The organism is Aeromonas sp. sif2433 (genome assembly GCF_019218705.1).
GTDB lineage: Bacteria > Pseudomonadota > Gammaproteobacteria > Enterobacterales > Aeromonadaceae > Aeromonas > Aeromonas encheleia.
In genome coordinates this window covers 56,486-112,485 of record NZ_JAHUXD010000008.1, presented here as the reverse complement: position 1 = coordinate 112,485, position 56,000 = coordinate 56,486, and the positions used below count along the sequence as shown (strand labels likewise).

The following is a 56,000-nucleotide window of genomic DNA, read 5'->3' as shown; positions in this document are numbered from 1 at the left end:
GTTCGCCTTCAGGCCTCGACTTCATCGTCAAGATAGGGGTCGGGGAAGCCGAGTTCCTGCATGATGTCGCGCTCCAGCGCCTCCATCTCCTCGGCTTCCTCATCCTCGATATGGTCATAACCTAGCAGATGCAGACTGCCGTGCACAACCATGTGAGCCCAGTGCGCGTCCAGGGTTTTGCCCTGTTCAGCGGCCTCGGCCTCGACCACCTGGCGACAGATCACCAGATCGCCGAGCAGGGGCAGCTCCATGCCGGGAGGGGCTTCGAACGGGAAGGAGAGCACGTTGGTGGGCTTGTCCTTGCCGCGGTAGGTGAGGTTGAGCTCGCGGCTCTCCGCCTCGTCCACCAGCCGTACCGTCACCTCGGCCTCGTCCTGAAAGCCGAGGAGGGTGCCGTCGAGCCAGCCTTGCAGCTGGGCTTCGGTCGGCAGTCCTTGCTCGTCAGCACAGGCCAGTTGCAGATCCAGGGTCACGCTCATTGGGCACTCTCTTCTCTTGAGTTGGTTTTATTGGACTTGGCCGGGAGGGACTCGGCCTGCGCGGCGTCGAACGCCTCGTAGGCTTGCACTATGCGGGCCACCACCGGGTGGCGCACCACGTCTTTGGATTCGAAGAAGTTGAACGACAGGCCATCGACTCCCTGCAGCACCTCCAGCGCGTGGCGCAGGCCGGACTTGGTGCTGCGCGGCAGATCCACCTGGGTGATGTCGCCGGTCACCACCGCCTTGGAGTTGAAGCCGATGCGGGTCAGGAACATCTTCATCTGCTCGGTGGTGGTGTTCTGGGCCTCGTCGAGGATGATGAAGGCATCATTCAAGGTTCTTCCGCGCATATAGGCGAGCGGTGCCACTTCTATGATGTTGCGCTCGATCAGCTTCTCCACCCGCTCGAAGCCCAGCATCTCGAACAGGGCGTCGTAGAGCGGACGCAGGTAGGGATCCACCTTCTGGGAGAGATCCCCCGGCAAGAAGCCGAGCTTCTCCCCCGCCTCCACCGCCGGGCGGGTCAGCAGGATGCGGCGGATCTCCTGGCGCTCCAGGGCGTCCACCGCCGCGGCCACGGCGAGATAGGTCTTGCCGGTACCGGCCGGGCCAATACCGAAGCTGATGTCGTGGCGCACTATGTTGGCGATGTACTGCGCCTGATTGGGGCTGCGGGGCTTGATGAGGCCGCGCTTGGTCTTGACCGTCACCTCCTTGCCATGGGGCTGGCTCGGCGCTTCCTCATCGTCCTGCTCCAACACACGGGACTCCTGCACCGACAGGTGCACCATCTCGGGGGTGATGTCGGTCACCTTGCCGCCCTTGAGGGGCTGGGTTTCCACATAGAGGTGCTTGAGGATGACGGCGACGGCGTCCACCTGGGCCTGTTTGCCGAGCAGCTGGAAGTGGTTATCACGGTAGCTGATCTCGACGCCGAGACGGCGCTCCAGCTGCTTGAGATTGTCGTCGAAGGGACCGCACAGGCTGGCGAGGCGCAGGTTGTCGGCGGGCTCCAGGTGCAGGTTCAGGGTCGAGATGTGTCGGCTCAAAATGTCCTCGTCTCAGCTGTTTCCCCCTCCGGCTGGCGGAGGGGGAGAGGGTAATTAGTGGGGTCTGAAGGCCGCAACGCCCAGATCATCGGGCACGTTGTCGGGCCGGCGCGCCAGGATCTCGCTCGGCGCGGTGGCGATGCGCAGATTCATCTCGTCCTCGCCACGGATGAAGAGACCGCGCAGTGAGTAGGGCCGCACGTCGGTGATCTCCACGTCGGCGAAGCCACCGATCAAGGTATGGGGGCCCTCGAAGTTGACCACCCGGTTGTTCTCGGTGCGGCCACTGAGCTGCATGGGATCCATCTTGGAGGGGCCCTCCACCAGGATGCGCTGCACCGAGCCCAGCATGGCGCGACCGATGAGCATCGACTGGTGATTGATCTGGTTCTGCAGCCGGGCCAGGCGGGCCTTCTTCACCTCCATGTCGACGTCGTCCGGCAGATCTGCGGCCGGGGTGCCGGGGCGCGGGCTGTAGATGAAGCTGAAGCTCATGTCGTAGTTGATCTCCTCGATCAGCTTCATGGTGGCCTCGAAGTCTTCGTCTGTCTCGTTCGGGAAGCCGACGATGAAGTCGGAGCTCATGGTGATGTCGGGACGGACGCTGCGCAGGCGGCGGATCTTGGACTTGTACTCCAGCACGGTGTGCGGACGCTTCATCATGGTCAAGATACGGTCGGAGCCACTTTGCACCGGCAGGTGCAGGAAGCTGACCACTTCCGGCGTGTCCTTGTAGACCTCGATGATGTCGTCGGTGAATTCGATGGGGTGGCTGGTGGTGTAGCGGATCCTGTCGATGCCGTCGATGGCGGCCACCAGTCGCAGCAGCTCGGCGAAGGTGCAGTGCTGGTCATCGAAGGTCGGGCCGCGGTAGGCGTTGACGTTCTGGCCGAGCAGGTTCACCTCGCGCACGCCCTGCTGGGCGAGCTGGGCGATTTCGTAGAGCACGTCGTCCAGTGGGCGGCTCACCTCCTCGCCACGGGTGTAGGGCACCACGCAGAAGGAGCAGTACTTGGAGCAGCCTTCCATGATGGAGACGAAGGCGGTGGGGCCCTCGGCGCGCGGCTCTGGCAGGTTGTCGAACTTCTCGATCTCGGGGAAGGCGATGTCTATCTGGGCGCCCCGGCCCTCCTGGACCTGCTTGATCATGGCGGGCAGACGATGCAGGGTCTGCGGGCCGAAGACGATGTCCACATAGGGGGCGCGCTGGCGCAGGCTCGCCCCTTCCTGAGAGGCGACGCAGCCACCCACACCTATCACCAGGCCTGGCTTTTTCAACTTGAGCTTCTTCCAGCGCCCGAGCTGGTGGAACACCTTCTCCTGCGCCTTCTCACGAATGGAACAGGTGTTGAGCAGCAAGACGTCGGCCTCTGCGGGCTCATCGGTCAGCTGATAACCATGGCTGGCGTCCAACAGGTCCGCCATCTTGGACGAGTCATACTCGTTCATCTGGCAGCCCCAGGTTTTAATGTGAAGTTTCTTGCTCATCGCTACTCTTGACTGTTTTTTGTAATCGACAGGGTCAAAGGACCGGGCATTTTACTCCGCAATCCGGGCACTGACTAGCGAATATCCAGCCCGCCACTGGGGCCCTCCCTCCCGCCAGCACGGGCTTTGGCCCTGATTTGGCACGGCAATTCGCCGCCTGTCTCACTGTTTATCGCGCCCCCTTGCGGTATCATGCCCCCATTCGGTTTGGCCCCTCTATCCTTGTCCGGGGCGACCCCTTTCTCAGGAAACTCGCTATGCAACACTGTGATATCGCCATCGTCGGCGCCGGCATGGTCGGTGCCGCCACCGCCTGTCTGCTGGCGAGCCAGGGCCTCAACGTCCGGGTCATCGAGACCCAGCTGCCGGCACCGTTTTCCCCCGAGCAGCCGCTGGATCTGCGGGTCTCCGCCATCAGCCAGGCCTCGGTGGCCCTGCTGACCCAGGCCGGTGCCTGGCAAGGGCTGCAACAGATGCGGCTGTGCCCCTATCGCCGGCTGGAGACCTGGGAGCTGGACGGCTTCGCCACCCGCTTCGATGCCGCCGACCTCGGCCTGCCCCAGCTCGGCTACATCATCGAGAACCGGCTGGTGCAGCTCGCCCTGCTGAAGCGAATGGAAGATTTCCCCAACATCCAGACCCATACCCCGGCGGCGGTGACGCGGCTGCAGCAGAGCGCCGACCACGCCACCCTGCTGCTCGACGATGGTACCGAGCTGCAGGCGCGCTGGGTGCTGGCCTGCGACGGCGCCGAGTCGCTCACCCGCCGTCTCGCCGGGATCGGGGTGTCGCGCTTCGAGTATCGCCAGCACTGCATGCTGATCAACATAGATACCGACTTCGAGCAGGAAGACATCACCTGGCAGCAGTTCACCCCGAGCGGCCCGCGCGCCTTTCTGCCGCTGCCGGGCCGGCACGGCTCCCTGGTGTGGTACGACAGCCCGGCCCGCATCCGGGCCCTGTCCGCCATGAGCAATGAGGCCCTGACCGCCGAGGTGCGCCAGCACTTCCCGGCCCGGCTCGGCGGTTTCCTGGTGACCGGCAAGGGCAGCTTCCCGCTGGTGCGCCGCCATGCCAACGACTATCACGCCGGGCGGGTGCTGCTGCTCGGCGACGCCGCCCACACCATCAACCCGCTGGCGGGGCAGGGGGTCAACCTCGGCTTCAAGGACGTGGCCTGCTGGGTCGAGTTATTGCACAAGGCCGGCGGCGACTGGCACCAGCTCGCCCTGGCCGGGCGCTACGAGCGCCGGCGCCGTCCGGACAACCTGCTGATGCAGTCGGGGATGGATCTCTTCTACGGGGTGTTCAGCAACGAGATAGGGCCGCTCAGGCTCGCCCGCAATCTGGCGCTCACCCTGGCGGACAGGGCGGGCCCGCTCAAGGAGATGGCGCTACGCTACGCACTGGGGCTGGTATAAACAACGAGGGAGCTTGCACCATGAACAAGGCACTGCTGGTGATCGACTTTATCAACGATCTGGCCCACCCGGACGGGCGCATCGCCGCCTCGGCGGCCCATGTGCTGGAGCAGGATGCCATCACCCATGCCAATCAGGCGCTGGCCCATGCCCGCGCCCAGGGCTGGCTGGTGATCCTGATGAAGGTGGGCTTTGACGGAGGGTATCGGCTGCAACCCAAGGGCTCCCCGATGTTTGGCCGGGCGCACCAGTTCGGCGCGCTCTCCCTGGCCGATAGCGGCACCGATTTTCATCCCGAGCTGGATGTGCAGCCCGGCGATCTGGTACTGACCAAGCCCAGGGTCAGCCCCTTCTACGGCACCGCGCTGGAGCCCGCCCTGCGGGCCAACCGGATCGATCATCTCTACCTGTGCGGGGTGAGCACCAGCTGGGCCATTCAGGCCGCCGCCCGGGATGGTCACGATCGGGACTACACCATCAGCATCCTGGAGGATGCCTGCGCCGCGGCAGATGCCATCGAGCACCACGGCTCGCTGCGGATGCTCGGCCGCATCGCCGAAATCATCAAGGTCGGCCAGCTGAGCTGAGCTCCCGCCGCCGGCATTGCCCACGTCGCTCACATTTTATCCGCCAGCCCCTGTCGAGACGGGTCCGTTTCGAGGCATGATGGGGCTTAGTCGGTGGCCACAAGGATGAGGGCATGGGTTATCAGGGCAGGATCGCGAGCTGGAACCCCCAGCGCGGCTTCGGATTCATCAAACCGCAGCAGGGAGGGGCCGAGATCTTCGTGCATGTCTCCGCCCTGCACTTCGATGGCAGGGCCCCGGAGGTCGGGGAGCGGGTCTCCTACCAGCTGGGGGTGGGCAAGGACGACAAGCCCCGTGCCCTGCAGGTGTATTTCCCCGATCGGCCCCTGTCGCTGGCGCAGGGAGCCGGCCCCGCCAGCGAGCGGCCCTCGCCTGCGCGCAATGAATCTGTCGGCATGGCAAGCCGCTCTGATCGACCGGCGGCACCAAGGCCCCGCCTCCAGCCCTCCTATAGGCGCAGGGGTGACTGGCGTGGCAAGCTGATCCCCCTGCTGGTGCTGGCGGGGCTGTTTTCCATCTACTCCCGCTTCTCGGCCGAGTCGGTCTCACCCTCCTCAGTTTCCTCTTTCAGTCAGGATGAGGTGAGCACTGCCCATAGCACGCCACAGGCAGCCACTTTTATCCGTCAATGCGATGGCCGGCAGCATTGCTCCCAGATGAGCTCCTGCGAGGAGGCGACCTGGTTCCTGCAACATTGCCCAAACACCAAGATGGACGGGGAGGGCGATGGCATTCCCTGTGAAGATCAGTGGTGCGGTCATTGAGCCGTCAAGGTGGCAAGGGGCGCTCGGCTGAGACGAGCGGCCCTTCTTTTGTTCGCCCCGTCGCCATCAGGGGGCGGTAATGGCCTCCGGGTGGGTCTCCCTGACCAGTTGCAGGAAGCGATCGCGGATGGGATCGGCGAAGGAGGGGTTCCACACCAGGCTGATTTCCCACTCCGAGTAAGGGCCAGACAGGGGGTAGAGGGTCACGTCCGGGCCGGCGATGAAGCTGACGCTGCGCGGCAGTATGGCGTTGCCTATCCCGGCGGCGACCAGGGCCACCAGGGTCTGGATGTCTTCCGCCTCCTGGATCATGCCGGTCAGCCGGTTGGCGCCGAGGAAGCTGGCGATCTGCTGGCTGAGGCCGGGGCAGCGATGGCCCACCATCTGCAGCAGCGGCTGATGGGTCAGCGCCCACTCCACATCGAAGCGGGCAGGATCCGGCCTGGTCATCTGGGTCGGCACGGCCAGTACCAGCCGATCGGTCAACAGCCGGTACTCCTGCAGCTGGGGTGCCTGTGGCCGGCGCATGAAACCGAGTTGCAACTGCCCCGACAGCAGCCGCTCGTGCTGGATGGCCGAGGTCATGTCCTGCAGGTGCACCATCACATCGGGGGCCTGTTGCTTGAAGCGGGCCACCAGCGAGGGGGCCAGCGCGAAGCTCGACAGCCCGAAACCCATCTTGAGCCGCCCGGCGACGCCGCTCGCCAGCGCCAGGGCATGGCGCTCGAAGCCCTTGCCGTGCTCGACCAGGGCGCTGGCCTGGGTGAGCAACTGGGCACCGATGGCGGTCAGCTCGGCGCCGTGACGGCCCCGGTTGAACAGGGTGGTGCCGAGAGTCAGCTCCAGCCCCTGGATCTGCTTGGTCAGCGCCGGCTGGGTGATGAACAGCCGGTGGGCGGCCTCCCGATAGTTGGCCGTCTCGGCCAGCATCACGAATGCCTGCAGTTGCCTCAGGTCGAATTTCATTCCATTTGGTTATCCAATGTGGCGATTTAGTGATTATAAATTATCTATCTGCCTTGTTCTAATGGTGTCGTAACGGGCCAACTGCTGGCTTGACCGGGAACGAGGAATCGCATCATGCACACCGAACGCTATCTGTTTTTGCTCAAGGGGAGGCTGATCATGGCCCAGCCGTTGGCCGCCCCGGAGACGGGCGAGCTGCTGATCAGCCTGTTGCAACAGGGCTTCGTGCTCGCCCCCTTGCAGGTGTGGGCGAGCGACACCGAGCAGGCGCTCGCCTGCTGGCGGGGGCCCAGCGCCAGGCACTGGCCGCCTCCCTGTCCGGCGCCGAGTCCCTGCTGGCGGGGGCGACCCCATGAGCGCACAGATCTTGCGGGCCAGGGCGCTGCTGCTGGACATGGATGGCACCCTGATCCACTCCACCGGCGAGGTGGAAACCGTGTGGCGACTCTGGTGTCGTCGCCATCAGCTGGCGCCTGAACCCCTGTTGGCCATGTGCCATGGGGTGCGGGCGCGGGAGGTGCTCGGAACCCTGGCGCCGCATCTGGACCTGGCGGTGGAGCTAGCCCTGCTCGACGAGCTGGAGATCCGCCACACGGGGGCGGCTGAGCCGATCGCCGGTGCCCGCACCCTGCTGGCGAGCCTGCCGGCCGCGCGCTGGGCGCTGGTCACCTCGGCCAGTCAGCGGGTGGCACGGCACCGGCTGGCCAGCGCCGGCTTGCCGTTGCCGAGGCTGTTGATTGGGGCCGAGGATGTGGTGCGGGGCAAGCCGGATCCCGAGCCCTATCTGCTTGGCGCGAGCCGGCTCGGCCTCGCCCCCGCCGATTGCCTGGTGTTTGAGGATGCGGCGGCGGGCATACAGAGCGCCCTGCAGGCCGGCTGCCAGGTGGTGCAGATCGGGGGCGATAAACTGCTCGACAGCCGGGTGAGGGCGCGGCTGCGGGACTGGCGGCAGATCCGGCTGAGCGAGGATGAGACCGGCCTGCAGCTCCATTTTCCGAACCGCCTGCTCGACTGAGGCTGGGCACCTCGATACGAGCGGGCGTCAGGGGGCGTGCGGCTCCGCGCCGGGAGAGGCCGCAGCCTCCCCCGGCTGGCCGTCCGGCGCCTCGTCCCTGTGCTGCTCGACCCGGTTGCGGCCGTTGTGCTTGGCCAGATAGAGCGCCCTGAGCGGTGGGTCCTGGGTGAAGAGGGCGGCGAGCAGATAGCCGATCAGGCCCCCCAGCCAGGAGGCGAGGCCAGGGGCGGGTAACGCAGCATGATGCCGAGCAGGACGGCATTGGCGGGCCAGAAGGCCGCCAGCAGGTTGGGGGGGCGGGTGAAGATACCGACGAGCGAAAACAGGAGGATGATGGTGGCGACGGACAGCAGGACAAACAAGGGGTTGAGAGTGGACAAGATGCGCTGGTGTGTGGCCTCTCCCATGCGGCTCTCCTGATGGCGGGTGGTTATGGGGGCAGCTGGGAAACTGTGCGCGGACGGGGTGAGAAAACGCCCCCTGGTTGAGGGGGCGTGGATACCTAGCCGAAGACCCGGAAGCGGACGTCGTCGTCGATGAAGGTCTTGTCACCGGCCGGTTGCTTGATGCTGCCGAAGGGCATCTGGGCGCGCAGCAGCCAGCTGGCGGGCAGATTCCACTCCTTGTGGACGGCCTCGTCGATCAGCGGGTTGTAGTGCTGCAGGGAGGCGCCGATCCCCTCCTGTGCCAGGGCGGTCCAGACCGCAAACTGGGCGATGCCGGTGGCATGCTCGGACCAGATGGGGAAGTTGTCGGCATAGAGGGCAAACTTTTGCTGCAGATCCTCAATGACGGCCCTGTCTTCGAAGAACAGCACTGTGCCGAAACCGGCACGGAAGCTGCCATCCACCTTGGCTTCGCTCTGGGGATAGGCTTCGGGCGGGACTATCTTCTTCAGTTCCGCCTTGACGATGTCCCACAGCTTGTGGTGCTCGGCCCCGAACAGGATGACGGCACGGGAGCTCTGGGAGTTGAAGGAGGAGGGGCTGTGCTTGACGGCATCCTGGATCAGGGCGGTCAGCTTTGCCGGTGAATGAGGAACCTGGTCACCCAGGGCATAGATGGTACGACGTACTTTGATCTGTTCGATAAACGGACTGCTCATAACATCTCCTTGATGTGATAAATCATCATCGCCAGGGGGGGGCTTAAATTCCATCTGGCTCCGATTTCTCGAGTCATGGACTATATCACCCTCTGCCCAAGAAACCGTCAACACAGGGTGATGACTGTTTCTACTTTTTATTGATATGCATATGCAGAGAGTGGCATCGCCCATCTGCCATGGTTGATATGGTTTTAATCAATAACCTTGGTAGTTAATGATTTCAATCATTTTTTTTAAAACACTTTCCACCATAGAATCGCTCTCGTATGACATTTTATAGAGGGCGGCATGGCAGGAGAGATCATCAAACAGCGTTACTACTTCCTGACCCCGCTCTCGTTTCTCCTCGGCATACTGGTGCTGGTCGCCACCCTGCTGCTGGCCGTGGCCAGCTACCTGCGCAGCATCGACAAGACGGTGGCCGGCTACGGCCACATGATCAGCTCCATCGAGGCGGCCCTGCTCCACGAGCTGGTGCTGGCCAATCGGCGCCAGCTGGCTGTGCTGGAGGCCTCCCTGGACAAGGCCGCCATCGCCCGTGGCGAGCCGGCCGACAACCCTCTCTGGGCCATCGCCCATCAGATCAAGCGTGACAGCCACTACATCCACTTCTACAGCGTGCGATCCGACCGGATCAGCAGTTACCCCCGCCTGGATCTGCCGGCGGCATACCGGGCCGATCAGCGGCCCTGGTATAAGGTGCTCTCGATGCCGGGGGACGAGCTGGTCTGGTTCGGCCCCTACGCGGAATTTGGCACCCAGCAGCGGATCCTGACGCTGATCAAGCGAGTGAGGGACGCCGACGGCTCGCTGCTCGGCCTGCTGATGGTGGACATGTCGTTCAACAGCATCCAGCAGGCGCTGCGACGGGCCATGGGGGAAAACCAGGCGGCCATCTACCTCAGCCAGCGTGGGAGCGGGCGGCTGGTGGTGGGCCACAATCTGGCGTTGTTGCCGAGCGGGCTCTCGAGCAGACCTGAGCCCGACGGGATCGGTCTGGACGTGATCCGGCAGGGTAGCCATCTTAGGCTCGAGCTGGCCGACATCGACTGGGATCTCAACATCTATCTGCCCCCCGCCCTGTTTCACGACAGCCTCTACGAGGCGCTGCTGTTGGTGGTGTTGCCCCTGAGCCTGATGCTCGCCACCTGGTTTTGCAGCATCCATTTCCTGGTGCGGATCTTCCGCCAGGAGCAGGCGCTGGTGGCAGGCTCCCTGGGTGGCATAGTGAGGGATCCGCTGAAGGTACGCCGACCGGCTCGCCGCAAGCCCTGGTTCGTGCACGGCAGCCTGGGGGAGATCGATCTGGTCAGGGCGAGTCTGCTGGAGGGGCAGGATGCCCTGCTGCACGATCCCCTCACCGGCATCATGAACAGGCGTGCCTTCGATCAGCACAGGCTCAGGCTGGAGCAGGAGCAGATCCCCCACTGGCTGGTGCTGCTGGATCTGGATTGCTTCAAGCAGATCAATGACAACTGGGGCCACGGGGTGGGGGATTCGGTCCTCTGCCGGGTGGCGAATACCCTGGCGGCTGAGCTGGGGGAGGGCCGGGTCTACCGCATCGGTGGCGATGAGTTCGCCGCCCTGCTGCCCTGGGAGCAGGGGGAGGTCGAGGGTCGTCTGACCTATCTGCTGGCCCGGGTGCGGGCGTTGCAATGGCGCGAATTCATGGGGCCCGTCACCCTGAGTGCGGGGGGCGCCCACTACCCGCAGGAGCAGGGCACCTTGTTCGAGCGCGCCGATGAACAGCTCTATCGGAGCAAGCGACAGGGACGGGACTGCTGGCATCTGTCACCCACTCAACCTGCCCCCAAAGGGGAGGTGGTGACAGTATCTGTCTGAGCGCCATCATGAGAAAGAGAGCCTGAATGCCTGAGAAAGGGGTCACAGCGGGGATGATTTCCCATGTGACCTTTTTTTTTAATTAATTTTCAGTCTGTTAGCTTGTTTGATTGCGTCATGTCGCGAAGGAGAGACAGTCTGCCTGCCGGCGGAGAGGCCGTTATTTCAGTAGCGGAGTCCGGGGCGCTTTGTATAGTGCAGGGAAAAATAATCAATCAGTCATCAGGTTTGACAGGAGTACCCCATGGAGATGAACAAGCACGGCATGAGCGCAATGGCGCTGTTGGGCGCGCTGCTGTTGGCGAGCGGCCCGGTGCTGGCCTCTGAAACCCTCAACACCATACTCGGTGGCGGTGCTGGTGGCGTCGCGGGCACCATGATCGGCAAGCAGTTGGGCGGTGATACCGGCGCTCTGGTCGGTGCCGCAGTCGGTGGTGCGGCTGGTGGTGCGGCCACGGCCAACAAGGGCAACAAGAACGAGGCCGCCCTGGGGGGCGCCGTCGGTGCACTGGGTGGTGCCGCCATCGGCAAGAGCGTGGGCGGCAGCACCGGCCAGCTGATCGGTGCCGGCATCGGCGGGGCCGGTGGCTCTGCCATAGGTGCCAAGACAGGTGACGGCCACAAGAGCAACAACGATCGCTATTACGACGACGGGCACTCTCACAGGCACCACAAGAAATACAAGAAGCACAAGAAGCACAGATGGCACGACGACGACTGATCTCATCCGTGGGGTGAGCCAGTGGTTCGTGACAAGAATGCCAGTCAAGCCTGACTGGCATTTTTCGTTGCGGTATGGCTGCGGTATCCGGGCCGTAAAACGTCCGGCGCCTTGGTCCAACGTCCCCGGTGGAAGGCAGATGAACAAAGTAATGATCAAAACATCAATACTATTAATATTTTAGCAATATAAAGGAGTTAGGTTAGCCGGACCTCTTACTCAACAAGGTTATTCTCATGTCTATCCCAACACCTCGCCTCCTTAGCCTGGTGCTCTTTTCTCCCCTGTTGCTCTCGGCCTGCAATGACAATGAGTCGACATCCCAGCCTGATACCCCACCACACCTGTTCAACGAGCCCAGGGCCTTCGATCTCGAGGCGCATCGTGGCGGCCTCGGCCTCGTCTCGGAAAGCACCCTGGCTGCCTTCACCAATGCCCTGGAGATGGGGGTCACCACATTGGAGATGGACACCCAGATCACCCGGGATGGCATAGCGGTCGTGACCCATGATCGCAAGATCTCGGACAAGAAGTGTCTGGATACCCAGCCCGCCAGCGAGGGCGACCCCCAGTACCCCTACGTGGGCAAATACATCAAGGATCTCACCCTGGCGCAGGTGAAGACCCTGGACTGCGGCTCCCTGCCGCTTGCCGATTTTCCCGAGCAGGTGCTGGTCCCCGGCGCCACCATGCCGACCCTGCAAGAGGTGTTCGCCCTGGTGAAGTCCTATCAGGCCGATCAGGTGCTGCTCAATATCGAGACCAAGGTCGAGGCGGCCGCACCGGAGGAGACGGCCCCCCGGGAGCTCTTCGTCAAGACGGTGCTCAAGGATATCCGTGACGCCGGCCTGATGCGGCAGGCGACCATACAGAGCTTCGACTGGGGTGCGCTCATGCTGACAAGGGAGCTCGAACCCAGCCTGCCCATCATAGCCCTGACCAATGGCCAGCCATTCCTGCAGGTTGGCATGCCGGGCGCCTCTCCCTGGCTGGGGGGGATCGACATCGATGACTTCAATGGGGATCTGGTGCAGGCCGTGGCCTCTTTCGGTGCCAACGCCATCTCTCCGGTGCACGGGGATCCTCAGGGGGGTCGCTACGGGGATCCCGGCTATGTGGAGTACACCACCCCGGATCTGGTCGATGCGGCCCATGCCGAGGGCATCAAGGTGATCCCCTGGACGGTCGACGATGAGGGCACCATGAACCGCATGCTGGAGAACGGGGTCGACGGCATGATCACCGACTACCCGGATCGGCTGCGGGTGGTGATGGAGGCGCGGGGTATCCCGTTGCCACTCTCTGTCTCTCCGCGTTGAGGCGCGATGGAGGCCGTGCCAGCAGGCATGAGTTCGGCCATGTGCGGATAGTGCAGAGATAGGCGCAGAAATAAGCACAGAGACAAGTGCAAAGAGACGAGGTGCAACCGCAGCTTGGTCTCGACCCCGGCTCTGATCGGGAACAATAGAAGAGGGGAGGCATGGTGCCTCCCCTCTCTTTTTCGCTTCTTTGCCGCAACGTCACTGCCTTGGGAGTCGAGCTCCTTCGGCTGGGATCTGTCAGCCGGCTGGGCCTGTGTCGAGGCCCTGCGTCAGACCAACCGGTGCTGGCGCCGCCCCTCGGCGAAGGCGTTGATGTTGTCGATCAGCTGATCCGCGAGGCGCTGCATCGACTCCTCGCTGGCCCAGGCCACGTGCGGGGTCAGGATGAAGTTCGGGTACTGCAGGGCCTGCATCAGCGGGTGGTCCGGGGGCGGCGGCTCCTGGCTCGCCACGTCGAAGCCGGCGCCACCGAGCCGGCCGTTGGCCAGCGCCATCAGCAGCGCCTGCTCGTCCACCAGGCCGCCGCGGCCCACGTTGATGAGCAGGGCACCCGGCTTCATCAGCGCCAGCTCCCGCGGACCTATCAGGTTGCGGGTGTAGGGGGTGAGCGGGCAGTGCAGGCTGATGACGTCCGCGCTCTGCAGCAGCTCGTCCAGCGGCAGCCGATCCTCGTCTGCCGCCGCGCCGACCTGGCTCTGGGCGTAGCGCACCTCCATGCCGAGGGCGCTGGCCCGTTGCCCCAGGGCCTGCCCCAGGGTGCCCTTGCCGATGATGCCGAGCCGCTTGCCGTGCAGATCCGAGATGGGGTGATCGAAGAAGCAGAACTGGCCGCTCTGTTGCCAGCGCCCCTCCAGCAGGGACTGGCGCCAGGCGAACAGGTTGCGCGACAGGGCCAGTATCAGCGCCATGGCGTGCTCGGGGACCGAGGGGCCCGAGTAGTTACGGATGTTGCACACGGCGACGTTGGCGGCGCGGCACGCCTCCAGATCCAGGTTGTCGCTGCCGGTGGCGGCCAGGGCGATCAAGCGCAGCTCCGGCAGCTGGGCCAGCTCGGCTTTGCCGATGCGCACCTTGTTGATGATGGCGATGCTGGCACACCTGAGCCGCTCCACCACCAGTTCGGGAGTGGTGTGCGGGTAACTTTGCCAGTGATGGGGAAAGTCGGGACGACGCAGGTTGATACCGGCGTCCAGGGTGTCGCTGTCGAGAAACACGATTTGCTGCATTAAGCCTCCTGCCATTCTCTGCCACTGCAGAGTCGCCATGATGCCAAAGATGGGGGGGCGGGGGCCAGCCCGATGAGCCGGTGGCGGATGGCGTGTCGGAAGCCGCTCATCCCCCGGCCGGGGAAGATCAGATCCAGCCGAGGTGGGTCAGCCAGCCCTGGATGCGGGCGGGTGTCTCGTCCAGTTCCATCAGGGCGTAGGGACGGTAATTGAGCTTGTGGCTGCGCCGGCTCTCGCTGCGCCTGGCCTCGGCCGCCAGCAGCGGCCAGCGGCCGCCGTCCTCCTGATAGAGATCCAGGGTAGGGACGCTGGCCTGGGCCACCTGTTTGGCCAGGGTCTGGTTGCTCAGCTGGTTGGGGAAGAAGCCATCCAGCAGCACCAGGGCATCGGGGGCGGGCAACTGCTCGCTGGCGATGAGGTTGGCGGCCCAGGCCGCGCTGGTGCCCTGGGCCAGCAGCAGCTTGAAGCCCCCCTCCTGCCACTTGGCGTCACTCAGCTTGACGATGCGCTCGGCAAATTGCTGGCGAAACTGGTCGATGGCTTGCTGCTTCTTCTCGGCGGCCGGATCCAGCTCGGTCTGTTGGGGGGAAGGGAGCAGCAGCAGGGTGTCGAAGCCGAGCCGGCCGAGGGCCCGGGTCAGCTGCCACAGCTGGCCGCTGCGCTGCCAGTCCGGCAGCAGGATCGCCAGCCCCAGGTAGTTGTCGCTGTCGTGCTTGGCAAACAGCACCCGCTGCTTGTCTATCTGGGCGCTGTCCGCCACCCCCTTCCAGTCGCTCTCCTGCCAGTGATCGAGCGGGGCTGGGGGCGAGATCTCGCTGGCCGGCGAGGTGGTGCTCGCCAGCAGGGTCAATATCAGCAGTGGTAAGGATAATCTGGCCATGATGCGCTCCCCGGTTGACAGGGTTAGCGGCGCCGGGCCGGTTTTCTGAAGGGGGATCTGCGAGAGCAGGCAGGGAGAGGGAAGGGCTTGCCTCTCCCTCTCAATGGGCTCAGCGGCGGGCAAGCCTCCCAAGCTGCCTGTCGTGCAGGGGGGAGAGCAGCAGCAGGGCGCTGATGGCGCCGATCAGGGCGAAGAACATGTCGGACTGGGTATCCCAGGGATCCCCCTGGGTGCCGAGGAACTCGTCGGCACCCTGACCCAGCGCCAGCGCGGCGCCCCACTCGATCAGCTCATAGCTGGCACTGATGGCGAGCACCACGCTGAGCACCAGGAACACCAGCATGCGCTTGCCCTGCACATGGTGGCCGCGCAGCAGTATCTCCCGGCAGGCCAGGGCGGGGATGAAGCCCTGGCAGAAGTGGCCAATCTTGTCATAAGGGTTGCGGCTGAGCTCGAACCACTGCTGCAGATCGAAGCCGAGCGGTACCCTGGCATAGGTGTAGGCCCCTCCCAGCATCAAGACCGCCGCATGAAGGAAGATGCCGAGGTAGAGCAGGGTGGTGAGGGGAAAACGTTCATTGCTCAGCCACAGCAGCGGCACGACGATCAGCACGGGGGCGACCTCCAGCAGCCAGGTGACCCTGTCATAGGGTTGCCAGCCGGAGATCACCAGCAGCACCAGGGTGAGGGACAGCAGCAGGAGTTTTTGATGGGATGTCATAGCGGACCTGTGGTGAGGGAGAAACATGACTTCATTATTTAGCCGGATCCCGCGTCGGGCGAAAGGGGGCCGACTGAATTCTCCCCAATGTCCGGGGCCTTGTCACTGACCGGGGCTGAATGTGGTGCTTGCCCGCGCCATGGACAAAAAAAAAAGCGAGCCAGGGGCTCGCTTTTTTCAGCACGGGGTTCGAGCAGTCGGATCAGTTGACGCGACGCTTGAACTCGCCGGTACGGGTATCGATCTCGATCTTGTCACCGATCTCTACGAAGGCGGCCACGGCCAGCTCGTAGGTGGTGCCCTTCAGGCGGGCAGGCTTGGTCACTTTACCGGAGGTGTCGCCACGGGCGGCCGGCTCGGTGTACTCGACTTCACGGACGATGGTGGTCGGCAGTTCGACGGAGATGGCTTTCTCGTTGTAGAAAGTCACTTCGCAGATGTCTTCCATGCCGTCAACCATGTAGTTCAGCGCGTCACCCAGGTTGTCTTTCTCGACGTCGTGCTGGTTGAACTCGGTGTCCATGAAGACGTACAGCGGGTCGGAGAAGTAAGAGTAGGTGCACTCTTTACGCTCCAGCTGAACGACTTCCAGCTTGTCGTCGGCCTTGAATACGGTCTCGGTGGCGCTGCCGTTCAGCAGGCCTTTCAGCTTCATCTTGACCACGGCGGAGTTACGGCCGGATTTGTTGAATTCGGCTTTCTGGACCACCATCGGCTCGGTACCGATCATGACGACGTTACCAGCGCGGATTTCCTGTGCGGTTTTCATGTAAAAAATTCCTGTGCGTATACGGGCAGATAAAAACTGCCAGATTATATACGGCTTTCTAAAAATTTCACCAGCCGAGTGACGAGATCCCCATCGGCAAGCAACTTCTGTGACCAGGTTCGCGCATGTTGTTGCGAAATAGTGTCGTATTGCGGCCATTGGGCCCAGAGTTCGCGGACATCGTCGCCCTGGTTGAGGGCATGGTTGAAGGCGCGCAGCCACTGGGAGGCCTGGGGCGGCAAGTCGGCCAGATAGTGGTCGAGAAAGTCGTCCAGCTTGGTCAGGTGGGCGAGATCTTCCTGGGGGTAGATGTGCCACAGGAAGGGCCGCGCCGCCCACTGGGCACGTACGAAGGAGTCCTCGCCGCGCACCAGGTTGAGATCGCAGCTCCACAGCAGCCGATCGTAACCGGCCTGATCCGTCATCGGCAGCAACTTGATGGCGAGCTGGCCCGAATGCAGCAGATCCCCGGCCTGGGCGGTGGGGAGGACGTGCTCCAACCCGGCGCCACGCAGCACATCCCCCAGTGAGCGCCCGAGCGGCAGCAGCAGGGTGACCGGGGTCGGGCCCTGGCACCAACGCTCGACCAAGCTGATGAGCGCCGCGCTCTCGTAGGTAAACAGGCTGACCCTTAGTTCGTCTGCCGCTTTGGGTGCCAGCCCCAGGCTGGCCCAGTAGGCGTCGAGCCCCGCCTGATCTTGCTGCCAGCGCTCCCGCTCGGCGATCAGCCCCCGCTCGCACAGCAGGCCGCCGGTCCTGGTGGTGAAGCCCGGGAAGAAGAAATACTTGTCGAGGCTCCGATTGCCGACCCGCTGCGGCGAGGCGAGGCCGTGGCACTCCTCGACCCAGCTCTCGGCACTGAGATACTCCAGATTGATCCAGCAGGGGGGCGGGGTCTGGCCGGCCATGGCATGGGCGAAGGCGGTGGGCAGCTCGCAGGCGAACGCCTCTATGACCACCCGGGCCGGGATCACGGACGGCGGCAGGCTGGGGCGCCAGTGCTGGATATAGATACCCTGCTGCCACTGGCCGTCCAGCTCGGGATCCAGCCCGGGGCAGATGCGGGCGAAGCTGGTCAGATCGTCCACCCAGAGCCGTACCTTACCCTGTCCCTCCTGCTCCAGTTGGCGGGCGAGCCGCCAGGTGACGCCGATGTCGCCGAAGTTGTCCACGACGCAGCAGAAGATATCCCAGTCGAAGGGGGGCAGAGGGAGAGGCGAAGAGGTCGTCATGGGCGGGTCACCGGATACACAGAAGAGATAAAAAAACCGGTGTGCAGGTTAGCACACCGGTGGACAGGCTTCTAACGGTCGGCGCTGGGCCGAAGAGGAACTTACTCCTTGCCGTAGACGTTGTTCTCCTGCTCGCGCACCCGGATGAAGGTGGTGCGCTTGGTCAGCTCTTTCAGCTGGCTGGCGCCTACCACATAGAGGCAGGTGGAGCGCCCGTAACGGGGGAGGAACTTACTCCTTGCCGTAGACGTTGTTCTCCTGCTCGCGCACCCGGATGAAGGTGGTGCGCTTGGTCAGCTCTTTCAGCTGGCTGGCGCCCACATAGGTGCAGGTGGAGCGCACGCCGCCGAGGATGTCGCGCACCGTGTTCTCGACCGGGCCGCGATAGGGCAGCAGCACCATCTTACCCTCGGAGGCGCGGTAGTCGGCGACGCCGCCGGCGTGCTTGTCCATGGCGCTGGACGAGCTCATGCCGTAGAACTTCATGAAGGGGGAGCCCTCCACGTCCACCACCTCGCCGCCGCACTCCTCGTGGGCCGCCAGCATGCCGCCCAGCATCACGAAGTCGGCACCGCCGCCGAAGGCCTTGGCCACGTCGCCCGGGCAGGTGCAGCCGCCGTCACCGACGATCTGGCCGCCGAGGCCGTGGGCCGCATCGGCGCACTCTATGATGGCGGAGAGCTGGGGATAGCCGACCCCGGTCTTGACGCGGGTGGTGCAGACCGAGCCCGGGCCTATGCCGACCTTGACGATGTCGGCGCCGGAGAGGATCAGCTCCTCCACCATCTCGCCGGTGACCACGTTGCCAGCCAGGATCACATGATCCGGGCAGGCCTCGCGGATCTTGCGCAGGAACTCGACGAAGTGCTGGGAGTAGCCGTTGGCCACGTCCACGCAGATGAAGCGCAGGGCCGCCGACATGGCCAGGATCTGGCGGGTCTTGATGAAGTCCTCTTCCGAGGTGCCGGTCGATACCATGACATGGCCCAGCAGGGCCGGGTCTGTCTCGTTGACGAAGGTCTTCCACTGCGCGAGGCTGTAGTGCTTGTGTACCGCCGTCATCATCTCGAAGCCAGCCAGGGTCCTGGCCATGGCGAAGCTGCCGACGGTGTCCATGTTGGCGGCGATGACGGGCACGCCCTGCCATTGGGTCTGGGTATGTTTGAAGGTGAACTGACGGGTCAGGCTGACTTGGGAACGGCTCTTGAGAGTGGAGCGCTTGGGGCGGAACAGGACATCCTTGAAACCGAGCTTCAAGTCTTCTTCGATACGCATGACGAATTCCTTATTGAGCCTTGTTGAAAGTCACTTTTGCAGTGGGCAAATTTTCGGCAGGCGCAAAAAAACCGCAGGTTTTCGAGGCCTCCGGTTTACAACAGTCTAGGGAAAAATCGCCTCAGAACAAGACTGATAATTCACTCATCGTTGTGGTAGCCTTTGGCGTCACAACCTGAGCGCGGCAGCAGGGTCATCCAGCACCTCTGTGCCGCGTCGCTCCCCACCTCATCTCCCCCCTTAATATTCTCCCATGGTCAGCGATTGTCGCGCCCTGAGCCTGCGGCCTGTCTGGCTTCCCGACTTTATCCAAGGCGTGCTTTTTGCCAGTTGACAGTCGCCAGCCTGCTGCCCACTCTGGCAGGGCGGGCCATTGCCGGTCCGCGCCGACGAGGAAGACACCGTGCCCGGATCACATAAATTTCGCTGGTTGTTGCTGGCCAGCCTCTGCCTGTCGCCTGGCGTCTGGGCGGCCCCGACCGTCTATGGCTGGATCGAGAAGGGCTTGATCATGCCGGATGGAGTGGCGGTGAAGATGAAACTCGATACCGGCGCCCTCACCTCGTCCCTGGATGCGCGCTCGTTGCAGCACTTCAAGCGCGATGGCAAGCCCTGGGTGCGCTTCACCCTGGAGCTGACCGATGCCAACACGGACAAGGTGGTGCGCCAGACCCTGGAGCGCCCGGTGGAGCGCAGCGTGACGGTGCGTGGCGCCGGCGGCATGGAGCAGCGACCCACGGTCAGCATGTCCATCTGCCTCGGCGACAAGGTCTACAAGGAGTGGTTCACCCTGCGGGATCGCAGCGACATGATCTATCCGGTGCTGTTGGGGCGGCGCCTGCTGGCCGAGCTGGGGCCGGTGGATGCGAGCCGCACCTTTACCGTCCAGCCCAGCTGCGGCTAGGTGGTGCTAGTTTAGGGGAGAAGACCCACTGGTTATCCTTGACGGCCCACACAGGGCCGTCGTCATTTGTGCTCGGCCGGCTGGGGCGGGGTCGCGAGCCAGATGCTCACCTCCAGCCCGCCATGGGGCCGGTTGTGCACATCCAGATCCGCGCCATGCAGCTCGGCGATGCGGCGGACTATGGCCATGCCGAGCCCCACCCCGTCCCCCTGCTGGGGATTGACCCGGAAGAAGCGCTCGCACAGCCGGGAGAGGGCTGCGGTGGGGATGCCGGGGCCGCTGTCCCTGATGTCGACCCTGACCCTGTTGCCTTCCGCGGTGATCACCACCGCGATCTCGCCCCCTGCCGGGGTGTAGCGCACCGCGTTGTCGATGAGGTTGCCAAACATCAGATCCAGCAACACCGCCTGTCCCATCACCTGCAGGTGCTCGGCGCCCTCCAGCGAGAGCTGCTGCCCCTTCTTCAGGGCGAGGGGGGCCAGGGCGGCCAGGGTGCCTTGCAACTGCTGGCTCAGATCCAGCTTGTGTAGCGCCAACGCCTGCTGATTGTCGATGCGGGCCTGGGTCAGCAGCTGGCGGATCAGCCGATCGCTGCGATCGAGTGCCAGCAACATCTTGCGCAGCGCCTGCTCGCGGCTGGCATCGTCCTCCGCCGCCATCAGGTTTTCGCTGTGGATGCGCAGCACCGCCAGCGGGGTGCGCAGCTCGTGGGCCGCCTCGTTGGTGAACTGCTTCTCACGCTCTATGGTGTCGGCCAGGGTGTGCATCAGCCGGTTGATCTCCCCCACCAGCGGCGTCAGCTCCTCGGCCTTGATGGCCAGGTTGAGCGGGCTCAGGTTGGCGGGATGGCGCTCGCTGATGGCTTGTGCCACCTGGCGCAGCGGAGCCAGCCCCGCCGAGATCAGCCACCACAGCAGGCCGAGCAGGAAGGGCAGGGTGATGAACAGCGGCAGCATGGTCAGGGTGGCCATCTTGCTGGCCAGCTCGCCGCGCTCGTCATCCCGCTCCGCCACTATGAGCCAGGTGCGCTGCTCCTCGTTGTAGAGGGTGAAGGTGCGCCACTCGTGGTGATCCTTGGTCTCGCTGTTGAAACCGCGCTCCAGGGTGGTCAGCGGCTGGGTCGGCGCACTCGGCGATCGCAGCAGTATGGCGCCTTGCTCGTTCAGCAGCTGGAAGTAGAGGTTGTGCTCGAACTCGTGGCCGAAGGGGGTGAACTCGTTGTCCTCCCCCAGATGACTGAAACTGCGTTTTTCTTGATGCGGCTCGTCAGGAATGGCCTGTTCCCACTCTTCGTAGACGGCGCCATCGCTGGGCAGCTCGCCGCTCTGCTCCAGATAACGGCTGAGCAGCTGGTTGGTGATGCGGGCGGACTGGGCGAGACGGGCATCGAACAGCTCCTCCATCTCGTGGTTGGCCTCCAGGTAACCGATGAAGCCGCTGACCGCCAGGCTGACGCTGACCAGGGCCAGGACTCCTGCGAGCAGGAAACGGCGAATGGAACTGGGGCGTCTCATCGTGCGGGTATCCGTGTGGCCTGATCAAGCTGGGGGATGATGTAGCCGACGCCGCGGATGTTGCGGATAAGCTCCGAGTAGAGCTTCTTGCGCAGGTGGTGGATGTGCACCTCCACCGCGTTGCTCTCGGCCCCCTCGTCCCAGCCGTAGAGGCTCTGTTGCAGCTGCTCCTTGCTCAGCACCCGGCCGCTCTGGCTGATGAGCTCCAGCAGCAGCTTGTATTCGTGGGGGGTGAGCCTGACGGGCTCGCCCTGATAGGTGACCTGTTGCGACTCGGGGTAGAGGAGGATGTCGCCATACTCCAGCGTGGCCTGCGCCTGGCCCTTGCTGCGCCGCGCCAGGGCGCGCAGCCGGGCATTGAGCTCCTGCAGGGCGAAGGGCTTGACCATGTAGTCGTCGGAGCCCGCATCCAGCCCGACCACCCTATCGTCGAGGGCATCGCGGGCGGTGAGGATCAGCACGGGCAGCTGGTGCCCCTCCCGGCGCAGCTTGCGTAGCAGGCTGATGCCATCGATATCGGGCAGATTGAGATCCAGGATGAGGGCGGCAAACTCTTCACTCTTGAGCACCGACAGGGCGGGCAGCCCCTGCTGCAACCAGTCCACCGTATAACCACTGTGGCGAAGGGCATCCACCATGCCATCCCCCAGCATCACATCATCTTCCACCAGCAGGATCCGCATTCTTATTCTCCCTTAAACGACGCAGCCCACCAGCATGAGCATGCAAAATCTGCGACCACCAGGATCCGCATCGTCATTCTCTCTGAAACGACGCTGCCCACCAGTATGCAAGCGGGTGGGCAGAGTTGAAATAACTGTTTGGTTCAGCGTGTTTTTATAACTTGGCGAGGCGTTCGCGGATCTCCCCTCGTCGCCCTTCGTCAGCCACTTCACGGCCCGGGCGACTCGGCGCGGCCAGCGCCTTGTCCAGATAGGCCCTGGCTTCGGCCTTGCGGCCCTGATCGAGCAGGAAGTCGCCGTAGAAGTAGTTGGGGTCGATGCCGTTCGGGTTGATGGCCAGTGCCTGCTTGAGCAACTGCTCGGCCTTCTCGTCATCACCGAATCCTACCGGCCAGCCCGGTACCTGATAGTAGAGCGACCCCAGGCTGGTGTAGGCGGAGCCTTCCAGCGCCCTGGGATCCTGTTTTAGGGCTATTTCCAGCTTCGCCTTGGCCTCTTTCACCAGGCTGAGGGCCCCCAGCCCGCCCTTGGCGCCGGCCCATGTGCTCTTGACGATGGCCGACCAGATCAGCAGATCGGTGCGAAAGGCCTCCTTGGCGCTGGCCTGATCGGCCTGGCTGCTCAACTGCTCCAGGCAACTCTCCTTGGCCTTGCCGGTCTGCTGATACTGGCAGTGGGCCCATTGCTGCTGGATGCTGGGCAGGGTGTCGGCGGCCTGGGCCAGACCGCTCCCCAGGGTGAGTAGCAAGAGGGCATGGCGGCTAAACAGGGTGCGGGAAATGCTGTGCTTCATCTTAAGGTTCCTTCTCTGTCATGACGGAGGTGGGGCTGCCCGACTTGCCCGCGGCGGGCGCGGCCGAGTGGCGGGCATGACGCTCGATGATGGGTCTTTGCCTGGCCAGCGCCTTGTCGACGAGGCCCGGCAGCAGGCCGTTGAGGCGCACGAACAACTTCTCCGGCCAGCCGAGCCAGCTGCTGCGGGTTTCGTTGCACAGGGCGATGACGGCGGCCTCGGCCACGTCCTGCGGGCTGTCGGTGCGGGTGCCGAGTGCGGCGTTCATCTCGTAGGCGGCTTCCGAGTTGAGATGGGTACGGGTGGCGCGCGGAGCGAAGTGCAGCACCTTGACGCCGGTCCCTTCCAGCTCGCGTCCCAGCGCCTCGCTGAAGCCGCGCAGGGCGAACTTGCTGGCACAATAGACGCTGTAACCCGCATAACCGATACCGCCAAAGCTGGAGCCGATGTTCATCACCACGGCGGGTTTGCGCAGCCTCGGCAGCAGGGCGCGGGTGAGCTGGATCGGCGCCTCTATGTTGAGCCGCAGTTGGCGTTCCACCTGTTCGATGCTCTGATCCTCCAGCCAGGCAAACTGGTTGCAACCGGCGTTGTTGATCAGCACATCCAGCCCTTCATCCAGTGCGGGGTGTTGCAGCAGGCGCGCCCGCTCCTCAGGGGAGCTCAGGTCGGCGACCACGATCTGGTGACGTTCCGGATGGGTCAGCTCCTTGCAGAGGCGCTCCAGTGTGCTGGTCCTGCGTCCGTGCAACAACAGGTGCGCCCCCTGCGCCGCCAGCTCCTGGGCCAGCGCTTCGCCGATCCCGCCGCTGGCGCCCGTGAGCAGCACCTTTTTTCCTTCAAGCTTCATCGTGTCTCTGCATCCGTTAGTTGATAGAGCATGTCGGCGTAGAGGCGGTAGACCACCCTGGCCGAGTGAATGATGGCGGCCTGATCGGCGGGGTCTTCCAGCCGGTTCATCAGGGATTCGAAGAACTTGAGGTGCTCCTGATCCAGCGCACCGTGGGAGCTCAGGTAGCTCATCGCCTGGGGCAGCAGGCCGAGGCCGCTCTTGAGCTGGTCCGCCACTGTCAGGGCGATGGCGACGCTGGTGCCTTCCAGCACCTGCACCATGCCGAAGAAGCCCATGGGGTTGCCGCGCTGGATCTGGTCATAGAGAAAGGCCACCATCAGCTCGATGGGCAGGCCGGGCTGGCCGTGGCGCACCGCCTCGGCATCGCCACCGCAGGCGCGGATGTCATTGAGGATCCACTCTTGATGGCCGTACTCTTCGTCTATGTACTCCTTGATGGCCTCTCGTAGCCACTCGTGCTCCTGCCCGAGCTTGCCGCCGGTGGCCATCAACAGCGGCACCGTGTGACGCACGTGGTAGTAAGCCTCTGCCAGGAAGGCGAGATACGTCTCTCGGCTGATATCGCCGCGGCGGCAGGCTTCGATGATGGGGGCGCGAAACAGATGCTCACGCTCCTGGGCGGTGGCTTGTTGCAGGGTCTGGTAGAAGCTCATGAGCGCCCTCCTGTGAGGCATTGGCTGATCTGCCGGGAAAAGTGGTGATAGATCCGTTCGCGACGGGGGCGACCGTTGGCGGTCAGCAGCTCCGGATGTTGATCCAGTGCCACCGGCAGCCAGTGGTGAATACGGGCGTAATCGGGCAGGCGCTGGTTGAGCTGCTCGATCTGTTGCGCCAGTTGGGCATCTGCGCCGGGCAGCGGCTGGATCAGCGCCACGTTGGCGGGCTGGCCATCGCCGAAGACCACGATGCGGAGGATGGCGGGGCAGAGCTGAGCCTGGGCCTCGACCCATTCGGGGGAGAAGTTGCGGCCAAAGGCGGTGATCTGCAGGTTCTTCTTGCGCCCCGTGATGTGCAGGTAGCCCTGCTCATCCAGATGACCGAGATCGCCGGTGGCAATTTGGCTGGGTGGTGGCTCCTCCGTGCCCAGGTAGCCGAGCATGGCGGCCCCTTCCACCAGGATCTCGCCGTCGGCGGCGATCGCTACCCTGCAATGTGGCAGGGGCTGACCGACGCTGCCGAGGCGGTGTTCCTCCGGGCCATTGAGCGCCACGACGGAGCCGCATTCTGACAGACCGTAGCCTTCATAGACCGGCATCCCCAGCTCGCGGGCGTGGCTGATGAGCTCGGGGGCGACCTTGCCCCCGCCCACGGCGATGAAGCGCAGGGTGGCGAGGCGCTCGGCGAGCGCCCCATTGGCGCCGCACAGGGCGAGCAGCAAACGCAGCAACTCGGGCACCAGCACCAGGCTGTGGCTGGGCCAGCACAGCAGGGCCCGGGCCAGGGTGGCGGGCTCCAGCTTGCTGGAGCCTTCGAACCCCAATTCCTTGAGCGAGGGGATCTGGCTGCAGGCGCCGGTAAGCAAGGGCACATAGAGGCCAGTCAGGTTCTCCAGCAGGGTGGTCAGCGGCAGCAGGGTCAGGTGTTTCTCGACCCGCGCTGGCGCGACGCGTCTTGCCAGCGAATCGCAGACCGCCATCATCTGTTCAAGGGAGAGGCAGACCCCCTTGGGCTGCCCCGTGCTGCCGGAGGTGTAGGTGATCTTGGCGGTGCCGACTGGCAAGGGGGGCACCTGTGCCGGCTGCTTGCGCCACAGCGGCAGCTCGCCGACCGACAGGGTCAGGGGCTCGCAGGCCTGCCATCCCTCATGCTCGGGTCCTACCAGGGCATCGGCCCCGCTGCTTGCCAGCAACCAGGCTTGTTGCTCCGGGCTGAAGAAGTGAGGCACCGGGATGACCACGATCCCGGCCCGGGTGCAGGCCAGATCGATCAGCGCCCAGGGCAGGCCGTTGTCGAGCTGCAGCGCCAGCCGAGCGATGCCGGCCTGCTGCAACCGGTCGGCCAGACGCTGGATCTGCTGCCACAGGGTCTGGTAATCCAGCACTCCCTGGCGGCCCTGCAGCGCTGGCTGCTGTGGCGTCAGGCTGGCGTGGCGGGCGATGGCGTCGAACAGGCTCATTGGGCGCACCTCTTGTCACCGTCATGGTCGGCATGGCTAAAGAGGATGGGCATGGGCCCCAGCAGGTTGAGCAGCAGGCTGCTCTGGGCGAGCACGTCTCGCCCATGGTTGATGTCGCCTGCCATCACCTTGGGCTGGCAGCGGTAGTATTCTCCCCAGGCGCTGGCGTCCTCACCCACCTGATGGGCCTGGGCGGGGGCCAGCTCCACCGGATTGAGGCGCAGGCGGGCAAAGCTGTTGCGCAGCTTGGCGGTACCGGTGAACACCACGTAGTCGAGGGCGTTGTCACACAGCAGGCGGCACAGCGCCGCAAACATCAGGCGGGCATTGCCCGGTTCGCTGCAGGCCAGATTGCCCACCTCGATGATGCGGTTGCGGGCCGGACGTACCCCGAGGCGGGTTTCGATGGCGGCCTCGATGGGCTGCTCCAGATACTGCTCAAGATAGAGGGGGCATTCACTCCCCCCTGTGCTGGCGTGGTTGAGGCCGCAGGCGCCGACCAGCATGCCGTCTGCCCGATAGAGGCCGAGCAGGCAGGGCAGAAAATGGGGAATGTGGGCGTTGAATTCGAGGCCATAGGCGGCCTGGATAAAAGCTTGCAGCGCCATGACCTGCGGCGGGGATTCGGCCAGGGTCAACCTGTAGGGGGCTTGGATCTCTATGGTCATGGTTGGCTCCTTCTCTTGCGATGGGTTGAGAGTAAGAGGGCAAACTTAAGAGACCCTTAAGGAGCAAAAAAAGTTGTCAGCAGGGCGGCGGGCAGGCAATCTGCGCGGCTGTCACCCATGAGGATCCGCCATGTCATCAAGCGCCAGCTGCCCCCTCTGCTCGGCTCGCCACAGCTACCCGCTGCCCGTCGCCAGCAAGCATTATCATCGCTGCCAAAGCTGCGAGCTGGTCTGGCTGGATCCGGCCTGCCATCTGGCGCCGGCGGCGGAGAAGGCGGTCTACGACGGGCACGACAACCAGGTGGACGATCCCCGCTACCGCAGCTTCCTGATGCGGGCCTTCGGCGAGGTGCTGGCCCGGGTGCCGGCGCCGGCATCCGGCCTCGACTTCGGCTGTGGCCCCGGCCCCGCGCTGATCGCCATGGGACGGGAGGCGGGCTACGAGATGGCGGGCTACGACAAGTTCTACGCCGATGAGCCAGAGCTGCTATCGCGGCAGTACGACTTCATCACCAGCACCGAGGTGATCGAGCACATCGCCGATCCGCGCCGCGCGCTGGACGGGCTTTGGGATTGCCTGAGATCCGGCGGCATCCTGGTGCTGCAGACCCAGCGGGTGCTCGGTGACGAGCGCTTCAGGAGCTGGCGCTACCGCCACGATCCGACTCACATCGTCTTCTTCGCCGAGGCCTCGTTTCGTGCCCTGGCAGCCCGCTGGCAGGCGGCGGTCTGTTTCCCCCATGCCGATGTGGTCGTCATCACCAAACCCTGAGTGGGCCGTTTTCATTTGGCCATGAGTTGGGCATGCTGGGGGCCTGTTACCAAGGAGCTGGTATCCCCATGTCGATTCCCCATCTCTCGCTGCAAGACGCCCGTCATCTGCAGCTGGCGGCTCAGGGCCTGCTGACCCCCCCCAAGCGCGAGGCGGGCCCCGCCGACTTGCTGGCCTGCATCCGCCGCATGGCGCTGCTGCAGATAGACACCATCCAGGTGGTGGCACGCAGCCCCTACCTGGTGCTGTTCAGCCGGCTCGGTCACTACGATCCCGCCTGGCTGGATCAGCTGCTGGCGCGGGGTGACATCTTCGAGTACTGGGCCCACGAGGCCTGCTTCATTCCCCGCGAGGATTACCGGCTGCTGCGTCATCGCATGCTGGATCCCGCCGCCATGGGCTGGAAGTTCTCGGCCCAGTGGCTCAAGACCCACGGCGACGAGATAGAACAGATAGTCGAGCGCATTCGCCAGCAGGGCCCGGTGCGGGCGGCCGATTTCGAGCGCAAGGGACAGAAGGGCAACGGCTGGTGGGACTGGAAGCCGGAGAAGCGTCACCTGGAGGTGTTGTTCACCGCCGGAAGGCTGATGGTGAGCGAGCGGCGCAACTTCCAGCGGGTCTACGATCTCGCCGAGCGGGTGCGCCCGGGCTGGGACGATGAGCGGGATCTGCCGAGCCCTGAGCTGGCCCGGCGCGATATGGTGCGCGCCAGCTGCCGTGCCCTCGGGCTGGTCAAGACCGGCTGGGTGGCGGATTACTACCGGCTGCGCCGTGGCAAGTACGATGCCCTGCTCCATCAGCTGGCAGACGAGGGGGAGCTGCTGCCCGTGCGCGTCGAGGGGTGGCAGCACGGGGCCTTCGTCCACGCCTCCCTGGCCGATGAGCTGGCGCAGGCGCAGGCCGGCACCCTCAAGGCGACCCACAGCGCCGTGCTGTCACCCTTCGATCCCCTGGTGTGGGATCGCAAGCGGGCCAGCGAGCTGTTTGGCTTTGACTACCGCATCGAGTGCTACACCCCGGCGCCCAAGCGCCAGTACGGCTACTTCGTATTGCCCTTGCTGCGCCGTGGCAAGCTGGTGGGACGGCTGGATGCCAAGGCTCATCGCAAGGAGGGGGTGTTCGAGGTCAAGAGCCTCTATCTGGAGCAGGGAGTCAGGGTGAGCGCCAGCCTGGCACAGGATCTGGCGAAGGCGCTGCAAAAGCTGGCGGATTGGCATCAGACGCCCGCCCTGCGCCTCGGCGTCATGCCGGCCCCCCTGCGGGCCCTGTGGCCAGCGCCGCGCCCTTGGCCCGCAGGCTAAACGACAGCCAAACAAAAACCGGGCACTGGGCCCGGTTTTATCATGTGTTGCTGGCAACTGAAGGATTACTGGAGTACCAGCACCATCAGCAGGCCGACCGTGATGGCAGACACCAGGAAGGCGAAGCCATAGAACACATAGTGGTGCAGCTTGGTGGTGTGGATCCCAAGGTCGTGCAGGCCGTGATAGATGCGGTGCATGCCGTGCCAGATCGGCAGGGCGATGATCACCAGCAGGATGCAGGCACCCCACCAGGAGCTGGCGAAGGCGAGCACGCGCTCGTAGCTCATGGTCTCCACGTCCATGATGCCCATGGGCACCAGCAGACCGGTAATGAGGACAATCACCGGCAGCAGCATGGCGACCACCATGCCACCGGCACCAAACAGACCCCAGTAAATAGGTTCGTCAGAACGTCTCATGGTTTTCTCCTCAGGCGACGATGATCAGGACAAGCAGGGATACCACTGCCAGCGCCACATACTGGACGATGACGATCGGCTTCTCCGGCACCAGGTCTTCGCCACGGAAGATGCGCATGGCCTTGGGCGCCAGGGCGAACCAGGTCTTGGCATGGAACAGGCAAGCCGCCAGGGCGATGACATGGAACAGGATGGCGATTGGGCTTTGCAGGGATTCCAGCCAGCCGTTAAACGCTTCCTGACCCTGTACCAGTCGCAGCAGACCCCACATCAGCACCACGGCGTAGATGGAGACGAAGATACTGGTGCCTTCACGGATCATGTAACCGGTGTAGAAGGCGTTCTTCAGCCACCAGTCTTTCTTCATTTCGCGCACGTAGGGCTTACGTTTGCTATTGGTGTTGTTCATGGTCTCACTCCTGGTCTCAATCCGGCTTGAACATGGCGATCATGTAGTCCTTGGCGCTCTCGACCTTGCCAAGCTGGATAGCGGCGGCCGGATCCACGCCCTTCGGACAGACATCGGAACAGTAGCCCACGAAGGTACAGCCCCAGACACCCTCGTCCTGGCTGATGATCTTCATCCGCTCCTTGGACGCGCCGTCGCGGTTGTCGGCGTTGTAGCGATAGGCCAGAGCCAGTGCCGCCGGACCGGTGAACTTCTTGTTGATGCCGTACTGCGGGCAGGCGGCGTAGCACAGACCACAGTTGATGCACATGGAGAACTGGTGATACTTCGCCATGTCGGCCGGGGTCTGGGTATACTCGCCGTCACACAGGTTGCGCGGTTCGCTCGGGATGATGTAGGGCTTGATGCTCTCCAGCTTCTCGATGAAATCGGACATGTCGACCACCAGATCGCGCTCGATCGGGAAGTTGTTGAGCGGCTCGATCTTCATCTTGCCCGGCAGATAGTCGCGCAGGAAGGTCTTGCAACCCAGCTTCGGAATGCCGTTGACCATCATGCCGCAGGAGCCGCAGATCGCCATCCGGCAGGACCAGCGGAAGCTCAGGGTAGAGTCCAGCTGATCCTTGATGTACTGCAGCGCATCCAGCAGGGACATCTCTTTCAGGTAAGGCACCTGGAAGGTCTGCATCCAGGGCTCGTTGTCCTGCTCCGGTCGGTAGCGCAGGATCTCAATTTCGATCATCTCAGCCATTCTTCTTAGCCTCGTCTTGTTTCTCACCCTCGGAACCGTACACACGCTTTGCCGGTTGGGATTTAGTGATCTTCACATCGGAGTAATCGATGGTCGGGGCGCCTTCCTGGTTGTAGAAGGAGAGGGAGTGCTTGAGGTAGTTCACGTCATCCCGCTCTTCGTAACCATCCAGACGCTGGTGGGAGCCACGAGACTCTTTCCGGTTGATGGCGGAGTGAGCCATGGCTTCGGCCACGTCCAGCATGTAGCCCAGTTCGATGGCGTACAGCAGATCGGTGTTGAAGACAGAGGACTTGTCGTTGATCTTGACCTTCTTGTAACGGGCCTTCAGCTCGTTGATCTTGTCGATGGTGCCTTGCATCAGCTCTTCGGTACGGTAGATACCGACCCCGGCTTCCATGGACAGGCCCAACTCGTTGCGGATATCGGCCGGGTTTTCGGTGCCGTCGATGTCGAGCAAGGAGAGGTGCTGCTTGATCAGCTGCTGTGCCTTGGCGGCCAGCGCCTCGGTGTTGCCATGAGTCTGGGTCTTGGCAAACTCACCGGCGTGCTCACCGGCCACCTTGCCGAATACCACTATCTCGGACAGGGAGTTGGAGCCCAGACGGTTGGCACCGTGCAGACCGACGGAGGCACACTCGCCCAGGGCGTACAGACCTGGCATGCGGGTGGCGCACTGGCCGTTGGTCTCGATGCCACCCATGGTGTAGTGGGCGGTCGGACGAACCGGGATCGGCTCCTTGACCGGATCCACACCCACGTAGGCCTTGGCCAGTTCGCAGATGAAGGGCAGACGCTCCTTCAGGTACTTCTCGCCGAGGTGGCGCAGGTCGAGGTGAACCACGTCGCCCATCGGGCCCTGGATCACGCGGCCTTTCTGCTGCTCTTGCCAGAATGCCTGGGAGAGGCGATCGCGGGGACCCAGCTCCATGTGTTTGTTCTTCGGCTGGCCGACCGGAGTCTCCGGGCCCAGGCCATAGTCTTGCAGGTAGCGGTAGCCATCCTTGTTGAGCAGGATGCCACCCTCACCACGACAACCTTCGGTCATCAGGATGCCGGTGCCCGGCAGGCCGGTCGGGTGATACTGAACGAACTCCATGTCACGCAGCGGCACACCGTGGCGGTAGGCCAGGGCCATGCCGTCACCGGTGACGATGCCACCGTTGGTGTTGTAGCGATACACGCGACCGGCGCCACCGGTGGCCAGAATGACGGACTTGGCCTGAATGAAGCGGGTGATGCCGTTCTGGATGTCGAAGGTCAGGACGCCCTGGACGCGACCGTCTTCCACGATCAGATCCATACAGAAGTGCTCATCGAAGCGCTTGATAGTCGGATACTTGATGGAGGTCTGGAACAGGGTGTGCAGGATGTGGAAACCGGACTTGTCGGCGGCGAACCAGGTGCGGGGGATCTTCATCCCGCCGAAGCGGCGCACGTTGGCCTTGCCATCCGGCTTGCGGCTCCAGGGGCAGCCCCAGTGTTCCAGCTGGATCATCTCGTTGGTGGCATTGTTGACGAAGTAATCGACCACGTCCTGCTCACACAACCAGTCGCCACCGGACACGGTGTCGTTGAAGTGATTTTCGAGGGAGTCATCCTCACGGACGACGCCGGCGGCACCGCCTTCTGCCGCCACCGTGTGGCTGCGCATCGGATAGACCTTGGAGATCAGGGCGATCTCCAGCTCCGGGTGTGCTTCTGCTATGGCGATAGCGGCACGCAGGCCACCACCACCGGCACCGATGATGGCGACATCGGTCTTGATAATATCCACATCTGCCTCCTTAGGGATAGATTTGCTGGGCACGATTTTGCTCTATGAAAAAAATTCAGGCTTGATGCAAGTCAAACTGCTTTGTTTTAGTGCTTGGCAATGGTGGTTTTTATTAAAACCACCCCATTCCTTGGATAAAAATGCCGTCATTATCGCCATCCATCAGTGATCTGGATCAGCCGTAATCATTGCTCGGATTATTTTAACTCCAAGATTGTACGTAGTTTTCTTTCAAAAAAATGAGAAATGCCTCTCTTTTTAGGTATTACCCCTAAAGTTTTTAAGTTTTTTATCAAAAATATTTAATAATAATTATTCTCACGAAGCAGGGGGCAAAAATGCTTCAAAAAAGTAATGCGAATATAGTTTGAGAGGGACACGTATGCGTCAGGATGTTAATCGAAGGGAGAGGCAGATCACAGAGATGGGGGGAGTGAGGGGGGGATTATAACTACTGAAACCAAAAGACTTTATATAAGAAGGGGCCTGTATGGCTCCTTCTTATTTGACGGTATCAGATGCGGAACATGCCCACCTGATTGTTGAGTTCACCTGAAATATTTTTGAGTTGGGCCGACAGGTTGCGGGAGCTGTCGGCATCCACGGCCAGCTCATCGGAGACGTCCTTGACCGCCTGAATGTTGCGGCTGACCTCGTCGGTGACGGCACGCTGCTCCTCGGCGGCACTGGAGATCTGGGTCGCCATGTCGGAGATCTGATTGATGGAGGTGGTGATCTGCTCCAGCGCCTGGGTGGCATCGTTCGCATCCTCCACGCTGTTCTGGGCCAGCAGCTGGCCCTCGTGCATGGTGCTGACGGCGCCCTGGGTGTTGCGTTGCAGGGTCTCTATCATGCTGCGGATCTCGACGGTGGAGCTGTGGGTTCGCTGGGACAGCACCCGCACCTCGTCGGCCACCACGGCGAAGCCGCGGCCCTGTTCACCGGCCCGGGCGGCCTCGATGGCGGCGTTCAGCGCCAGCAGGTTGGTCTGCTCGGCGATGCCCTGGATGGTGGAGAGGATGGTGTTGATCTCCTGCGCATTCTTCTCCAGCTCCTGGATGATGCCGGAGGCCTGCTTGACCTGGGTGGCGAGATCCGTGATGGAGCGCTGGTTGCGGGCGATCACCTGCTTGCCGTGCTCACAGCTGCTGGAGGAGCTGCGGGCCGCATCCGCGGTCTGCTCGGCGTTGCTGGCCACCTCCACCGCGGTGGCGGACATCTCGTGCACCGCGGTGGCGATCTGGGAGATCTCGTTCTGCTGGCGCGCCAGACCCTGGTTGGACTTCTCCGCCATGTCGTGGGACGACCTGGCCTGCTGGTTCAGCTGCCCGGAGGAGTTGGAGATGTCCTGCACCATCACGTGGATCCGCTCGATGAAGGTGTTGACGTGTCTGGCGACCGTGCCGACCTCGTCTTCCCGCTCGATCTTGATGCGGCGGGTCAGGTCGCCGTTGCCGCGGGAGAGATCGGCAATCGCTTCGCCGAGCGTCTTCAGCGGCGCCAGTGAGCTGTTGATGGCGACGTAGGAGAAGCCCGCGACGATGAGGATGGTGAGCAGCCCCTGCAGCAGGGCGGAGCTGACCATGCGGGACACCGACTGATAGGCGACCGCCTCGTCCACCACTATGCCGAAGTACCAGTTGGTGTTGGGGATCTCGGTGAGATCGAACACGCTGGCCTTGCCGCTGATATCCATCTCGGAGATGGTGTGGTCATGGGCCAGCTCGTTGACCCTGGCTGGCGTCAGCTCGGGCGAGAGGGCGGTCGCGGGCTTGAGGGTCAGCGCCTTGTCCGGGTGGGCGATGATGGTGCCGTTGCTGTCCACCAGGATGGCGTAGGTGCCCTCGGAGTTCATGGCCAGCACGTCGCGCACCAGCCCCTCGATGGAGACGTCACCGGCGATCACCCCCTGGGTGTTGCCACGGGTGAAGGGCTCGGCGATGGTGATGATGAGGTTGCCCGACGCGGCATCGGCGTAGGGGGCCGTGATGGCGAGCTTGCCCGCCGCCATGGCGTCCTTGTACCAGGGGCGCTGGCGCGGATCATAGCCGGCCGGCAGGCTGGTCTGCTTGCTCTGGATCATCCGGCCATCCTGGGTGCCCACGTAGACCAGATCGAAGTTGCCCGCGTTCATGGACTGGGCCAGGTGGCTGATGGGCTCATCCTCCTTGGCGAAGGCCTCCTTGGTGGAGCTCACCATGCTGATGCGGGCGTCCAGCCAGCGGGAGATCCCCTTCACGTTGGAGGCCGAGCTGTCGTCGATGAAGCTCCAGATCAGGCGCTGGGTTTCGCTGCGCAGCTGGGAGGTGTTGTACCAGACCTGCAGGCCGGTGATGACCAGGATGATGGCCCCGATGGCGAGGACCAGCTTGTTCTTGATGGATAGATTCATGTGTACATCCTTGTGAGCGTCAATCTGAGATCTGGGTGTGGTCTGTTATTGTTATGAGCCAATACTGTATCGGCTGAAATTGGACTTTATGTATCCCGATGCGCACGAAATTTAGCATCTATTTTTGACGTTCTATGGCCCGCCAACCCGCGTCGATACTCAGCTGAATCGATCTGGTCGGTTGGTAAAGATGCCATCGACACCCATGGTCGCCAGCGCCCTGGCATCGGCCGGCTCGTCGACCGTGTAGACCAGCACCTTGAGCCCCCGCCGGTGCGCATCCGCCACCAGTTCGGCATCGATGAAATCCACATCGCAGTTGAGTGACCAGGCCCCCAGCTGCTCGGCGAATCGGGCCAGCTCGAGCGGCAGGCTGGCGGTCAGGGCGCCGAGGCGCAGCTCCGGTCGCAGCAGGGCAAAGCGCGCCAGCTCGGGATGATGGAACGATGAGACGACCCACTGCGCCGGGGTGAAGCCGAGCTCGCGCTCGGCGCGCCGGGTCAGGGCCGCCACCGGCTCGGCGGTGTGGGCGCCCTTGAGCTCGATGTGCAGCTCGCAGCGTCCCGCAATCAGGGCCATCACCTGCCACAGGGCCGGGATCTTCTCTCCCTCACCCGCATCCAGGCTTGCTAGATAGGCGCGGGGTTGCTCGCAGAGCACCCCGGCACCGTCGGTGCAGCGCTCCAGCCGCCGGTCGTGGAATACCCACAGCTCGCCGTCGGCCCACTGCACATCGAGCTCGATGGCACTGACCCCGAGTGCGATGGCCCTCGCCATCGCCTTGAGGGTGTTTTCCGGCGCCAGCCCGCTGGCGCCGCGATGGGCAATGATCTGCATGCTATGGCTCCTGTGTTGCCTGGATGACGCGCGGGCTCAGCCCCGGCTCATTCTGATATCGATCTGCTGGTGCGGCAATCCCAGCCCCTGCTGCCGCAGCTTCTCCAGCACCAGCGAGTGAACCTCATGGGTGCATGACGGACATGGGGTGATCCCGCTCATCCCCGACTCATCCTGATATCGATCTGCTGGTGCGGCAATCCCAGCCCCTGCTGCCGCAGCTTCTCCAGCACCAGCGAGTGAACCTCATGGGTGATCGGCATGCGGTGATCCATGTTGTTGACGTAGAGGCGGATCTCGTAGATCAGCGCCGAGTCGGTGAACTCGACCAGGAATACCTCGGGAGTCGGGGTATCCAGCACCAGGCTGGACTCCTGCACGCACTGCTCCAGCAACTGCTGCACCCGTTTGGGTTCCTGGCTCAGGCCGATGCGGATGCGCAGCTTGACCCGGGTGATGGCATCGGACAGGGACCAGTTGATGAACTGCTCGGTGATGAAGGCCTTGTTGGGGACGATGATCTCCTTGCGGTCCCAGTCCACTATGGTGGTGGCGCGGGTCTTGATCTTGGTGACTGTGCCGGTCAGATCGCGAATGGTGACGGTGTCGCCGAGCCGGATCGGCTTCTCGAACAGGATGATGAGGCCCGAGACGAAGTTCGCGAAGATCTCCTGCAGGCCGAAGCCCAGGCCCACCGACAGCGCCGCCACCAGCCACTGGGTCTTGGACCAGTCGATGCCGAGCATGGAGAAGCCGGTGAGGGCACCTATCAGGATCACCATATATTTGCTGACGGTGGTCAGCGCGAAGCCGGTGCCGGGGGAGAGGCTCAGGTGCTGGAGCAGGGTGAGCTCCATCAGCCCAGGCAGGCTGCGGGCGGTGACCACGGTCAGGATGAAGGCGAAGGCGGTCAGCATCAGATCCTGCAGAGTGATGGCGGAGAGCTGCTCAATGCCGGCCACCTTGCTGCTCACCTGCCACACCTCGATGCTGCTGAGGAAGCTGAAGGCCGAGTTGAGATCCGACCATTGCACCACCACCAGCATGGTGAAGCCCAGCATCAGCAGGGTGCGCACCAGCCCCAGCGACTGGGCGCTGATGGTGTCCAGATCCAGCTCGGGCTCCTCCACCACGTCCGGGATCTCGGAGCTGAGATCGTCCTCGTCACGTTCCCGCTGGGCCAGGATCTCGGCCCGCTTGCTCTTGGCGCGATCGAAGGCGAGGCGGCGGCGCTGGATCAGCATCCAGCGATGGGCCAGGTAGTAGACGAGCAGGCAGCCGAGCCCCAGCAGCAGGCTCAGCTCCAGCTGGCGCAGCAGGGTGCGGGAGGTATAGAAGTAGCCGAACAGGGAGCCCAGCACCGCCAGCAGGGGGGCCAGCATCAGGCTGTTCCAGATGAAGTGGTGCAGCAAATGGGGCTTGGTCATGTCGGCCTGGCCCCAGGTCAGCGGCAGCTTCTCCCGGTTGAGGCGGGCGAAGAACAGCAGCAGCCAGAGCGCCCCGACGATGAAGGCCAGCCGGCCGAGGGAGTCGTAGAAGGCGTGCTCCTGATAGCTGTTGGCCATGCCCTGCACGAAGAAGCTCGGGATCAGCACCAGCAGCAGGGTGCGGAACTGGCCCCACACCCGCTGCACCGGCTCTTTCGGCCAGCGAAAATGCAGGATCAGGATCCCCTTCTCCAGGGTCAGGTGGCGGACCACCAGCAGGGCCAGCAGCAGAAACCAGATCTCGCCGAGGCCACGGGCCACCGCGACCGCGAACGGATATTGCCAGGCGCCGTCCAGCAGGCCGCGCATCATCAGCGCCATGGCCGGCAGCGGCAGGGCGGCGAGCAGGGAGCGCACCAGCAGACGGCTGGTGAGGCTGAACTTGTCCTGGGTCACCTTGCCGATGCGCGGGGCTATGTACTGGCTGTACTCCGTCAGATGGCGGGCCAGCTTGGTCCAGCACCAGGCCAGCACCAGCAGGCCGAGCCCGGCCAGGGTGAGGTTCATGGGGTTGTTTTCCACTATGGCCCTGGGCAGTTGCAGCCAGTTGGCGGGATCGATCAGCAGGCTCAGCGCGGTGGGCACCCCGAGCAGCACGGTCGGGGTGAGCGGGCGCACATCCGGCATCCAGAACAGGTGGCTGGCGCTGATGTCACGGATCTCGTCGATCTTGCTGTTCTGGCGGCTGTAGAGCAGCTTGAGCCGGGTCTGCTCCTGGATCAGGGTGTCGGAGGCGTCGTTGAGCCGGGTCAGCAGTTGCCGTCTGGCCTTGAGCAGGTTGTCGAGCACCGCCTGCTGGGCGCGATCCAGGGTGATGTCATCGCCGCTGAGCAGGTTGTTGCGGATCTGATCGGGATCCTTGAGGGCATCCTGCTCGGTCTCGTACTGGTACTTCGCCATGCGCGCCTTGACGATGGCGGACTCCAGCTTCTCCAGCGGGAAGTAGTTGGGCAGATCGGCCAGCTTGCTGCGCAGGTTCTCGCCGTAGGCGTTGCTGATCTGCAGCCATTCCAGCTGCTCGCGCACCGAGTTGACCAGATCGTTGAGCCCGGACAGGGACTTGTCGATGTCCCGCTGTTCGTCCTGCACCCGTTCGATCTGCTCCTCCAGGGCGCCGAGTTGCAGGGAGAGCGCCTGATTCTGCTGTTGCTGCTCCTGCAGCAGGGGCAGATCCGAGGTGAGCTGCCGGCGCAACCGCTCGCTCTCCGCCAACGCCTGCTCCGTCTTCTCCCGCCGCAGCAGGTTCTGTTGCGTCAGCAGGCTGTTCTGCCACTCGTCCTCATCGGTGATGGCGAGGTTGAGCTCCTGCAGCTTCAGCTTGCCGAGATCGTTGCGCTGCTGGGCGGAGAGCTGCTCCAGCTCCAGCATCTGGATCCGGTCCGACAGGCTCTGCTCCTTGAGGCGGGTGGCCAGTTGATGGGCCTCCTGCAGGCGATCCGACTCGTTGCTGAAACTCAGGCGATCGAGCTGGGCGCGGGTCTGCAGCAGTTGCTTGCGCAGCTCGTCGACCCGCAGGTGATACTCCTGGCCCGTGCTCTCCAGCTGATTGAGGCCATCCATCACCGCCTGACGCTCCTTGCGCAGGTTGATCTGGCGGTTGCTGCTCAGGCTGATGGCCTGGCGCAGTGCCTCCTCCTTGAGGGAGGAGAGGGGCGGGCGAGACTGGGGCTGATAGTTGTGCAGGCTCTCCTTGAGGCGGGCCGATTCCTTGGGATAGTCGATCAGGATCTGCTGGTAGACCTTGCCCTGCTCCCGGTAGCGCTGGGCGTCCCTGGCGTATTGCAGCGCCTGCTGGTAGCTCTCCCGCAGCTGCTGGTTTTCCGGGGTGTCGGTCTTGGGCACGCCTTGCAGCAACTCTTCAACCTGAGTGATGGCGTCATCGGCCTGTGCGAGCGAGGGGAGAAGGCTGAAGCAGATCAGCAGACAGAGCAGGCGTTGCAACATGGCGCACGTTTCCGTTCATGAGAAGTCGCCTTAGCCTAAAGCAGGGGGTGGGGCGGGTAAAGTCTTCCATATTAATGATCTGTAACATAAATAACGGGTGATCCGGGTCTTGTTTGGCTATTATTCTGGCCGTTCCCCTCAGTTGAGCAGTTTATGTCCACAGTCGATCTGGGCACGGCCCCCCTTTCCCGCCTCTTCCTGCGTTATGTCACCCCGACCGTGGCGGCCATGCTGGTCACGGGCGTCTATGTCACCATAGACGGCATCTTCGTCGGCCATATCCTGGGCCAGGACGGCCTGGCCGGCATGATGCTGGCCTACCCCATCTGCGCCGTGCTCTATGCGGTGGGGGCGCTGATCGGCATGGGCTCCTCGTCGCTCGCCTCCTTCTACCTCGGCAAGGGGGAGCAGGCGAAGGCGCGCCACATCGTCGGCAATGCGCTGGTGATGGTGCTCATCGCCTCGGCCGTGCTCGCCTTTATCGGCATCAATTATGGGGATGAGATGCTGGCCTGGATGGGGGCCGAGGGGGTCATCTTCGACGCAGGACTCGCCTATCTGCAGTGGTATGCCTGGCTCGGGACCTTCGCCGTGCTCTCCATGGCGTTCACCGCCCTGCTGCGCAACGACGGGCGACCCGGCCTCACCACCTGGATCCTGGTGGGCGGCGGCGTGCTCAACGTGCTGCTCGACTACCTGCTGATGGCGGTGATCCCCTGGGGGCTGGCGGGGGCGGCCATCGCCACCATGCTCTCCCAGGCGGTGACCGGCGGCCTCTGCCTGTGGCACTTCTTCACCCCGCGCAGCCAGTTGCGCATTCGCTGGGATACTTTGGTGCCGGACTGGCGGCTGATGGGGGAGACGCTGCGACTCGGGGTCTCGAGCTTCCTGATGTACCTCTATCTGTCGGTGGTGCTGGCGCTGCACAACAAGGCGCTGCTGTCGGTGGGGACCTCGCTGCACGTGGCCGCCTACGGGGTGATCAGCTACAGCGAGGCCTTCTTCTATCTCATCTTCGAGGGGATCGCCATGGGCATCCAGCCCATCGCCAGCTTCAACGCCGGGGCGGGCAACTGGCAGCGGGTGCTGCGGGTGCGCAACCTGGCGCTGGGGGTGACCCTGCTGGTGGCGCTGTGCGGCATGATCCCGCTCTATCTCTGGCCGGAAGGGGTGGTCTATCTGTTTGCCGGCGACAACGCGGCCCTGCTGCCGGTGGCGAGCCTCGGCATCTGGCTCTACTTCTGGGGCCTGCCGATGGAAGGCCTGCTGCTGGTGGGGGCGACCTACTTCCAGGCCATCAACCGGGCCCGCATCGCCTCCCTGCTCACCGGGGGCAAGCTGATGCTGATCGGCGGCTTCCTGTGGGGCTTCTCCTCCCTGTGGGGGGTGGCCGGGGTCTGGCTGGCGCTGCCCACCTGCAGCAGCCTGCTGGTGCTGGTGATGTGGCGGGCCATGCGCAAGGAGGCGGGGCTGCATGCCGGCGCGAGCTGAAGGCGACCGCCACCGGACCCTGGGTGACGGATGTGAAAAAAGAAGAGGCAGCCCAGGCTGCCTCTTCTTTTTTATGACGTGAGCCGGCTCAGGGCTTGAAGGCCCCGATAAAGATGGCGGGATCGACACGGGCATCGTTGAGGCTGACGTTCCAGTGCATGTGGGGACCGGTGGCGCGACCGGTGGCGCCGACCCGGCCGACGATGCCGCCCCTTGGCAGGCTCTGGCCCAGCTTCACGTCGACCTTCGACATGTGGCAGAACATGCTGATCAGCCCCTGGCCGTGATCGACGAACACCGTATTGCCATTGAAGAAGTAGTTGCCGATCAGGATCACCTTGCCCGCGGCCGGCGCCTTGATGGGGGTGCCGGCACCGACCGCGAAGTCGAGGCCCGAGTGGGGGTTGCGCTCCTCGCCGTTGAAGAAGCGGCGCAGGCCGAAGGGGCTGGAGAGCGGCCCCTGCACCGGCTTGTCGAACAGCAGGTTGCTGGGCTGGGTAGGGCTGAAGGTCTGATAGGCCTCGGTCTGCTCCGCCAGCTCGCGGTTGATGCGCACCATGTCCTCGGCCAGCGGGTTGACCTGGCGGCCGTTCTTCAACTTGATGTGCTGCTCACGATAGTGCTTGGGCTGGACCAGGAAGCTGAGCCGGCGGCCATCGTTCACCGCCAGGGAATGGGGGCCGGTGGCGCTCTTGAGCGGGATGCCGACGATGGCTATCCAGCGACGGCCCTCCTCACGCACGACCAGCACCGGCTTGTCCTGATAGCGGGCGCTGGGCGCCTCTGGCGCGTCCCCCAGCGCTACCACGGCCACGCCACCCGGCACCGGGTGATTGAGCAGCCGACTGATGAAGCCTGGCTCGGCATAAAGATGAGTGCTGCCCAGCAGCAGGACAAGGAACAACAGGCGGCGCATGGCGGCTCCATCGAATGAGAGGGGTGGAATCAAAGGGGGAAAATGATGCCACATTCCCGCCGGGCTGTCCGCTGCGTCGGGCGACGGGGACGAGCAGTGGCGTCATTTGTTGTCCGGATGTTGCCTGGAAGCGGGCAGGCTCGGCCAGCCTGTGCTATTTACTAATGCATCACTAGATATTGGTCGTTGAATGACACCTATTGTGACAAGGAAGACAGGCTCTGGCAGGGGAACGGTAGTCGCCAGCGGCATCCAGGGCTAGACGGAGGTTGTGATGAAGACGAATGCTCTCTTTGTGCTTGCACTCGCCATGGGCGAGCTGGTATCTGTCCCCGCCGCCGCCTTCAACGGCACTATTACCATCAATGGGGAAGTGACTGCCGGCACCTGCGCCATCGCCGTCAATGGCGGCAACGCATCGGCCACAGTGACCCTGCCCACCGTCAGCACCAACGCGTTGAGCAGCATAGGCCAGACCGCCGGTGCCACCGGATTCAACCTCGCGCTCACCAGCTGCCCGACCACGGGCTCGGTGCGAGCCTACTTCGAAAACATCGGCGTGGCCCAGGCCACGGGCAACCTCAGCAACAAAGCCGTCGCGGCGGGCGGGAAAAACCCGGCTCAGAACGTGGAGGTCCAGATCCTCTCGGCCAACAGCACCCCCATCGACTTGAGGACCAATACCGGGAACAACGTGCTGGTCGACTTCAGCGCGACCGGCGGGGCGACGCTCTATTACAGCGCCCAGTACATTGCCACCGGCGCCGTGGGGGCCGGCCTGGTCTCGGCGGACCTCATCTACTCGCTGGATTACCACTGAGTATCGCCTCCATGAGTCTGCCCCGGGGCCTTGGATGGGCAAGGCTGTGGCGCTATGGCTGGGGCATGGTGTTGCTCGTTGCCTGGCAGGCCTGGGGCTATGTCCAGATCTCGGGTACCCGGGTCATCTACCCCGCCTCCGCTCGTGAAGTCACGCTGGAGCTGACCAACAAGGGCAACGTGCCCGCACTGGTGCAGGTCTGGATGGATGCCGGCGACCGCCGCATCCGGCCCGGTGTCGAATCGGTGCCATTTTTGATCACCCCCCCCATCACTCGGATTGATGCCCAGCGCGGCCAGTCGCTGCGCCTCACCTATGTGGGGCAGGGGCTGCCACAGGATCGCGAGTCGGTGTTCTGGCTGAATGTGCTGGAGGTTCCGCCCAGCGCCAAGTCCACCCAGGCGGGCCAGAATCTGGTGCAGCTCGCCTTTCGCTCCAGGATCAAGATGTTCTATCGCCCCGAGGGGTTGGCAGGCAACGTCGAACACTCCGCCAATCACCTGAGCTGGCGCCTGATCCGGCAAGGGGAGGGCTATGCCTTGCGGGCCAGCAATCCAAGCCTGTATCACGTCAGCATCAGCAATCTCGAGCTGCAGACGACCCAGACCAGGCGCTACAGCAATCTCAGTGGCGGCATGGTGTCGCCGGGAGGCAGCGCCGATTTTCCCATCGATCGCCTGTCGGGTTCGGTCCATGCCAAGGCGGTGACCTTCTATTGGCTCAATGATTATGGGGCCCGCGAGGTGGGTCGATTCGTCTTCAACTGATCCCGTTTTGGCTCTTGAGGGGGAGGTGTGCCGTGCCAGCCAGTCATCATCCCCAGCATTCAATGTCTCGTGCCAGCGCCCCGGGGGCTGGGGCCCGAAGGGCGGTTAGTGGCAGGTGCCTGCTTGCGCTGCTCTGCCTCTGGGTCGCCTGGGCCCAGGCCGATGAGGTGGCGCCTCCCACCGTCGCTAAGCCGCCCGCCCCGGCGGCCGATGTCGAATTCGACAGTCAGCTGCTCGACAGCCTGGGGGTGAACATCGATCTGGCGCGCTTCGCCAGTGCCGACTTCGTGCCCCTTGGCCTCTATCAGCTCGACATCATCATCAATGGCAAGGACAAGCTGAGCCAGCAGGTGGAGGTGCGGGCCGGCCCCGATCCCAAGACCCCGCTGTTTTGCTTCACACCCGGTCAGGTTACGCAATGGGGGCTGCTTGTCGATCAGTTGCCCAATCAGCCGTCGGTCAAGCTGCAGATGCAGAGTAACTGCATCCGGGTCGAATCCCTGGTGCCTGGTGCGAGCTTCAGCCTGGATCTGCCCAGCCTGAGCGGGGCGCTCAGCCTGCCGCAGGCCTATGTCGGCCGTGTCCGGCGTGATTATGTCGGGCCGGAGCAGTGGGTACAGGGGATCAATGCGGCCTTCGTCGGCTATAACGCCAATCTTTATTACAGTGAGCTGAGCGGGACCGACGATCAGTTCAGCAACAGCGTCAATCTCAACACCGGCGTCAACCTGGGGGCCTGGCGTCTGCGCCATAACGGCTCCTGGCAGGGCAGTGACGGCGGCAGCTATCAGTCCCTCAACAGCTATGTGCAGCGGGATGTCACCACACAGAGAGCCCAGCTCACCCTGGGTGAGTACTTCACCCCGGGGGACAGCTTCGACAGCGTGCCTTTCACCGGGGTGCAGCTTGCCAGTGACGATGCCATGCTGCCCGACTTTGAACGGGGCTTTGCCCCCGTGGTGCGCGGGGTGGCCCAGAGCAATGCCAGGGTCACCATCCGTCAGGGCAGCGCCCTCATCTATGAAACCCAGGTTGCTCCCGGCGCATTCGCCATCGACGATCTCTATGCCACCAGCTTCGCCGGCGATCTGGACGTGACCATCACTGAGGCGGATGGCAGCGAGCGCAGCTTTACCCTGCCATTCTCCTCCGTGGTGCAGATGCTGCGGGACGACACCTCCCGCTTCAGCCTGACCCTGGGCCGTTACCGCAACGAGGCCGGCCCGGATGGCCCCGACTTTCTACAGGGCATCTATCGCCGCGGTTATTCCAACACCCTGACCCTGTACGGCGGCAACATCGCCGCCGAGGACTATGCGGCCCTGCTGGCGGGGGCCGCCATGGGCTCCGACTATGGCGCCCTGGCGCTCGACGTCACCGGCTCCTGGGCGCGGGATCTGCCCGCCGCCTCCGAGCTGCCCCCGTCGCTCTCCGGGCAGAGCTACCGCCTGACGTACAGCAAGCAGATGGATCTGACCCAGACCTACTTCACCCTGGCCGCCTACCGTTTCTCCAGCGAAGGCTATCTGGATCTCAACGATGTGGCGGCGGCCCAGAGCCAGACCCTCGATCAGCTGCAGCGGGAGCGCAATCGCTTCCAGCTCAACATCAACCAGCCAGTGGGGGAGTGGGGGGATCTCTATTTCAACGGCATCAGTCGCGACTACTGGGGGGCCGAGGCCGAGAGCAGCAGCTTCCAGCTCGGTTACAACCGGGGGTTTGACTGGGGCAACCTGACGCTCTCGGCCAGCCACTCGCTGGACGATGGGGTTGGCGATCAATACATGCTGAGTCTCAGCATCCCCATCGGAGATAGACTCGGTGCCCCGCGCCTGAGCAGCACCGTCTCCTATCAGGAGGGGCAGGGTTACAGCGCCAGGCTGGATCTCAACGGGGGCTCCCGGGACGGGCGTTTCTACTACGGGCTCTACGGCAGCCAGAGCCAGGGAGACGGGGCGGGCTATCAGGGCTATGGCGCCAATGCCCAGTACCAGACGGCGGCAACCCAGCTGGGACTGAGCACCAGTCAGGGGGAGGGGTATTCCCAGTATGTGGCCTCGGCCAAGGGGACCCTGCTGGTGCATGAAGAGGGCTGGGTGCTGGGACAAACCCAGGGGGAGACGATGGCGCTGGTGGAGGCCAAGGGCGCCCAGGGGGCTAGGGTCAGCCACGGCATTGGCAGCGAGGTGGATGGGGATGGTTACGCCGTGCTGGCCGGGCTCAACCCCTATCGCACCAACATCATCGGCCTGGATCCGAGCGGCCTGCCGCTGGATGTGGAGATAGATGGCAGCGCCCAGATGGTGGCCCCCCGCCGTGGCGCCATCGTCAAGCTGGCGTATGAGACCCATGTTGGTCAGCCGTTGCTGCTCAAAGTCCAGCGGACGGACGGCAGTGTTCTGCCGTTTGGCGCCGAGGTGGTCGACGGCGCCGGTCGCTCGGTCGCCGTCGTCGGCCAGGGGGGGCTCATCTTCGTGCGCGGTGAGCAGGCTATCCTCTACGTCCAGTGGGGGAAGGAGCCAGATCAGCAGTGCCGGCTGGATTATCGCGTGCCCAAGCCAGATCCTGCGGTGCCCTACCAACAGGTCGCCGCCCGCTGCCTCACCATGGAAACAAACTCATGAGACACATCATTCTGACATTCCTGGCGCTGGGCTCCCTGCTGTGGTGGCCAAGCTGCGAGGCCGCGCTCAACCTGATGCGCACCCGGCTTATCTATGCCGGTGGGGCCAGCGAGGCCAGCCTGATGGTTCACAACCAGGGGGAGGCACCGACTCTGCTGCAGGCCTGGGTCGATGGGGGCGATGAGCAACAGGGGCCGGCCGACGTCTCGACCCCCTTTCTGGTGCTGCCTCCCATGATGCGGCTGGGGCCGGACAAGGGGCAGGCGCTGCGGGTGTTGGGCGCCGATCTGAGGGCGCTGCCCCGAGACAGGGAGTCGCTGTTCTGGCTGAATGTGCTGGGCTTGCCGCCCAAGGCCGCAAGCGCGGGCGGCAGCGTGCAGCTGGCCTATCGCACCCGCATCAAGCTGTTCTATCGCCCGGCCGGGCTCGCCGGCTCCGCTGCCGGGGCGGCGGAGCGGCTCATCTGGCACGAGCTGGCGGGCACCGGGCTGAGGGTGACCAATCCTACCCCCTTCCACGTCAGCCTGAGCGAGGTGCTGCTCGAGTCGAGGGGGCAGAGCTTCAGCTGGCACGAGGCCGGCGTGATCCTGCCCTACGGCATCTTGCCGATCCCTATGCCTGGGGCTGCACTCGCGGGTGCCAGGGGGCGGCTGCGCTGGATCGACGACGATGGCAACTATCACGAGCAGGGGTTTGTGCTGAACCAGCAGGGAGGGCAGTGATGGGCGAGCAGACGGAGAACAACAGCGTGGGTCGAGTAAAGAATAGTGGCCTGATGGCCGGTGTCTTGTTATTGGGTTGCCTGCTGTGGCTGCCCAAGGCTCATGCCGTCAACGGCCAATGCACCAGCCCCTTCGTGGCGACCGGGCCCATTACCACCACAGGGACTCTCTATCAGCCCGGGGATACCGGTATTGCCACCGCCTTCTCGACCACCAGCTCGGCTACCTGTGATTGCACCGGGATCTCGGTAGGATTGCTGGTGACGGTTTATTATCAGGCCACTACCAGCCTGCCCACCGTCTCCGATCCTCTGGGGACCCTGATCAAGCTCAACTCCTATTTTGGCCTCAAGGCCGAGTTCAATGCGGCTGGCACTTATCGGACGGTTCCTTTCAATGCCACTTCCAGCGGGTTGTTGGCCGTCTGCATCGGCAACGTGGTGAATCTGGCATTGGGTGGGATTGACGTCAACGGCGGGCGCTATACCCTGAAGCTGCTCAAGGGGGTCACGGGCACCCAGACCTTCAGCGGCACCGTCGCCTACCTCTTCGTGCGGCGCTCCAGTGCGCCCGATACCAGTCCGGCCAATGCGTTCAGCCAGCTGGCGATGAACATCAGCGTCACCTCGACCCCGAGTTGCCAGTTTCCGGCTGGCACCAGCATCCCCATCGATCTCGGCGCCGTGGCGCAGAGCGCCTTCATCGAGGGCGAGGTGCCCAGAGGCTACACGCCGCGCAGCGTCAATGTGAGCGTCACCTGCAGCCAGATCCCGAGCGATTATGTGGTGCCGCTTAGCTACCGCTTCGGGGGGGCGCTCACCAGCCAGAATCGTTTCATCACCACCAGCCTGGCCGGGGTCGGGGTGGGCATGCTCGAGCAGAGCAGCCCAACCCCTATTCCATTTGATACCGCCATCGCGGTACCCTACTCGGCGGCTACCCACAATACCAATTATCAGGTGAGGCTGTACCCGACCCGGCTGCCGGGCCAGGTCGTGCGCACCGGCGCTTACACCGGGACCATCATGGTCACGGTGAGCGTGCCCTGAGGGGATAAGCTTTCGTTTTATTTTTGCAACGAGGTCGACGATGAACAGTGACAACCGCCTGCGCAGCGAACCCAAGCGTCACCCCATGGGGCGGGGCTGGATCTGGATCCGCACCGGGTTCGACATCTTCAACAAGGGCATGGGGGCCAGTGTGGCCATGATAGTGCTCTGGTTCCTGGTGGGCATGCTGCTGGAGCAGTTACCGGCGGGCAGCTTTATCTCCCAGTTGCTGTATATGGTGTGGGGCGCCGGCTGGGTGGCGGTGGCGCAGCGGGGCTATGGGGGGCAGCCCCTGCAGTTTGCCGACTTCTTTGCCGGTTTTCGTCACAAGCTGACGCCCCTGATCCTGGGGGGGCTGCTGGTGCTGTCGCTGTTCTGCCTGCTGCTGCTTGCCTGCTTCGCCCTGCTGCACCTGTGGGATCTGACCGGCTTGCTGTCTCAGGATCCGGAAACCCTGACGGTGACACCCGAGCAGGCGCAGGGCTTCATGCTCTGCCTGCTGCTGTTCCTGGCCTTGCTGGTCCCTTTGCTGATGGCGATCACCTTCGCCCCCGCCCTCATCTTCTTCCACGAGGTGGGGGTCTGGCAGGCGGCCAAGCTCAGCTTCGCGGGCTGTCTGCGCAACATGTGGCCCTTCCTCTGGTGGGGGCTGCTCGGTGCCCTGTTGCTGCTGCTTGGGGCGGCGCTGTTTCTGGTCGGCCTGCTGGTGGTGCTGCCAGCCATCAACTACTCCATCTATGCGGCCTACCGTGACATCTATCTGGAGGAGCTGGATGCCGCTGATGCCGAGCCGCCCGCCAAGGCGTTCGGTTTCGAGGCATAAGCCAGCACAGCATGACAAGGGGCCCGCGGGCCCCTTTTTATTGACTGTTTACTCTGATTGCCACAGGGGATCGTCCGCCATGCGGGCGATGAGGAAGTCGAGGAAGCTGCGCAGCAGGGGAGACATCTGCTTGCGGGTGCCGTAGACGGCATAGACGCCGAGCCGCTTGGGCTGCCACTGGGTCAGCAGCGGCACCAGGGCCCCGCTCGCCAGTTGGGCCTGCACCGAGTAGCTTGGCTGCAGGCTGATGCCCGCCCCATCCAGGGTCGCCGCCAGCAGCAGGTTGGAGATGTTGGCGCTGAGGTTGCCGCTCACCGGCACGGACTCTGGGCCAGCGGGCCCCTGAAACTCCCACAGGCTCTTGCCGAAGTAGGTGTAGGTGAGGCAGTTGTGCAGCGCCAGATCCTGCACCTGCTGCAAAGGCGCGTGGCGCGCCAGGTAGGCAGGGCTGGCACAGACCACCGAATGGCAGGTGCCGAGGCGGCGCGCCACCAGGTTGGGATCCAGATCGTTGGTGATGCGCACGGCGAGATCGATCCGCTCCTCCACCAGGTTGACTGTCCTGTCCAGCAACAGGATGTCGATGGCGGTGCCGGGATAACGAGCCAGGTAGTCGTTGGCGGTCCGGACCAGCAAGGCTTCCGCCAGGGAATAGCTGCTGGTGATGCGCAACTGCCCCTTGGGGGCCTCCTGGCTCTGCACCGCCAGCTGCTCCATCTCCTCGCCCAGGGCCAGCATGGTCCTGGCCCGGTTCAGCGCCTCCTCACCCGGCCCGGTGAGGCTCAGCCGGCGGGTGGTGCGGTGCAGCAATCGGGCCCCCATCCAGCGCTCCAGCTCGGCCAGATAGCGCGACACCATGGCGCGCGACATCTCCAGCTTGTCCCCGGCACCGCTCAGGCTGCCCTGCTCGACCACTGTGACGAAGACCCGCAGTGCCGTCAGTCGATCCATGTTCCGCCCTCCTATATGCTCGATTTGTGCAACAGTGATGCGCTAATTATGCGGTATTTGTACCGATAAAGTTTCAATAAACTGTGTTCATTCGATGACAAGCGACCTTATGAGGAATACCCGATGAACACAGCACTTCGTACCCTGACCCTGGCCAGCACCCTGCTCAGTGGCGCCGCCTTGGCGGGCCCGCTGACCGTGACCGTCTACAACCCGGGCGAGCAGGGCATCTTCCCGGTCTCCTCCGAGCTGGTGAGCGGTGATAAAGAGGCCATCCTGATCGACGCCCAATTCGGGATCAATGACGGCAAGGCCCTGGTGGATCTGATCAAGCAGAGCGGCAAGAAGCTGACCACCGTCTATATCAGCGGTGGGGATCCCGACTTCTATTTCGGGCTTGAGCCCATCAAGGCCGCCTTCCCCGAGGTCAAGATCCTGGCCAGTCAGCACGTGGTCGACCACATCAGGCAGACCAAGGATGCCAAACTGGCCTACTGGGGCCCGATCCTCGCCGAGCAGGCGCCCAAACAGTTGATAGTGCCGGAGGTGATGACCGCTTCCCAGCTGACCCTGGAAGGGAAGACGATCGAGATCAAGGCGATGAACACCCCGAGTGCCTACCTCTGGGTCCCCTCCATCAAGACGGCGTTCGGCGGCGTGCCGGTATACAGCGGTACTCACGTGTGGATGGCAGACAGCCAGACCAAGGCGGCGCGGGCGCACTGGGTGCAGACCCTCAATGAGCTGCTGGCCCTGAAACCGGAGCGGGTCGTGCCGGGCCACTTCCTCGGGGCCGAACCCAAGGGCGCCGAGGCGGTGACCTTCACCCGCGACTATGTGCAGCGCTTCGAGCAGGTGCTGGCCAAGTCCAAGGGGTCGGCCGAGCTTATCGACGGTTTGAAGCAGGCCTTCCCGGCCCTGCCGGTCGACGACGGCCTGGCCATCGGCGCCAAGGTCAATAGCGGCGAGATGAAGTGGTAATGGCCTGAGTCCAATTTCCTGTGTTTTTTACCGGGCAGTCGCTGCCCGGTTTTTTCAATTGATGGCGCCGGAGTGAATCCATGAACGAAACCACCTTGCATTATGTGTACGACCCCCTCTGCGGCTGGTGCTATGGCGCGGCCCCCCTGCTCGCGGCCGCGGCCGGGATCCCCGGCCTTGGGATCGCGCTGCATGCCGGCGGCCTCTGGCTGGGCCCGCGTCGCCAGCCGATGGGAGAGGCGTTGCGTGACTATGTGCGCCCCCATGACGAGCGGATCCAGGCCCTGACCGGCCAGCCGTTTGGGACACGCTACTTCGACGAGCTGCTGCTGAGCGAGGGCCTGTCCCTCGATTCCGAGCCGCCTATTCGCGCCATCCTGGCGATCGACGAGCTGGGGGGAGATGGCCTGACGCTGCTGCACCGCATCCAGCAGTGCCACTATCGCGACGGCCGCTGGGTGGGCTCTCTGGACAACCTGAGCGAACTCGCGGCGGAGCAGGGCATCACGAGAAGTGCGTTCGAGCAGGCCTGCCAGAGGGTGGATCTGGCCGGGCACCTGGCGGAGAGCCAGCGCTGGTTGCGCCGCCTCGGCGGTCAGGGATACCCGACCCTGGGGTTGATGCAGGGTGGGCGGATCACCTCGTTGCCGACCGCCTCCTTCCTGGGGGATCCGGCCGCCTTTGCCGCCCATCTCGTTCAGGCGATCGGGCAGGGACACGCCTAGTCATGAGGAATCTGGTCTGAACAGTGCCTTTCAGAGCCATATTTGCTCATGCTTGGAGGCGTGCTGACGATATAGGATGACGCAGCTAAAAATATCCATTTATGGATAGTCATCATGTCGGGCATGAATGTCCCGAATGTATCTCTTGTCGGCAAGGATCTTCACCATGTTCAAAAACATGTCTATTAGCCAGAAACTGAGCGGTGGATTCGCCGTCTTGGGCGTCCTGATCGTCGCCCTTGCCTGGTTTTCCGTGTCCCAGTTGTCGGGCCTGTATCGTGACAGCACCGAGATCACCGGCAACCTGATCCCGAGCATGCAGGCAGCCAACCAGATGGAGATCGCCCTGCTGGATGCGCGGCGGGCCGAGTTGAACATGGTGATAGCGGCGCGGGAAGATCAGCAGGAAATCGCGCTGCACGACAAGACCTACCAGGCGGCCAGGCAGGAGTTCGACGCCGCGGCCCAGGCCTATGATGCCATGCCGTTCACCTCGGGGCAGGAAGAGCAGGAGTTCATGGCCCTCAAGGCGGCGGCCAGCCAGTACTTCACCTCCCATGAGCAGCTGATGGCGGCCCTGCGTAAGGGGGAGCTGGAACGGGTCATGTCCCTGCGCAAGGGGGAGACCCTGGTTGCGCTGGAGGCGGTCAGCAAGCAGGCCCTGCTGCTGCGGAGCATCAACGACAACGCCGCCCGTGACATGACCACCACCATCAAGGGGGTGTACGAAGACTCTCGGCTGCTCAACATCCTGGTCGGCTCGATCGCCGTGCTATTCGTGGTGGTGGTGGCCTGGCTGCTGACCCGGCTCATCCGCAATCCGGTCATGCTGTTGCTGGCTCAGACCCAGAAGGTCTCGGCGGGGGATCTGGCGACCGAGCTGAGCCTGGCTCAGTTCAACAATGATGAGCTGGGGCAGCTGGCCAGGGGCTTTGGCGAGATGCAGGGGCGCCTGCGGGACCTGGTCAGCGAGGTGTCCGGCTCTGTGGTGCAGCTCAGCTCGGCCGCCGAGGAGATCAGCGTGGTCGCCAGGCAGTCGGCATCCAGCATGAACAATCAGCAGCATGAGCTGAACCAGCTGGCGACGGCCATGAACGAGATGCAGGCCACGGTGCAGGAGGTCTCCCGCAACACCAACGACGCGGCGGGGGCGGCCACCCTGGCCAGCAGCACGGCCGAGCAGGGCGCCCATACCGTCAACGACTCCATAGTGCGGATCGAACAGGTCGCGACCGCCATCGAGAGCACGGCCGAGGTGATCCGCCAGCTCGGCGACGACAGCCGCAACATCGGCATGGTGCTGGAAGTGATCCGCGGCATCGCCGAGCAGACCAACCTGCTGGCCCTGAACGCCGCCATCGAGGCGGCCCGGGCGGGTGAACAGGGGCGCGGGTTTGCGGTGGTGGCCGATGAGGTGCGCACCCTGGCGAAGCGGACCCAGGATTCCACCGCCCAGATCAACACCATCATCTCCGAGCTGCAGCATCGGGCGGAGTATGCTGGCAGCACCATGGCACAGAGTCAGGCGTTGATGCAGGCGACTGTCGGCACGGCGCGGGAAGCGGGGGCCTCCATCACCGAGATCAGCGGATCGGTCGAGAACATCTCCCACATGAACATCCAGATTGCGACGGCGACCGAGGAGCAGGGGGCGGTGAGCGAAGAGCTCAACCGCAACGTGGTCAACATCAGCCATGCCTCGGAGGAGGTGGTGGCCGGGGCGACCCAGATGGCGCAAGCCTGTCAGGAGCTCAATCTGCTGGCGACTCAACTGCAGGAGATGGTGCGTCGTTTCCGGGTGTGAGCACCCGCTGACGATGGCCCTTAGCGCGGGCCCGGATCCTGCATCCGGGCCCGTTTTGTTTTGCTGTGCCGGGCCGGTTCTTCCCGTTTGGTGCTCATCCCTTGTCCCCCCGCCCGTTGTTGGGCATCCTAGTGGCCCCATTGATTGGCCGGATTCTGGATGTATGAACCTTCGCGATCTCGAGTATTTGGTAGCGCTGGAAGAGGAGAAACACTTTCGCAAGGCGGCGGAGCGCTGCTTCGTCAGCCAGCCGACCCTGAGCGGTCAGCTGCGCAAGCTGGAAGATGAGCTGGGGGTGATCCTGATCGAGCGCACCTCCCGCAAGGTCTTGTTCACCCCTGCCGGCGACGCCATGGCCCGGCAGGCCCGCAAGGTGCTCAAGGAGGTGCGCGAGCTCAAGAGCATAGGCCAGCACTTTGCCGAACCCATGTCCGGTGAGATCCACATCGGCTTCATCCCCACTGTAGGCCCCTACCTGCTGCCCCACATCATTCAGGATCTGAGAGAGCACTTCCCCAAGCTGGAGTTCTACCTCTACGAGGAGCAGACCCAGGCGCTGCTCAAGCGGCTGGAGGAGGGGGGGCTGGATTGCATCATACTGGCCGAGCTGGAGGGGATGGAGGGATTCGGCTCTATACCGCTGTATCAGGAGCCCATGTGGCTCGCCGTGCCTCAGCAGCATCCCGAGGCGCAGGCCAAGGCGGTGCCGCTGCACAACCTTAAAGGCAAAAAACTGCTGATGCTGGCCGACGGCCACTGCCTGCGGGATCAGGCGATGGGGTTCTGTTTTGCCGCCGGGATCGGCGAGGATCAGCGCTTCAAGGGCACCAGTCTCGAGACCCTGCGCAACATGGTCGCGGCCGGCAGCGGCCTGACCCTGATCCCCCGCCTCGCCGTGCCGGCCAATCAGGAGGAGGGCGGCGTCAGCTACCGCCCCGTGGTGGATCCGGTGCCGGGCCGCACGATCTCGCTGCTCTATCGCCACTACTCGGTGCGCCGGCCCTGCTTCAATGAACTGGCCGCCCGCATCTCGTCACTGATGCGGCCGCAACTCGGTTAAGCCGCCCAGCTCCCCATAAAAAAACCGGCGCCTTGGCGCCGGTTTTTGTCATCTAAGGGTTCTGCTTAGAAGATGTCGTCGGTCGAGACCGGGCCATCGCTGCTTGAGCCATCGCCACCATAGACCTGATTGCCATCGGAGAGCTGGCTCGCGTAGCGGGTCGGCTCAGTCCCTTCCTTGAAGAACTCCTCCATGGTGCTGCCATCGGTACGATTGGTCAGCAGGCCGGTCTCGCGATCGATGCGCACCTGCATGACCCCCTCCGGCACCGGCATCTTGCGCTCGGGCACCTGTTGCAGCGCCGTCTTCATGAAGTCGATCCAGATGGGCTGCGCTGCGCCGCCGCCGAATTCGGCCCGGCCCAGACCGCGTTGGTGGTTGTCAAAACCTATCCAGGAAGTGGCGACCAGGTTCGGGGTATAGCCGGAGAACCAGGCATCCCGCGATTCGTTGGTGGTCCCGGTCTTGCCCGAGATGTCGTGACGCTTGAGGTCACGGGCCGCACGCCAGCCGGTACCACGCCAGCCATTGCCACCCCAGATGGCGGTGGTCAGGGTATCGGTGACCAGGAAGGCGCTCTGGGCACTGATGGTCTGGGGCGCCATGTTGTTGGGCACCACAGGGTCGATCGGGCACTGGGCCTTCCAGTCAGGGACTGTATTGGCGTAGGCGTCGGCGCTGTCGAGCCCGGCGGCGGCCAGCACGCCGCAGTCGCGGCAGGCGGCGGCCGGGTTGGCCTGATACAGGGGGGTGCCGAAGCTGTCGGTCACTTCGGTGATGAAGTAAGGGGTCACCTGGAAGCCGCCGTTGGCCAGCACCGAATAGCCACGCACCACTTCCAGCGGGGTGAACTCGGCGGCGCCCAGCGCCAGGGATTCGTTGGCGGAGATGTGATCGCGCGCGAAGCCGAAGCGGGTCAGGCCATCGATGTAGGTATCCAGCCCGATGGCGCGCATCAGGCGGACCGACATCACGTTCTTGGACTTGGCGAGCCCCAGCCGCAGGGTGGTGGGGCCTTCATAGATGGCCGGGGAGTTCTTGGGCTGCCACATGGGGCCCTTGGCCGGATCCCACTGGTTGATGGGCGCATCGTTGATCAGGGAGGCCAGGGTGTAACCCTGCTCCAGCGCGGTGGCATAGAGGAAGGGCTTGATGTTGGAGCCGACCTGGCGGCGCGCCTGATCGACCCGGTTGAACTTGGACAGCTCGAAGCTGAAGCCGCCGACCAGCGCCTCTACGGCCCCGTCCTGCGGGTTCATGGCGACCAGGGCGGCGTTGACGTCGGGGATCTGGGAGAGCAGCAGCTCTTCCCCTTTCTCCCGCACCCAGATCTGGGCGCCGACTTTCAGCACATCCCGTGCCGATTTCGGCGCGTAGCTCTGGCGATCATCGGTGATGAAGGTGCGCGCCCACTTGATGCCATTCCAGCCGAGCTCGGCCTGCTTGCCATTCTTCAGCACCAGGGTGGCGCTCTTGTCACCGACCTTGGTGACCACGGCCGCCATCAGCGGCTGGTAAGTCGGTTGCTTGGCCAGGTGGGCCATGATCTGGTCGTAGTCCCAGCCGGCTTCACCCGCCTTCCACAGCAGTGCGGTCGGGCCGCGATAGCCATGGCGGGTATCGTAGTCGAAGACCCCGTCCAGCAGCGCCTGATGAGCGGCGCGCTGGCGCTTGGCGGTGACAGTGGTGTAGACGTGCAGCCCCATGGTGTAGGCATCTTCACCAAACTGCTCCACCATCTTTTGGCGCACCATCTCGCTCAGATAGGGGGCGTTGAGGGTGGTCTCGGCGCCGTGATAACGGGCCTTGATCGGCATCTTGGAGGCTTCGTCAAACTGGGCCTGGGTGATCTTGCCGGTCTCCAGCATGCGGCCCAGCACCACGTTGCGGCGGGCGAAGGCGCGCTCGGGCGAACGGATGGGGTTGAGCATGGACGGCGCCTTGGGCAGACCGGCGATGATGGCGATCTCGTCAAGGGTCAGATCTTTGACATCCTTACCGAAGTAAACCTGAGCGGCGGCACCGACCCCAAAGGCGCGGTAGCCGAGCGGGATCTTGTTGAGATAGAGCGTCAGGATCTCGTCCTTGGAAAGATTCTGCTCGATGCGCCAGGCCAGGAACACTTCCTTGACCTTGCGCACCAGGGTCTTCTCGTTGCTCAGGAAGAAGTTGCGCGCCACCTGCTGGGTGATGGTACTGGCACCCTGACGGGCTTGACCGGAGACGGCCCAGACGGTGGCGGCGCGGATGATGCCGATGGGGTCTATCCCGGGGTGCTCATAGAAGCGCGCATCCTCGGTGGCGAGGACGGCATCGATCATGGACTGGGGCATTTCGTCCAGGCGCAACGGGATGCGACGGATCTCGCCAAATTGGGAGATCAACTCACCGTCCCGGCTATACACCTTCATCGGGGTGGCCAGCTTGATATCGCGCAGTGCGCTCACATCCGGCAGCTGGGGCTTGATGTAGAAATAGATGCCGATGAGGCTGGCAACACCCAGCACAGCACCCAGCATCATCACAATAAACAGGCGAACGAGCCATTTCAGCATGGAAGAACTACCAATCGTCTTAAAATTAGCCAACGGGCGCAGAGTATAGCCTTTTTACCCCCGCAGATTCGAGGTTTTCCTGACCAAAGAGCCGGGCCTCGAAGAGAGGCGCGAGGGTAGCATTCCATGACGCAATTACCAAGGGGCGCTGGCCATGGCGGAAAGGAGAGGTGCATCAACTTTTGACATAAACTTTATGACATTGATAGATAGAGCATTAT

51 protein-coding genes and 1 pseudogene are annotated in these 56,000 nt (G+C 63.7%); 22 read left to right on the top strand and 30 right to left on the bottom strand.

Annotated elements, in window-relative coordinates; all coding sequences use genetic code 11:
* Window positions 1–8: 8 nt before the first annotated feature.
* From ybeY to miaB, 3 genes are read right to left on the bottom strand one after another with little or no spacing between them, the layout of a single operon-like run.
* On the bottom strand, window positions 9–479 hold the full coding sequence (ybeY, locus tag KW825_RS13880) for an rRNA maturation RNase YbeY (RefSeq protein WP_042652748.1): 471 nt from the start codon (window positions 477–479) through the stop codon (window positions 9–11).
* Window positions 476–1,531, bottom strand: coding sequence for a PhoH family protein (locus KW825_RS13875; protein WP_218329547.1), 1,056 nt, complete (start codon window positions 1,529–1,531; stop codon window positions 476–478). The genes ybeY and KW825_RS13875 overlap by 4 nt, the downstream gene beginning before the upstream one ends.
* A gap of 54 nt (window positions 1,532–1,585) precedes the next feature.
* A complete protein-coding gene (gene miaB, locus KW825_RS13870; protein WP_042652746.1) occupies window positions 1,586–3,019 on the bottom strand; it encodes a tRNA (N6-isopentenyl adenosine(37)-C2)-methylthiotransferase MiaB in 1,434 nt (477 codons plus the stop codon).
* A gap of 257 nt (window positions 3,020–3,276) precedes the next feature.
* On the opposite strand from miaB, the gene KW825_RS13865 reads away from it, so the two are divergent.
* From KW825_RS13865 to KW825_RS13855, 3 genes are all read left to right on the top strand, one after another.
* Complete coding sequence (locus KW825_RS13865; protein WP_218329546.1) at window positions 3,277–4,440, top strand: FAD-dependent oxidoreductase; 1,164 nt, start codon at window positions 3,277–3,279, stop codon at window positions 4,438–4,440.
* 20 nt (window positions 4,441–4,460) lie between these two features.
* Window positions 4,461–5,027 (top strand): cysteine hydrolase family protein, encoded by a 567-nt coding sequence (locus tag KW825_RS13860; RefSeq protein WP_042652744.1) that lies wholly within the window; start codon window positions 4,461–4,463, stop codon window positions 5,025–5,027.
* A 113-nt stretch (window positions 5,028–5,140) separates the two neighbouring features.
* A complete protein-coding gene (locus tag KW825_RS13855; RefSeq protein WP_218329545.1) occupies window positions 5,141–5,791 on the top strand; it encodes a cold shock domain-containing protein in 651 nt (216 codons plus the stop codon).
* Window positions 5,792–5,857: 66 nt separating this feature from the next.
* Here the strand turns inward: KW825_RS13855 and KW825_RS13850 are convergent, their stop codons facing one another.
* Window positions 5,858–6,757, bottom strand: coding sequence for a LysR family transcriptional regulator (locus KW825_RS13850; RefSeq protein WP_218329544.1), 900 nt, complete (start codon window positions 6,755–6,757; stop codon window positions 5,858–5,860).
* A 114-nt stretch (window positions 6,758–6,871) separates the two neighbouring features.
* Between KW825_RS13850 and KW825_RS20575 the strand changes: the two are divergent.
* Both KW825_RS20575 and KW825_RS13845 read left to right on the top strand, forming a co-directional pair.
* Window positions 6,872–7,113: pseudogene (locus KW825_RS20575) on the top strand (hypothetical protein).
* The gene (locus tag KW825_RS13845) at window positions 7,110–7,772 is read left to right on the top strand and encodes an HAD-IA family hydrolase (protein ID WP_218329543.1); all 663 of its coding nucleotides are present in this window, start codon (window positions 7,110–7,112) and stop codon (window positions 7,770–7,772) included. Before KW825_RS20575 ends, KW825_RS13845 begins: the two are co-directional and overlap by 4 nt.
* Before the next feature lie 194 nt (window positions 7,773–7,966).
* On the opposite strand, the gene KW825_RS13840 is transcribed toward KW825_RS13845, so the two are convergent.
* The gene (locus KW825_RS13840; RefSeq protein WP_242377147.1) at window positions 7,967–8,179 is read right to left on the bottom strand and encodes a hypothetical protein; all 213 of its coding nucleotides are present in this window, start codon (window positions 8,177–8,179) and stop codon (window positions 7,967–7,969) included.
* Window positions 8,180–8,274: 95 nt separating this feature from the next.
* Window positions 8,275–8,877 (bottom strand): nitroreductase family protein, encoded by a 603-nt coding sequence (locus KW825_RS13835; RefSeq protein WP_218329542.1) that lies wholly within the window; start codon window positions 8,875–8,877, stop codon window positions 8,275–8,277.
* A gap of 291 nt (window positions 8,878–9,168) precedes the next feature.
* On the opposite strand from KW825_RS13835, the gene KW825_RS13830 reads away from it, so the two are divergent.
* From KW825_RS13830 to KW825_RS13820, 3 genes are all read left to right on the top strand, one after another.
* On the top strand, window positions 9,169–10,722 hold the full coding sequence (locus KW825_RS13830) for a diguanylate cyclase (protein ID WP_218329541.1): 1,554 nt from the start codon (window positions 9,169–9,171) through the stop codon (window positions 10,720–10,722).
* Window positions 10,723–10,966: 244 nt separating this feature from the next.
* Entirely contained in the window at window positions 10,967–11,443 is a 477-nt protein-coding gene (locus KW825_RS13825) for a glycine zipper domain-containing protein (RefSeq protein ID WP_042652736.1), read from the top strand.
* Between the two features lie 236 nt (window positions 11,444–11,679).
* Window positions 11,680–12,762, top strand: coding sequence for a glycerophosphodiester phosphodiesterase (locus KW825_RS13820; protein WP_218329540.1), 1,083 nt, complete (start codon window positions 11,680–11,682; stop codon window positions 12,760–12,762).
* 272 nt (window positions 12,763–13,034) lie between these two features.
* Here the strand turns inward: KW825_RS13820 and KW825_RS13815 are convergent, their stop codons facing one another.
* The 6 genes from KW825_RS13815 to KW825_RS13785 all read right to left on the bottom strand — a co-directional run bounded on the left by KW825_RS13815 (window position 13,035) and on the right by KW825_RS13785 (window position 18,868).
* Entirely contained in the window at window positions 13,035–13,991 is a 957-nt protein-coding gene (locus KW825_RS13815) for a D-2-hydroxyacid dehydrogenase (protein ID WP_218329539.1), read from the bottom strand.
* A 127-nt stretch (window positions 13,992–14,118) separates the two neighbouring features.
* The gene (locus tag KW825_RS13810; RefSeq protein ID WP_218329538.1) at window positions 14,119–14,871 is read right to left on the bottom strand and encodes a DUF3530 family protein; all 753 of its coding nucleotides are present in this window, start codon (window positions 14,869–14,871) and stop codon (window positions 14,119–14,121) included.
* A 109-nt stretch (window positions 14,872–14,980) separates the two neighbouring features.
* Window positions 14,981–15,592: a DUF2238 domain-containing protein gene (locus tag KW825_RS13805; RefSeq protein ID WP_218329537.1), complete on the bottom strand. Its 612-nt coding sequence runs from the start codon at window positions 15,590–15,592 to the stop codon at window positions 14,981–14,983.
* Window positions 15,593–15,794: 202 nt separating this feature from the next.
* Window positions 15,795–16,361, bottom strand: coding sequence for an elongation factor P (gene efp, locus KW825_RS13800; protein WP_042652731.1), 567 nt, complete (start codon window positions 16,359–16,361; stop codon window positions 15,795–15,797).
* Between the two features lie 44 nt (window positions 16,362–16,405).
* The gene (earP, locus tag KW825_RS13795) at window positions 16,406–17,593 is read right to left on the bottom strand and encodes an elongation factor P maturation arginine rhamnosyltransferase EarP (RefSeq protein WP_218329536.1); all 1,188 of its coding nucleotides are present in this window, start codon (window positions 17,591–17,593) and stop codon (window positions 16,406–16,408) included.
* A gap of 231 nt (window positions 17,594–17,824) precedes the next feature.
* The gene (locus KW825_RS13785) at window positions 17,825–18,868 is read right to left on the bottom strand and encodes a GMP reductase (RefSeq protein ID WP_218329535.1); all 1,044 of its coding nucleotides are present in this window, start codon (window positions 18,866–18,868) and stop codon (window positions 17,825–17,827) included.
* Between the two features lie 436 nt (window positions 18,869–19,304).
* Here KW825_RS13785 and KW825_RS13780 point away from each other — a divergent pair, with 436 nt between their 5' ends.
* On the top strand, window positions 19,305–19,772 hold the full coding sequence (locus KW825_RS13780; RefSeq protein WP_218329598.1) for an ATP-dependent zinc protease: 468 nt from the start codon (window positions 19,305–19,307) through the stop codon (window positions 19,770–19,772).
* A 62-nt stretch (window positions 19,773–19,834) separates the two neighbouring features.
* On the opposite strand, the gene KW825_RS13775 is transcribed toward KW825_RS13780, so the two are convergent.
* The 7 genes from KW825_RS13775 to KW825_RS13745 form a co-directional block, all read right to left on the bottom strand.
* Window positions 19,835–21,286, bottom strand: coding sequence for an ATP-binding protein (locus tag KW825_RS13775; protein ID WP_218329534.1), 1,452 nt, complete (start codon window positions 21,284–21,286; stop codon window positions 19,835–19,837).
* The gene (locus KW825_RS13770; RefSeq protein ID WP_218290591.1) at window positions 21,283–21,969 is read right to left on the bottom strand and encodes a response regulator; all 687 of its coding nucleotides are present in this window, start codon (window positions 21,967–21,969) and stop codon (window positions 21,283–21,285) included. Before KW825_RS13770 ends, KW825_RS13775 begins: the two co-directional genes overlap by 4 nt.
* 154 nt (window positions 21,970–22,123) lie before the next feature.
* Complete coding sequence (locus KW825_RS13765) at window positions 22,124–22,762, bottom strand: tetratricopeptide repeat protein (RefSeq protein ID WP_218329533.1); 639 nt, start codon at window positions 22,760–22,762, stop codon at window positions 22,124–22,126.
* 1 nt (window position 22,763) lies between these two features.
* The gene (locus tag KW825_RS13760) at window positions 22,764–23,612 is read right to left on the bottom strand and encodes an SDR family oxidoreductase (RefSeq protein WP_218329532.1); all 849 of its coding nucleotides are present in this window, start codon (window positions 23,610–23,612) and stop codon (window positions 22,764–22,766) included.
* Entirely contained in the window at window positions 23,609–24,268 is a 660-nt protein-coding gene (locus tag KW825_RS13755) for a TenA family transcriptional regulator (RefSeq protein WP_218329531.1), read from the bottom strand. Before KW825_RS13755 ends, KW825_RS13760 begins: the two co-directional genes overlap by 4 nt.
* The gene (locus KW825_RS13750) at window positions 24,265–25,731 is read right to left on the bottom strand and encodes an AMP-dependent synthetase/ligase (RefSeq protein WP_218329530.1); all 1,467 of its coding nucleotides are present in this window, start codon (window positions 25,729–25,731) and stop codon (window positions 24,265–24,267) included. The genes KW825_RS13755 and KW825_RS13750 overlap by 4 nt, the downstream gene beginning before the upstream one ends.
* Entirely contained in the window at window positions 25,728–26,399 is a 672-nt protein-coding gene (locus KW825_RS13745) for a thermostable hemolysin (protein ID WP_042652721.1), read from the bottom strand. Before KW825_RS13745 ends, KW825_RS13750 begins: the two co-directional genes overlap by 4 nt.
* A 130-nt stretch (window positions 26,400–26,529) precedes the next feature.
* On the opposite strand from KW825_RS13745, the gene KW825_RS13740 reads away from it, so the two are divergent.
* Complete coding sequence (locus KW825_RS13740; RefSeq protein ID WP_218329529.1) at window positions 26,530–27,171, top strand: class I SAM-dependent methyltransferase; 642 nt, start codon at window positions 26,530–26,532, stop codon at window positions 27,169–27,171.
* Between the two features lie 68 nt (window positions 27,172–27,239).
* The gene (locus KW825_RS13735) at window positions 27,240–28,472 is read left to right on the top strand and encodes a winged helix-turn-helix domain-containing protein (RefSeq protein WP_218329528.1); all 1,233 of its coding nucleotides are present in this window, start codon (window positions 27,240–27,242) and stop codon (window positions 28,470–28,472) included.
* A gap of 65 nt (window positions 28,473–28,537) precedes the next feature.
* On the opposite strand, the gene frdD is transcribed toward KW825_RS13735, so the two are convergent.
* From frdD to mscM, 8 genes are all read right to left on the bottom strand, one after another.
* Window positions 28,538–28,894 (bottom strand): fumarate reductase subunit FrdD, encoded by a 357-nt coding sequence (gene frdD / locus KW825_RS13730; protein ID WP_025326128.1) that lies wholly within the window; start codon window positions 28,892–28,894, stop codon window positions 28,538–28,540.
* Between the two features lie 10 nt (window positions 28,895–28,904).
* Window positions 28,905–29,303 (bottom strand): fumarate reductase, encoded by a 399-nt coding sequence (locus KW825_RS13725; RefSeq protein ID WP_042652718.1) that lies wholly within the window; start codon window positions 29,301–29,303, stop codon window positions 28,905–28,907.
* A gap of 16 nt (window positions 29,304–29,319) precedes the next feature.
* Window positions 29,320–30,054, bottom strand: coding sequence for a succinate dehydrogenase/fumarate reductase iron-sulfur subunit (locus KW825_RS13720; protein WP_042040876.1), 735 nt, complete (start codon window positions 30,052–30,054; stop codon window positions 29,320–29,322).
* Window positions 30,047–31,831, bottom strand: a complete 1,785-nt coding sequence (frdA, locus tag KW825_RS13715; protein ID WP_042652717.1) for a fumarate reductase (quinol) flavoprotein subunit — start codon at window positions 31,829–31,831, stop codon at window positions 30,047–30,049. The genes KW825_RS13720 and frdA overlap by 8 nt, the downstream gene beginning before the upstream one ends.
* Before the next feature lie 514 nt (window positions 31,832–32,345).
* Window positions 32,346–34,223, bottom strand: coding sequence for a methyl-accepting chemotaxis protein (locus KW825_RS13710; RefSeq protein WP_218329527.1), 1,878 nt, complete (start codon window positions 34,221–34,223; stop codon window positions 32,346–32,348).
* Window positions 34,224–34,382: 159 nt separating this feature from the next.
* Window positions 34,383–35,060 (bottom strand): glycerophosphodiester phosphodiesterase, encoded by a 678-nt coding sequence (locus tag KW825_RS13705; protein WP_218329526.1) that lies wholly within the window; start codon window positions 35,058–35,060, stop codon window positions 34,383–34,385.
* Between the two features lie 36 nt (window positions 35,061–35,096).
* On the bottom strand, window positions 35,097–35,222 hold the full coding sequence (locus KW825_RS20570) for a hypothetical protein (protein ID WP_256351754.1): 126 nt from the start codon (window positions 35,220–35,222) through the stop codon (window positions 35,097–35,099).
* Complete coding sequence (gene mscM / locus KW825_RS13700) at window positions 35,219–38,491, bottom strand: miniconductance mechanosensitive channel MscM (RefSeq protein WP_218329525.1); 3,273 nt, start codon at window positions 38,489–38,491, stop codon at window positions 35,219–35,221. Before mscM ends, KW825_RS20570 begins: the two co-directional genes overlap by 4 nt.
* A 153-nt stretch (window positions 38,492–38,644) precedes the next feature.
* On the opposite strand from mscM, the gene KW825_RS13695 reads away from it, so the two are divergent.
* Window positions 38,645–39,982 (top strand): MATE family efflux transporter, encoded by a 1,338-nt coding sequence (locus KW825_RS13695; RefSeq protein WP_218329524.1) that lies wholly within the window; start codon window positions 38,645–38,647, stop codon window positions 39,980–39,982.
* A gap of 88 nt (window positions 39,983–40,070) precedes the next feature.
* Here the strand turns inward: KW825_RS13695 and KW825_RS13690 are convergent, their stop codons facing one another.
* Entirely contained in the window at window positions 40,071–40,898 is an 828-nt protein-coding gene (locus KW825_RS13690) for a M23 family metallopeptidase (protein WP_218329523.1), read from the bottom strand.
* Window positions 40,899–41,172: 274 nt separating this feature from the next.
* Between KW825_RS13690 and KW825_RS13685 the strand changes: the two genes are divergently transcribed.
* The 6 genes from KW825_RS13685 (at window position 41,173) to KW825_RS13660 (ending at window position 47,703) form a co-directional block, all read left to right on the top strand.
* Window positions 41,173–41,718, top strand: coding sequence for a fimbrial protein (locus tag KW825_RS13685; protein ID WP_218329522.1), 546 nt, complete (start codon window positions 41,173–41,175; stop codon window positions 41,716–41,718).
* 11 nt (window positions 41,719–41,729) lie between these two features.
* Window positions 41,730–42,485, top strand: a complete 756-nt coding sequence (locus KW825_RS13680) for a fimbria/pilus periplasmic chaperone (protein WP_218290604.1) — start codon at window positions 41,730–41,732, stop codon at window positions 42,483–42,485.
* A 167-nt stretch (window positions 42,486–42,652) separates the two neighbouring features.
* The gene (locus KW825_RS13675) at window positions 42,653–45,109 is read left to right on the top strand and encodes a fimbria/pilus outer membrane usher protein (RefSeq protein WP_371315809.1); all 2,457 of its coding nucleotides are present in this window, start codon (window positions 42,653–42,655) and stop codon (window positions 45,107–45,109) included.
* The gene (locus tag KW825_RS13670; RefSeq protein WP_256353861.1) at window positions 45,106–45,831 is read left to right on the top strand and encodes a molecular chaperone; all 726 of its coding nucleotides are present in this window, start codon (window positions 45,106–45,108) and stop codon (window positions 45,829–45,831) included. Before KW825_RS13675 ends, KW825_RS13670 begins: the two co-directional genes overlap by 4 nt.
* Entirely contained in the window at window positions 45,831–46,880 is a 1,050-nt protein-coding gene (locus tag KW825_RS13665; protein WP_042652708.1) for a fimbrial protein, read from the top strand. Before KW825_RS13670 ends, KW825_RS13665 begins: the two co-directional genes overlap by 1 nt.
* Before the next feature lie 40 nt (window positions 46,881–46,920).
* Window positions 46,921–47,703: a BPSS1780 family membrane protein gene (locus tag KW825_RS13660; protein ID WP_218290607.1), complete on the top strand. Its 783-nt coding sequence runs from the start codon at window positions 46,921–46,923 to the stop codon at window positions 47,701–47,703.
* 48 nt (window positions 47,704–47,751) lie between these two features.
* Here the strand turns inward: KW825_RS13660 and KW825_RS13655 are convergent, their stop codons facing one another.
* Window positions 47,752–48,654: a LysR family transcriptional regulator gene (locus tag KW825_RS13655; protein ID WP_218329520.1), complete on the bottom strand. Its 903-nt coding sequence runs from the start codon at window positions 48,652–48,654 to the stop codon at window positions 47,752–47,754.
* Between the two features lie 123 nt (window positions 48,655–48,777).
* Between KW825_RS13655 and KW825_RS13650 the strand changes: the two genes are divergently transcribed.
* The 4 genes from KW825_RS13650 to oxyR all read left to right on the top strand — a co-directional run bounded on the left by KW825_RS13650 (window position 48,778) and on the right by oxyR (window position 53,224).
* Window positions 48,778–49,635, top strand: coding sequence for a Vmh family MBL fold metallo-hydrolase (locus KW825_RS13650; protein ID WP_218329519.1), 858 nt, complete (start codon window positions 48,778–48,780; stop codon window positions 49,633–49,635).
* Between the two features lie 80 nt (window positions 49,636–49,715).
* On the top strand, window positions 49,716–50,360 hold the full coding sequence (locus KW825_RS13645) for a DsbA family protein (protein WP_218329518.1): 645 nt from the start codon (window positions 49,716–49,718) through the stop codon (window positions 50,358–50,360).
* Window positions 50,361–50,526: 166 nt separating this feature from the next.
* Window positions 50,527–52,164 (top strand): methyl-accepting chemotaxis protein, encoded by a 1,638-nt coding sequence (locus KW825_RS13640; protein ID WP_218329517.1) that lies wholly within the window; start codon window positions 50,527–50,529, stop codon window positions 52,162–52,164.
* Window positions 52,165–52,327: 163 nt separating this feature from the next.
* Window positions 52,328–53,224, top strand: coding sequence for a DNA-binding transcriptional regulator OxyR (gene oxyR / locus KW825_RS13635; protein WP_218329516.1), 897 nt, complete (start codon window positions 52,328–52,330; stop codon window positions 53,222–53,224).
* Between the two features lie 65 nt (window positions 53,225–53,289).
* Here the strand turns inward: oxyR and KW825_RS13630 are convergent, their stop codons facing one another.
* Window positions 53,290–55,779 carry a penicillin-binding protein 1A gene (locus tag KW825_RS13630; protein WP_218329515.1) on the bottom strand — a complete coding sequence of 830 codons (2,490 nt, stop codon included), beginning with the start codon at window positions 55,777–55,779 and terminating at the stop codon, window positions 53,290–53,292.
* Between the last annotated feature and the right edge of the window lie 221 nt (window positions 55,780–56,000).

Excerpts from the sequence above, each read along its gene's own strand:
- ybeY (WP_042652748.1), bottom strand. The coding sequence starts at position 479 with ATGAGCGTGACCCTGGATCTGCAACTGGCCTGTGCTGACGAGCAAGGA.
- miaB (WP_042652746.1), bottom strand. The coding sequence starts at position 3,019 with ATGAGCAAGAAACTTCACATTAAAACCTGGGGCTGCCAGATGAACGAG.
- KW825_RS13865 (WP_218329546.1), top strand. The coding sequence starts at position 3,277 with ATGCAACACTGTGATATCGCCATCGTCGGCGCCGGCATGGTCGGTGCC.
- KW825_RS13860 (WP_042652744.1), top strand. The coding sequence starts at position 4,461 with ATGAACAAGGCACTGCTGGTGATCGACTTTATCAACGATCTGGCCCAC.
- KW825_RS13855 (WP_218329545.1), top strand. The coding sequence starts at position 5,141 with ATGGGTTATCAGGGCAGGATCGCGAGCTGGAACCCCCAGCGCGGCTTC.
- KW825_RS13850 (WP_218329544.1), bottom strand. The coding sequence starts at position 6,757 with ATGAAATTCGACCTGAGGCAACTGCAGGCATTCGTGATGCTGGCCGAG.
- KW825_RS13845 (WP_218329543.1), top strand. The coding sequence starts at position 7,110 with ATGAGCGCACAGATCTTGCGGGCCAGGGCGCTGCTGCTGGACATGGAT.
- KW825_RS13840 (WP_242377147.1), bottom strand. The coding sequence starts at position 8,179 with ATGGGAGAGGCCACACACCAGCGCATCTTGTCCACTCTCAACCCCTTG.
- KW825_RS13835 (WP_218329542.1), bottom strand. The coding sequence starts at position 8,877 with ATGAGCAGTCCGTTTATCGAACAGATCAAAGTACGTCGTACCATCTAT.
- KW825_RS13830 (WP_218329541.1), top strand. The coding sequence starts at position 9,169 with ATGGCAGGAGAGATCATCAAACAGCGTTACTACTTCCTGACCCCGCTC.
- KW825_RS13825 (WP_042652736.1), top strand. The coding sequence starts at position 10,967 with ATGGAGATGAACAAGCACGGCATGAGCGCAATGGCGCTGTTGGGCGCG.
- KW825_RS13820 (WP_218329540.1), top strand. The coding sequence starts at position 11,680 with ATGTCTATCCCAACACCTCGCCTCCTTAGCCTGGTGCTCTTTTCTCCC.
- KW825_RS13815 (WP_218329539.1), bottom strand. The coding sequence starts at position 13,991 with ATGCAGCAAATCGTGTTTCTCGACAGCGACACCCTGGACGCCGGTATC.
- KW825_RS13810 (WP_218329538.1), bottom strand. The coding sequence starts at position 14,871 with ATGGCCAGATTATCCTTACCACTGCTGATATTGACCCTGCTGGCGAGC.
- KW825_RS13805 (WP_218329537.1), bottom strand. The coding sequence starts at position 15,592 with ATGACATCCCATCAAAAACTCCTGCTGCTGTCCCTCACCCTGGTGCTG.
- efp (WP_042652731.1), bottom strand. The coding sequence starts at position 16,361 with ATGAAAACCGCACAGGAAATCCGCGCTGGTAACGTCGTCATGATCGGT.
- earP (WP_218329536.1), bottom strand. The coding sequence starts at position 17,593 with ATGACGACCTCTTCGCCTCTCCCTCTGCCCCCCTTCGACTGGGATATC.
- KW825_RS13785 (WP_218329535.1), bottom strand. The coding sequence starts at position 18,868 with ATGCGTATCGAAGAAGACTTGAAGCTCGGTTTCAAGGATGTCCTGTTC.
- KW825_RS13775 (WP_218329534.1), bottom strand. The coding sequence starts at position 21,286 with ATGAGACGCCCCAGTTCCATTCGCCGTTTCCTGCTCGCAGGAGTCCTG.
- KW825_RS13770 (WP_218290591.1), bottom strand. The coding sequence starts at position 21,969 with ATGCGGATCCTGCTGGTGGAAGATGATGTGATGCTGGGGGATGGCATG.
- KW825_RS13765 (WP_218329533.1), bottom strand. The coding sequence starts at position 22,762 with ATGAAGCACAGCATTTCCCGCACCCTGTTTAGCCGCCATGCCCTCTTG.
- KW825_RS13760 (WP_218329532.1), bottom strand. The coding sequence starts at position 23,612 with ATGAAGCTTGAAGGAAAAAAGGTGCTGCTCACGGGCGCCAGCGGCGGG.
- KW825_RS13755 (WP_218329531.1), bottom strand. The coding sequence starts at position 24,268 with ATGAGCTTCTACCAGACCCTGCAACAAGCCACCGCCCAGGAGCGTGAG.
- KW825_RS13750 (WP_218329530.1), bottom strand. The coding sequence starts at position 25,731 with ATGAGCCTGTTCGACGCCATCGCCCGCCACGCCAGCCTGACGCCACAG.
- KW825_RS13745 (WP_042652721.1), bottom strand. The coding sequence starts at position 26,399 with ATGACCATAGAGATCCAAGCCCCCTACAGGTTGACCCTGGCCGAATCC.
- KW825_RS13740 (WP_218329529.1), top strand. The coding sequence starts at position 26,530 with ATGTCATCAAGCGCCAGCTGCCCCCTCTGCTCGGCTCGCCACAGCTAC.
- KW825_RS13735 (WP_218329528.1), top strand. The coding sequence starts at position 27,240 with ATGTCGATTCCCCATCTCTCGCTGCAAGACGCCCGTCATCTGCAGCTG.
- frdD (WP_025326128.1), bottom strand. The coding sequence starts at position 28,894 with ATGAGACGTTCTGACGAACCTATTTACTGGGGTCTGTTTGGTGCCGGT.
- KW825_RS13725 (WP_042652718.1), bottom strand. The coding sequence starts at position 29,303 with ATGAACAACACCAATAGCAAACGTAAGCCCTACGTGCGCGAAATGAAG.
- KW825_RS13720 (WP_042040876.1), bottom strand. The coding sequence starts at position 30,054 with ATGGCTGAGATGATCGAAATTGAGATCCTGCGCTACCGACCGGAGCAG.
- KW825_RS13710 (WP_218329527.1), bottom strand. The coding sequence starts at position 34,223 with ATGAATCTATCCATCAAGAACAAGCTGGTCCTCGCCATCGGGGCCATC.
- KW825_RS13705 (WP_218329526.1), bottom strand. The coding sequence starts at position 35,060 with ATGCAGATCATTGCCCATCGCGGCGCCAGCGGGCTGGCGCCGGAAAAC.
- KW825_RS20570 (WP_256351754.1), bottom strand. The coding sequence starts at position 35,222 with ATGAGCGGGATCACCCCATGTCCGTCATGCACCCATGAGGTTCACTCG.
- mscM (WP_218329525.1), bottom strand. The coding sequence starts at position 38,491 with ATGTTGCAACGCCTGCTCTGTCTGCTGATCTGCTTCAGCCTTCTCCCC.
- KW825_RS13695 (WP_218329524.1), top strand. The coding sequence starts at position 38,645 with ATGTCCACAGTCGATCTGGGCACGGCCCCCCTTTCCCGCCTCTTCCTG.
- KW825_RS13690 (WP_218329523.1), bottom strand. The coding sequence starts at position 40,898 with ATGCGCCGCCTGTTGTTCCTTGTCCTGCTGCTGGGCAGCACTCATCTT.
- KW825_RS13685 (WP_218329522.1), top strand. The coding sequence starts at position 41,173 with ATGAAGACGAATGCTCTCTTTGTGCTTGCACTCGCCATGGGCGAGCTG.
- KW825_RS13680 (WP_218290604.1), top strand. The coding sequence starts at position 41,730 with ATGAGTCTGCCCCGGGGCCTTGGATGGGCAAGGCTGTGGCGCTATGGC.
- KW825_RS13670 (WP_256353861.1), top strand. The coding sequence starts at position 45,106 with ATGAGACACATCATTCTGACATTCCTGGCGCTGGGCTCCCTGCTGTGG.
- KW825_RS13665 (WP_042652708.1), top strand. The coding sequence starts at position 45,831 with ATGGGCGAGCAGACGGAGAACAACAGCGTGGGTCGAGTAAAGAATAGT.
- KW825_RS13660 (WP_218290607.1), top strand. The coding sequence starts at position 46,921 with ATGAACAGTGACAACCGCCTGCGCAGCGAACCCAAGCGTCACCCCATG.
- KW825_RS13655 (WP_218329520.1), bottom strand. The coding sequence starts at position 48,654 with ATGGATCGACTGACGGCACTGCGGGTCTTCGTCACAGTGGTCGAGCAG.
- KW825_RS13650 (WP_218329519.1), top strand. The coding sequence starts at position 48,778 with ATGAACACAGCACTTCGTACCCTGACCCTGGCCAGCACCCTGCTCAGT.
- KW825_RS13645 (WP_218329518.1), top strand. The coding sequence starts at position 49,716 with ATGAACGAAACCACCTTGCATTATGTGTACGACCCCCTCTGCGGCTGG.
- KW825_RS13640 (WP_218329517.1), top strand. The coding sequence starts at position 50,527 with ATGTTCAAAAACATGTCTATTAGCCAGAAACTGAGCGGTGGATTCGCC.
- oxyR (WP_218329516.1), top strand. The coding sequence starts at position 52,328 with ATGAACCTTCGCGATCTCGAGTATTTGGTAGCGCTGGAAGAGGAGAAA.
- KW825_RS13630 (WP_218329515.1), bottom strand. The coding sequence starts at position 55,779 with ATGCTGAAATGGCTCGTTCGCCTGTTTATTGTGATGATGCTGGGTGCT.